This window comes from Streptomyces tritici (genome assembly GCF_048500665.1).
Classification (GTDB): domain Bacteria; phylum Actinomycetota; class Actinomycetes; order Streptomycetales; family Streptomycetaceae; genus Streptomyces; species Streptomyces tritici.
This window is the reverse complement of record NZ_CP183183.1, coordinates 1,405,349-1,462,603: the sequence shown is the minus strand read 5'-3', so window position 1 is coordinate 1,462,603 and position 57,255 is coordinate 1,405,349. Positions and strand designations below refer to the sequence as shown.

Genomic DNA, 57,255 nt, shown 5'->3' with positions numbered 1-57,255 from the left:
GCCCGCGCCTCCGCGTCGGCCAGACAGGCGGCCTCGGCCGAGGCAAGGGCGGCCTCCTCCACGAGCAGGCCCTGCCGCTCGTACCGCGTGCGGCGGCGGTTGTGCCGTACCACCAGCGCCCACAGGGCGCTCGCCTCCCGCGCCCGGCGGGTCAACGCCGTGTCGCCGCGCGGCAGGAACACCAGATGGCCGAGATCGGCGCAGTCCAGACAGAGCGGTGCGTTGAACTCCAGCACCATCCGCTCCAGCGGTCCCGTACGGCACTCCGCACAGCGCCGCCGGCGCAACGGCTCGACGACGACGGGCGCGACGAGCTCCATGACGGCCTCCCGGACTTTCTGCGAAATCCGTTCGAAGCATCACCCCGTGCTCGCTAGAGTCGATCACGTGGCAACGAAACTCAATCAGATCATCGCGGTGGAGAAGGGCGTCAAGTCCAAGGCGCACCAGGACTTGACCGCGGCGCACCACGGCCTGCAGAAGCCCGCCCTGCTCGCCGGCATCGCCCGGACCTACCAGCCCAAGGACGAGGAGGGCGAGCAGCTTCCGCCCGAGTCGACCCTGGTGCAGCTGAAGGCGGAGGACGTCCTGCGCGACACCGCCAAGACGCTCACCCGGCTGTTCGATGTGACCGCCACGAAGGACTGGGCGAACTGCGAGGCACGCGCCGACGTCGTCGTCGACGGCCGGGTCGTGATCGCTCAGGCGCCGGTCGCGTATCTCCTGTTCCTGGAGAAGCAGTTGGTGGATCTGATGACCTTCGTCCGCAAGCTGCCGGTGCTCGACGCGGCCGAGTCGTGGACGCAGGACCCGTCGACGGACGCCTGGAAGACCGAGGCGGTGCGCACCGTCCGGACGAAGAAGGTGCCGCGCAACCACGTCAAGGCCGAGGCGACGGACAAGCACCCGGCGCAGGTCGAGGTGTACTACGAGGACGTGCCGGTCGGGTACTGGACGACCGTGAAGTTCTCCGGCGCGCTGCCGGCCCGCCGGGTGAACGAGCTGGTGGACCGCGTGGAGAAGCTCCAGCAGGCCGTCAAGTTCGCCCGTGAGGAGGCCAACGCCACGGAGGTCGTCGACCAGCGCGTGGGCGACGCCGTCTTCGGCTACCTGTTCGGGTAGCCTCATGAACTCCCCGGCCGCGCAAGGCGGTCGGGGTGCGCGAGGAGCGCAAAGCTGAAGCTGAAGCTTGTCGTGATCAACGCGGTCGAGTTGGAGGTTCGAGTCCTCCCCCCGGCATTCGCACCGTGCCGGGGTGGCCCAATCGGTAGAGGCGGGCCGCGATCAATCTCAGACTCTTGCTCCAGACTCAGCATTCGCCGTTCATCGCCGGATCGACCGGGCCCGGGCCCGACACGTCGAGCTGCTGGTTCAACTCCAGCCCGCGGAGCTCGATCCGCGGTGGTCCAAAGGTAGGACGCGACGTATGAGACTGACCCGGACTCTCAAACGTGCCGGCGTGTGATGTGAGCGGCATTCACAGGGCTCGGGGGTTGGCTACGCCCCCGGGCCCGCTCCTTTTGCCGCGCTACTGCCGGTAACCGCTCAGGAAGCGGCCGATGCGGCTGATCGCCGCATCCAGGTCGTCGGCGTACGGCAGGGTGAGGATGCGGAAGTGGTCCGGACGCGGCCAGTTGAAGCCGGTGCCCTGCACCACCTGGATTTTCTCGCGGAGCAGCAGGTCCAGGACGAACTTCTCGTCGTCGTGGATCGGATGCACCTTCGGGTCCAGCCGCGGGAAGGCGTACAGGGCGCCCTTGGGCTTGACGCAGGAGACGCCGGGGATCTCGTTCAGCTTCTCCCACGCCTTGTCGCGCTGCTCGTACAGCCGGCCCCCGGGAGCGGTCAGCTCGCGGATCGACTGCCGGCCGCCGAGCGCGGCCTGAATGGCGTACTGGGCGGGCGCGTTGGCGCACAGCCGCATGGAGGCGAGCATCGTGAGCCCCTCCAGGTAGCTCTTGGCATGCTGCCGGGGGCCGCTGACGACCAGCCAGCCGGAGCGGAAGCCCGCCACGCGATAGGTCTTCGACAGGCCGCCGAAGGTGAGCACGACGAGGTCCGGGGCGAGGGTCGCGGCGGGGTGGTGGACGGCGTCGTCGTAGACGATCTGGTCGTAGATCTCGTCGGCGAAGACCATCAGGCCGTGGCGGCGGGCCAGGTCGAGGATGCCCTCGACGATCTCCTTCGGATAGACCGCGCCGGTGGGGTTGTTGGGGTTGATGATCACCACGGCGCGCGTCCGGTCGGTGATCTTCGAGGCCATGTCGGCCAGGTCGGGGTTCCAGTCGGCCGACTCGTCGCACAGGTAGTGCACCGGCCTGCCGCCCGCCAGGGTGGTGACGGCCGTCCACAGCGGGAAGTCCGGGGCGGGGATGAGCACCTCGTCGCCGTCCTCCAGGAGCGCCTGCACGGCCATGGAGACCAGTTCGGAGACGCCGTTGCCGAGGAAGACGTCGTCCACGTCGACGTCCCGCAGCCCCATGGCCTGGTAGCGCTGGGCGACCGCGCGACGGGCGGAGAGGACGCCCCGGGAGTCGGTGTAGCCGTGCGCCTTGGGGAGCATCCGGATCATGTCCTGGACGATCTCCTCGGGGGCCTCGAAGCCGAAGAGCGCCGGGTTGCCGGTGTTGAGGCGCAGCACGCTGTGGCCCGCCTCCTCCAGCGCGTCGGCGTGCTCGATGACCGGGCCGCGGATCTCGTAGCAGACCTCGCTGAGCTTGCTCGACTGCCGGAACTCCATGCGACTGCCTCCCCAGAAGTGCTGTTGCTTGGTTTTACCAAGTTCGAGCTTGGAAAGTCCAACGACAATCTGTCTAGACTGCGTTCATGCCACGTCAGCCCAGCCGGCCCCGCCGCCGGAGCTACGACCAGTACTGCGCCGCCGCCCGTGCCCTCGACGCCGTCGGTGACCGCTGGACGCTGCTGATCGTCCGCGAACTCCTCGCCGGACCACGCCGTTACACCGACCTGCACGCCGATCTGCCCGGCGTCAGCACGGACATGCTGGCCGGCCGGCTCAAGGACATGGAGCGCGACGAGCTGGTGACGCGGCGTCGGCTCGCCGCGCCGGTCTCCGCGTACGTCTACGAGCTCACCGACCGGGGGCGCCGGCTGCTGCCCGTGCTGCGCGCCCTCGCGGAGTTCGGCGCGCCCGAGCTCGGCGAGCCCCGGCCGACGGACGCGGTCCGCGCGCACTGGTTCGCCGTCCCGCTGCTGCGCGCGCTGGAGGGCCTTCGGGCGCGCGTGGTCCAGGTGACCCTGGACGAGGGCCGGTTCCACGTACGACTGGGGGCCGACGGCCCCGCGTACGGCGAGGGCCCCGCGGACGACGCCGACGCCCGCCTCCGCACGGACACCGCCACCTGCCGGGCCCTGGCGAGCGGCGAGCTGAGCCTCGCGGAGGCCGTCGCCACCGGCCGCGCGGAACTCGACGAGAGAGTGAGCACGGCGTGACGGACGTCCGGGAACTGTGGGCGGCGCTGCGGCCCGAGGTGCGCGAGGAGGTGGACGCCTGCGTCGCCGGCCGCCGGATGGTGCGGGCGATCCACGCGGTCCGCTCGTCGCCGGAGGGAGCCGGGACGGGCATCCCCCTGGGCAAGGACCTCGTCGCCTGGCGGCTGGAGGTCCTCGGCGACCGGGTCGAACCCTGGCCCACCTACGACCTGGAGGCCCTGACCGGAGAGGCCCGGTCAATGCCCGGCGGGCCGCCGGCCGCACTGCGACTGGAGTGGGACGGCGACTCGTGGGGTTGGATGCTCCTGCTCACCGCCGGCACGACGGTGCTCGCCACATGGCGCGGCACCGACTGGACGGAGCCCCTGGCGACCGCCGCCGCGCTCGCGGAACGGCTCGGGGTGCCCCTGCACGGTCCGGGAGACGGCGGACCGGCAGGATGGGACGGGTGAAGTTCGAAGCGATCACCTGGGAGCGGCTGACCGAGGCCGTCGCCGGACACGTCGACGCCGCCGAGCCCGGCGACGGCAGCGCCTGGCTGAAGGTCGGGGTGGACGGCGCGCCCGCCGCGCCGACGGGGGAGACCGCCGGGCGGATCGCCGACGCGCTGCGGCTGCGCGGCCGTTCCGTGCTCGTCGTGGGCACGGGCGGCTTCCTGCGGCCCGCGTCGCTGCGGTTCGAGTACGGGAAGCAGGACCCGGACGCGTACTACAGCGGCTGGTTCGACACCGGGGCGCTGTGGCGCGAGGTGTTCCGGCCGCTGGAGGCGGGCGGCACGGGGCGGGTGCTGCCCGACCTGTGGGACCCGGTCAAGGACCGGGCGACCCGCAGCCCGTACACCGAACTCCCGCCCGGCGGCGTGCTCGTCCTGCACGGCCCGTTCCTCCAGGGCCACTGGTTCCCCTTCGACCTCACGGTCCATCTGCGGCTGTCGCGCGGCGCCCTGGCCCGGCGCACCGAGGAACGCTGGACGCTGCCCGCGTTCCAGCGGTACGAGGACGAGGCCGCCCCGGCCGAGGCCGCCGACGTCGTCGTCCGCGTCGACGACCCCCGTCACCCGGCGTGGAGCGGCCTGCGGGGGTGACGGCGGCCGACGCCCGGCCCGTGCGACGCGTTCCCCACGCCGGTGGGCGCGTCCTTACGGTCCGCCCATCCTCACGGTCTGCCCCCGATCCTCCGTACCGCCTCCGCTCCCGCCCGGCAGCCCGCCCCGGCCGCCTCGGCCGGGGACGCGCCGGCCAGCCGGGCCGCCAGGAAGGCGCCCGTGAAGGCGTCGCCCGCGCCGGTCGTGTCGAGCGGCCGGACCCGCGGCGCCCCGACGCGGGCCGTCACCTCCCCGGCCTCGGCGATCAGCGCGCCCGCCGCGCCCAGGGTCGTCGCCACCACCGGGAAGCGGCGGCTCAGGGCCCGCGCGGCGGCCTCCGGGCCGTCCAGGCCCGTCAGCAGGCACGCCTCGTCGGCGTTCGGCAGCAGCACGTCCGCGCCGCGCGCCGCGGCGAGGAAGCGCGCCACCCCCGTCTCCTTCAGGAACCCCGCCGACGCCGGGTCCACGCTCACCGGGACGCCCGCCGCCCGCGCGTCGGCGAGCGCGGCCGTCACCGCGTCCCGGCTGGTGTCCGCGAAGAAGAGGTACCCCGACAGGTGCAGGTGGCCCACCCCCTCCAGCAGATCTGGCGACCAGTCGCCACGCGCGAGCCGGAGCGCCGCCCCGCTGTCGGTGAGGAAGGTGCGCTCGGCCGCCGCGTCGACCAGCGCTATCACCGTGGCCGTCGGCGCCTCGGCGTCGGCCACCAGCAGCGGGCGCACCCCCGCCCGGCGCAGCGCGAGGTCGTGCCAGGGCGCGTCCCCGGCGCCCACCCGCCCGAGCAGCCGCACGTCCGGGCAGCCCGTACGGGCCGCCCAGCAGGCCGCATTGGCGCCCGCGCCGCCCGGCAGCGTACGGATCTGCGCCGCCGTGTCGGTCGCCGGGGCGAGCGGCTCCCGATGCCGGGCCACCACGTCGGTGACCACGTCCCCGACGACGAGCAGCGCCCCGGCCGTCACGCGTACGCCGCCGCGATCCGCGCCGCCAGCCACACGTTCCCGCGCACCGCCGCGAGGTTCGCCTCCAGCGAGGCCCCGCCGGTGTGCGTCATCAGGTACTCCAGCAGGAACGGCGTCACCGCCTGCCCCGTGATCCCGCGCTCCGCGCAGGCGTCCAGCGCCGCGCCCAGGACCCGGTCGTGCACCCCGGGGTCCAACTGCTCCGCGTCCGGCACCGGGTTGGCGACGATCAGCGCCGCGTCGGGACCGCCGAGCGCGTCCTGGGCGCGCAGCACCGCGGCGACCTCCTCGGGCGAGTCCAGGGTCCAGTCGACGCGTGCGCCGGACGACGTCAGGTAGAAGCCGGGGAACCGGTCCGTCCGGTAGCCCACGACGCCCACGCCCAGCGTCTCCAGGCGCTGCAGCGTCGCCGGCACGTCCAGGATCGACTTCACGCCCGCGCACACCACGGCGACCGGCGTGCGCGCGAGCAGCCGCAGGTCGGCCGACTCGTCCTGGGTCTCCGTCCAGCCGCGGTGCACCCCGCCGAGGCCGCCGGTCGCGAAGACCCGGATGCCGGCCCGCGCGGCCAGGAACGCCGTCGCGGACACCGTGGTCGCCCCGCTCGCGCCGGTGGCCAGCGCCGGCGCGAGATCGCGGTGCCCCAGCTTCCGTACGCCCGGCTCCGACGCGACCCGCTCCAGTTGTTCCTTGCCCAGGCCGACGAAGGCGGTGCCGTCGAGGACCGCGATCGTCGCGGGGACCGCGCCGCCCTCCCGCACCAGTGCCTCCAACTGCTCCGCCACGGCGAGGTTGCGCGGACGGGGCAGACCGTGGGCGATGATCGTCGACTCCAGGGCGACGACCGGCCGCCGCGCGGCCAGGGCCTCCCGCACTTCTTCGGACAGTACGACTGTGGTCTCAGGCATGTCCCATCCCTGGCGCGGCCGGCCCCCGCGCAAACCTCCGCCGCACCCGCCGCCTCAACCTCTGCCGTGCAGTCGCCTCAAGCCTCAGTCGTGCCCGCCGCCTCAACCTCAGCCCTACCCGCCGCCTCAGCCTTTGCCGCACTCGCCGCCGTAAACCCCGTCCGCCGGCCTCAGCGGCATGCCGGCAGCGCCGGCAGTCCGTCCGCGCGCACCACCTGGATCACCGGTCGCGCGCCCGCCGTCTTGGCGTTCCCCTCGCTGTACGCCACCGCCAGCGTCCCGCCGCCGCCCTGCGCGTACCCGTACGGCGGGGTGATCCGCGCGTACGAACCGGCCGCCGGGTCCAGGGCGTACGAGGTCTCCGGGGTGCGCCAGGTGACGAGCCGGCCGTTGACCCGCACCTGGTCGACGCCGTCCGCGCCGGGCGACCCGGTCACCGCCGCCACGGGACGGGCGTCGCCGGTCCGCCACACCATCAGCCGCTGCCGCTCCTCGCCGGCCACCCAGGCCCAGGTCGTGCCGTCGGAGGCGACGGCACGGACGTCGCGCAGCGCGGCGATCGGCGCGGGCAGCGCGGCCGGCCGCAGCGACGCCCGGTCCACCGCGGCCAGCCGGGTGCCCGGGCCGGCCGCCTCGCGCCAGACCAGCAGCCGCCCGGCGGCGAACGGGGCGTCCAGCACGCCCGTGTGCACCGCGCGCGGCGGCCCGCCGGCGGCCGGCGCCGCGTACACGGTCGCCCGCCCGCCGCCGACGCCCTGCGCCCAGTGGACCGTGCCGTCGGCCAGCACCGGCCGCGGCAGCGGGCCCGGCCGGTCGGCGCGGGCGAGCCGGCGCGCCTCGCCGGTGCGGGAGTCCCACGCGTACAGGCTCCACGGGCTGTCGAGGGTCCGGCCCTCCAGGACCGCGAAGACGGCGTGCCGCCCGTCGAAGCCGGCGGCCAGCAGCTGGTGTTCGACGGGGTCGGCGAGCGTGAGCAGGGTGCGCGGCGGTCCGCCGCCGAGGACCAGCGCGGCCTGCCGCCTGCCGTCCCGCGTCGTCTGGACGGCCGTCCAGCCCGGTCCGGCGTCCACGAGCACCGCCCGCGCGCCGCCGGGCGGGCGCAGGACGCCCGCCTCCAGCGCCGCCCGCCAGGCTGCCGGCAGCGGGACCTCGCAGGCGTCGGCGAGGGTCCGCTGCGTCGCGGGCGGGCTCGGCGCGGGCGCGGGGCGGGGCCGTGGCCCCGGCTCCGCCGCGGTGCATCCGGCGGTCTGGGCGGCCGCCAGCAGCAGCGCGGCCGCCCAGAGGCGCCGGCGGCTACCAGACGTAGCCACGGCCGCCCATGATCGTGGTGATGGTGTCGGAGGAGATGTGCGCCGACTTGGGCACGCCGGCCGCCCAGGAGATGACGCTGGTGCTCACCCCGCCCACCGGGTCGAGGTAGTTGACCTGTCCGGCGGCGGTGTCGGTGTTGTAGCCGTCGATCGAGACCCAGTGGAAGATTTCGATGTTGGGGTGGCCGACCAGGTGCGGCCCGCCCGGGACCTCCCAGGCGTTGCCGGCGATGGCGTAGTCGTTGTCCGTGTTGTGAGTGATGTGCGCCTTGAAGTTGGCCTTGTCGGTGGCCGTCGGGGTGTACGGCAGCGCCCGCGGCACGTAACCGGCGCCGGGGAGCCGGTGGTTGAGCGCGTCGGCCATGGGATAGCCGGTCGGGCTGGGGACGTTGATGTTGATGCCGTACCAGGCGGTGCCGTTGGTCGTCGTCTTGAGGAGGGTCGCGGCGTCCTGCTGGGAGCGGCCGGCGACCTCGTCGCGGGCGGACTGGGTGATGACGAGGGTCGCGGGGCCGCACCAGTAGGAGGTCTTCTGCGACTGGTGGATGCCGCCGGAGAGCTTGTACCCGGCGAGGGCCCGGACCGGGGCGGAACGCAGCCGGTCGTACGATCTCACCGCCGCGGCCTGCTTCTGCGCCGACAGCGCGCGCTGCCCGGCGGTGAGGCGCTGTGCGGGGAGGCTGTCGTGCGCGGCCTTGTACGCCGCGCCGGGCGCGGGCTCGGCGGCCGTGGCGGGGGTCGCGGTGGCGAGGGCGGTCGCCGCGAGGAGCGCGGCGGCGGTGCGGGCGGTCGTACGGGTGAGGGGGGAGGTCATCGCGGGCTCCAGCAGGTGTGGGGGAGTCGAGAGGTGCTCCGACCGCGAGTTTGACGGGTGCACGCCATGAACGGCAGGGTCGCGGCGAGCCCGCTCCGACCAACATTGGGCGCACCAAAGGCGCCCGTCAGGACCTGCGTGTTCGCGCCACGTCACCCTCTCCGGCAGCGGCTGTTTTCGGCCTTGCGGGCCCGAAAGAGCGCCTCCGGAATCCGCAGTCCGCGCGCCGCCTCCGAAGGGCGGTGCGAGGCGGCCCCCGGGATGACCTGCCCCGGGTCCCGCGGCGGCCCGACACGGAATCCGTCGCGGCCCCGGCCGCCCGTGAACCCGCAGGTCGCGGGCGTGGTCGCGGGCGCCTACCGGGCGGTCGGCGGGCCGGTGGGCCCCGCTACAGTCACCCGCCATGACGACACACGATCAGCTGTCCTTCGCCGTGCACATCCCGGACGCCGAACTGGAGCCGGAGCCCCTGGATCCGGCCCAGATCGTCGCCGGCGACCCCGTGGTGACCGGCAAGGTGCTCTGGGAGTCCCCGGACGGTGCGCAGATCCGCGGCCTGTGGCAGATCACCCCGGGCGTGGTCACCGACACCGAGGCCGACGAACTGTTCGTCGTGGTGAGCGGACGCGCCACCGTCGAGACGGAGAGCGGCGGCACGCTGGAGCTCGGCCCCGGCACGGCGGCCGTCATGCGCAAGGGGGAGCGCACCACTTGGACGGTCCACGAGACCCTGCGCAAGGCGTACCACATCAACCTCTGACGTCCCGTCAATCGCTCCCCGCGCCAAGGCCGTCCGGAGGTCTGGTAGGAAAGTTTCCTGTCGTATAGCATCCGCGGCGGTGGCTCGGCGCGGCGCCCGTTCCCTCCCTCGGGGCACGGGCGTGACGCGCTCAGCGAGAGCTCTGACCCGGCCGCCGCGCACCGCCCTGCCCGCCCACGGCCCGTGGCGGGCGGGCGGCGGCGCCCGCACCGGTGTCCAGCTCTCACCGCCCTCCAGGCCAGGGAGTCCAGGTATGCGCCTGACCGCCTTCGCCCCACCCCGCCGCCACGCCCCGACGGCGCTGCTCGCCGCCGTCCTCGCCCTCGTCTCCGGCCTCCTGCTCGGTTTCCCCGACCGCGCCGACGCCGCCGACCCGCTCCTGTCCCGCGGCAGGCCCGCGACCTCGTCCAGCGTCGAGGACGCGACCCTCGGCCCCGAGAAGGCCTTCGACGGCGACCCCGCCACCCGCTGGGCCAGCGCCGAGGGTTCCGACCCGCAATGGCTCCGCGTCGACCTCGGCACGAGCGCCACCGTCAGCCGCGTCCGGCTCTCCTGGGAGGCCGCGTACGCCACCGCCTACCGCGTCGAGATCTCCGCCGACGGCGTCACCTGGACCCGGCTCGCCTCCGAGACCGCCGGCGACGGCGGCGTCGACGACTGGACCGGACTCAGCGGCAAGGGCCGCCACCTGCGCGTGTACGGCACCGCGCGGGGCACGCCGTACGGCTACTCGCTGTGGGAGGTCGAGGTGTACGGCGTCCCCGACTCCGGCCCGCCGCCCTCCGGAGCGTTCACCGTCGTCGCCGCCGGCGACATCGCCGCCCAGTGCACCGCGTCCAGCAGCTCCTGCGCCCACCCGAAGACCGCCGCCCTCGCCCAGCGGATCGCCCCGCGCTTCTACCTGACCATGGGCGACAACCAGTACGACGACGCCCTGCTCTCCGACTTCCGCGCCTACTACGACAAGACCTGGGGCGCCTTCAAGTCCGCGACCCGGCCCGTGCCCGGCAACCACGAGACCTACGACCCGGCCGGACCGCTCGCCGGCTACAAGGCGTACTTCGGCGCGATCGCCTACCCCCAGGGCAAGCCGTACTACAGCTACGACGAGGGGAACTGGCACTTCGTCGCCCTCGACTCCAACTCCTTCGACGACCCCGTGCAGCTCCAGTGGCTGAAGGACGACCTCGCCCGCAACACCAAGCGCTGCGTCGTCGCCTACTTCCACCACCCGCTGTACTCCTCCGGCGGACACGGCAACGACCCCGTGTCCCGGCCCGTCTGGAAGATCCTCTACGCCGCCAAGGCCGACCTCGTCCTCAACGGGCACGACCACCACTACGAGCGCTTCGCCCGCCAGGACCCGTACGGAAAGGCCACCTCCGACGGCATCGTCGAGATCGTCGGCGGCATGGGCGGGGCCGAGCCCTACCCGATCGAGACCGTCCAGCCGAACAGCCAGAAGCGCATCAGCGGACCGTACGGCGTGCTCAAGCTGGACCTGACCGACACGACGTACACCTGGCAGTACGTCGGCACGGACGGGTCGGTCAAGGACTCCGGCCCGACCTACACCTGCCACTGATGTACCTCGCGACCACCGGTCGCCGGGACGCGCCGCCCGCCCCGTCCGGGGCCCGGCGGCGCGTCTCCCGGACCGTCCTCGCACTGGGTGCGGTCAGCCTGGTCACCGACGTCTCCTCCGAGATGGTCACGGCCGTGCTGCCGCTCTACCTCGTCGTCGGCCTCGGCCTCTCGCCCCTCCAGTTCGGCTTCCTCGACGGGCTGTTCCACGGAGCCACCGCGCTGGTGCGGATCGCCGGCGGACAGTTCGCCGACCGCGCCGGCCGGGCGAAGACCGTCGCCGGGTTCGGCTACGCGCTCTCCGCCTGCTCCCGGCTCGGCCTGCTGCTCGCCGGCGGGGCGGCGGCCGGGATCGCGGCCGCGCTGGCGGCCGACCGGCTCGGCAAGGGCATCCGCACCGCGCCGAGGGACGCCCTCATCAGCCTGAACAGCCCGCCCGACGGGCTGGGGCGCGCCTTCGGCGTCCACCGCGCCATGGACACGACCGGCGCGCTGCTCGGCCCGCTGGTCGCGTTCGCGCTGCTGTGGGCCACCGCGGACGCGTACGACGCCGTCTTCGTCGTCAGCTTCGCGGTGGGGCTGGTGGGCGTGCTGCTGCTGGTGGCGGCCGTGCCCGCGGACGCCCCGCGGCCGCCCCGCCCGCGCGGCAATGGTCGCCCGCGCATCGAGGGCTCGCGCGCCGCCGGCCGCGGGCCCTTCGCGACGGGCCCGGCGGCCTCGCGCGCCTTCCGGCGGCTGCTGGCCGCGACCGCGCTGCTGGGCGCGGCGACCGTCGGCGACGCGTTCCTGTACCTGCTGCTGCAGCGGCGGTACGACCTCGCCGTGACGTGGTTCCCGCTGCTGCCGCTCGGCGCGGCCGCGGTGTATCTGCTGCTCGCGGTGCCCGCCGGGAGGCTCGCGGACCGGTTCGGCCGGCGCCGGCCGTTCCTGTACGGACACCTGGCCCTGCTCGCCGGGTACGGACTGCTGCTCCTCGCCCCGGAGGGCGGTACGGGCGCGGCGCCGGTGCTCGTCGTCGCCCTGGTCCTCGCCCTGCTCGGGGTCTTCTACGCCGCCACGGACGGGGTCCTGATGGCCCTGGCCGGTCCGCTGCTGCACCGGGAGCGGCGGGCGGGCGGCCTCGCCGTCGTCCAGACGGTCCAGGCCCTCGCCCGGCTCGTCGCGGCGACGGGCTTCGGCGCGGCCTGGACGCTGTGGGGCCCCGGCCCCGCCCTCGCCCTCGCGCTCGCCGCCCTGGCGGCCGCCGCGCTCTGCGCGTCCCGGCTGCTGCCGCGCACGGACACCGCGCCTCCGGACACGCCGTCCCAGGACTCCGCCTCGCCGGCCTCGCCGGCCTCCCCGGCCCCGCCCCCCGCCGTCCCGTCCGAAGGGTTCTCCTCATGACCGGCCGTCCCGTCCGCGCCCGCCCCTGGGCCCTGGTCCTCGCCGTTCTGCTGCTCCTCGGCGGTGCCGCCGGGTACACGCTGCACGCCGCCCAGCGGGCCGACGGCGACGGGGGAGCGGGCGGCGCGCGGGCGGCGCTCACGCTCGACGGGCCGGGGCGGCGGCTGTTCGTCCGGGACACGGCGACCGGGCGCGTGGCCCTCGTCCAGGGCCGGACCAGGACGGCAGGCGGGCCCGTCTGCGACCGCTTCCACGCCGCCGGGGGCACCGCCCTGTGCCTGCGGCGGCGGCCGGGCGTCCCGGCCCGTGCGTACGCGCTCGTCCTGGACCGCGAACTGCGCGAGGTCCGGCGCATCGCCCTGCCCGGCATCCCCAGCCGCGCCCGCGTCTCCGCGTCCGGACGGGTCCTGTCCTGGACCATGTTCGCGACCGGCGACTCGTACGCGGGCTCCGCCTTCTCCACGCGCACCTCGATCCTCGACCTGCGCACCGGCTACCTGGTCAAGAACATGGAGCAGATCCCGCTGACGCTCGACGGCCGCCGGTACCACGCGCCCGACGTGAACTACTGGGGCGTCACCTTCGCGGCCGACGACGACCGTTTCTACGCGACCGTCTCCACCAAGGGCCGTACCCACCTCGTCGAGGGCCGGCTGCGGGCCTGGTCCGCGCGGGCGCTGCGGAAGAACGTCGAGTGCCCCTCCCTGTCGCCCGACGGCCGGCGGCTCGCCTTCAAGAAGAAGGTGTCCGACGACCCGAAGGCCCCCTGGCGGCTGCACGTCCTGGATCTGGGCACCGGCCGCGAGCACCCGCTCGCCGACCGCCGCAGCGTCGACGACCAGGCTCTGTGGCTCGACGACCGCACCCTCGCCTACGGACACGCGGGCGAGGTGTGGACCAGCCCGGCGGACGGGTCCGGCGCCCCGCGCGTCCTCGCCCGGGGCGCGTCCTCCCCCGCGCAGCCGCGGTGACGGGCGGTCAGGACTTCTCCGGCGCGGCCCCCCGCAACGCCCCGCGCACCACCAGGGCCGCCATCGGGAGCAGCAGCAGGGCCCCGACGGCGTTCAGCCAGCCGTAGCCGGCCTTGGCCACGATCAGACCCGCCATCAGACCGCCCAGGCCGGCCGCGGTGTTCATGACCGTGTCGGACAGGCCCTGGACCGCGGCCCGCGCGGCCTGCGGCACCGAGTCGGTCAGCAGGGCCGAGCCCGAGACGAGACCGGCCGACCAGCCGAGCCCCAGCACGAACAGGCCCGCCGCGGTCTGGGCGTGGCTCGGGCCCGCCGTGCCGGCGAGCAGCGCCGCCCCGGCCAGCAGCCCGGCCGCGAGGCCGATCACCGACAGCCGGCCCACCCGGTCCGCCAGCCAGCCCATCAGCGGCGAGAACGCGTACATGCCGGCGATGTGACCGCTGATGACCAGGCCGATCAGTTCGATGCCGGCGCCGTGGTGGCCCAGCGCCACCGGGGTCATCGACATGATCGACACCATCGTGGCGTGCGAGGCGGCCACGGTGACCAGGGCGAGGCGGGCCCGGGACGACTCCCGTACCGCCCGTATGCCGGCCTTCAGGGACCGGTCGTCCTCCTCGCCGCCCTCCGCCGCCACGGCGAGCGCGCGGGCCGTGAGCAGCGGGTCGGGGCGCAGCAGCACCAGGACCATCACGGCGGACAGCAGGAACACGACCGCCGCCCACAGGAACGGCCCGGCCTCCGCCGGGATGCCGAGGCCGGCGACGCTCCGGCCCGCGGGGGCCGCGATGTTCGGCCCCAGCACCGCGCCGATCGTCGTCGCCCACACCACCGTGGAGATCGCCCGGGCCCGCCGCTCCGGCTCCGCCAGGTCGGCCGCCGCGAACCGCGCCTGGAGGTTCGCCGACGACGCCCCGCCGAAGGCCACCATGCCGGCGAGCAGCAGCGGGAAGCTGTCCACGACCGCGCCCAGGACGACCACACCGGCGCCCGCCGCGCCCACCAGGTAGGCGAGCGTCAGGCCGGCCCGGCGGCCCCGCGCGTTCATCAGCGAGGCCAGCGGCATGGCGAGCAGCGCCGGTCCGGCGACCATGGACGTGGACGCCAGGCCGGCCAGCGCCTCCGTGCCGCTGACCGACTTGGCCAGCACCGCGGCGAGCGCGACGCCGATGGCGATCCCGAGCCCGCCGAGGATCTGGCTGGCGACCAGGACGGCGTGCACCCGCCGGCGCAGCGCCGGAAGCTGCTCGGGCGTGACGGGCGGGGGCGTGCCGCCCCCGGGTATGCCGGCGGGCGCGGCCGCCGCGTCAGGGGCATCAGAGGTGTGAGTCACTGACGCAGTGTGCCAGGCGGGCGGCCCGGAGGGAACGGCGGGGCCCCTACCCCGTAGGGGTATGTCGGCGGACCCTGGGGTCAGAAGAGCGGCTGCGGCAGGACGCCCTCCAGCGCCAGCAGTTGCCGCTTGGTCTCCAGGCCGCCGCCGAAGCCGCCGAGGCCCCCGTCGCTCTCCACCACGCGGTGGCACGGCACCACCACCGGCAGCGGATTGCTCCCCATGGCCGCGCCCACCGCCTGCGCGGCGCCCGGCTGCCCGACCCGCTCCGCCAGCTCCCCGTACCCCACGACCGTCCCGTACGGCACCCCCGAGGCCAGCTCGCGCAGCACCTGCCGGTTGAATCCGGCCGTCAGCGACCAGTCCAGCGGCAGGTCGAAGGTCTTCAGCCGGCCCGCGAAGTACGCGTCGAGCCGGCGTATCGGCTCGGCCAGCCGGCCCGTGGCCGACTCGACGGGCTCGGCGCCGAGCCGCGCCGCCAGCCGGGCCGGCTCCCGCTCCCGCACCGCGGGACCGGCGTGGAAGACCACGCTCACCAGCCCCTGCCCGGTCGCGGCCAGCAGCAGCGGACCGATGTCACTGGGCACTACGGCCCACTCCACGTGCGGCGACCGTCCTTCGCTGTCCATGCCGACCACCGTACGACCGGCCACTGACAGCGGTCCCCGGCCCTCGCCCCGGACGTCCCCGGCGACGGCCTCCACACCGGCGGCGAGCGGGTCGCCGGGCGGGTGAATCACCCCCGCGCGTGTCCGTCGGCCGCCCCGAGCGCCATAATCTCGCCGGGCAGGGGGATACGGCCGGTCCGGCGGTTTTCGGCCGCGGGGCCGTTTCAGGGGTGGAAGGACACACCGTCATGCAGGGCACGGTCGACGGATTCAGCTACGGCCTCGTCACGCCCGTGGCCGCCTTTCTCATGGCGTGCCTCGGCGGAGCCCTGGGGCTGCGCTGCACCACCAGGTCGCTGCGCGGCGGCGGCGGCTTCAAGGCCGGCTGGCTGGCCCTCGGCGCCACGTCCATAGGGACCGGCATCTGGACCATGCACTTCATCGCGATGCTGGGCTTCTCGGTGCGGCAGGTCCCGCTCAGCTACGACCGCCCCCTCACCTTCGCCAGCCTCGCCGTCGCCATCGTCGTGGTCGGCATCGGCATCTTCATCGTCGGCTACCGGGGAGCCACCGCCCTCGCCCTCGTCACCGGCGGCACCATCACCGGCCTCGGCATCGCGACCATGCACTACCTGGGCATGGCCGGAATGCGGTTCCAGGGGCGGGTCGAGTACGACACGCTCACCGTCGCCCTGTCCGTCGTGATCGCCGTCGTCGCCGCCACCACCGCCCTGTGGGCCGCGGTCTCCGTGCACGGCTTCCTGGCCAGTCTCGGCGCCAGCCTGGTCATGGGCCTCGCCGTCAGCGGCATGCACTACACCGCCATGGCCGCCGTCCGGGTCCACCTGCACGGAACGCCGCTGCCCGGCACCGGGGACACCGCGGCCTCGCTGCTGCTGCCCATGCTGGTCGGCCCGGCGGTCTTCCTTGTCCTCGCCGCCGTCGTGGTGATGTTCGACCCGCTGCTCGTCATGGGCGAACCGGACTGGCAGAAGCCCTCCGGCCGCCCCGCCACACCCCGGCCCCGGATCCCCGCCTCCGCCTACGGCGAGCCCGCCGCCCGCACCTCCCGCCGCTCCGCCGCCCGCGCCGCGCGCCGCGACGGACACCGCCCCCAGGACTGGTGACCCCCCGACTGTCAGTGGGGGGTCGTACGGTGGTTGCATGCGGCCCGTTTCCCAGATCGAACGCACGGTGGCGCCCTTCGAGGTCGTCAGCCCCTACAAGCCCAGCGGCGACCAGCCGGCGGCCATCGACGACCTCGAGCGGCGCATCCGCGCCGGCGAGAAGGACGTCGTGCTGCTCGGCGCCACCGGCACCGGCAAGTCGGCGACCACGGCCTGGATGATCGAGCGCCTCCAGCGCCCGACACTCGTCATGGCGCCGAACAAGACGCTGGCCGCCCAGCTGGCGAACGAGTTCCGCGAGCTCCTGCCGAACAACGCGGTGGAGTACTTCGTCTCGTACTACGACTACTACCAGCCCGAGGCGTACGTCCCGCAGTCGGACACGTACATCGAGAAGGACTCCTCGATCAACGAGGAGGTCGAGCGGCTGCGTCACTCCGCGACGAACTCGCTGCTCACCCGGCGCGACGTGGTCGTGGTCGCCTCCGTGTCCTGCATCTACGGCCTCGGCACCCCGCAGGAGTACGTGGACCGGATGGTCCGCCTCAAGGTCGGCGAGGAGCTCGACCGGGACCAGCTGCTGCGCCGCTTCGTCGACATCCAGTACACCCGCAACGACCACGCGTTCACCCGCGGCACGTTCCGGGTCCGCGGCGACACCATCGAGATCTTCCCGGTCTACGAGGAGCTCGCCGTCCGGATCGAGATGTTCGGCGACGAGATCGAGGCCCTGTCCACGCTCCACCCGCTCACCGGCGAGGTCATCAGCGAGGACCGCGAGCTGTACGTGTTCCCCGCCAGCCACTACGTGGCCGGACCGGAGCGCATGGAGCGGGCGATCAACGACATCGAGCGCGAGCTGGAGCAGCGGCTCGCCGAGCTCGACAAGCAGGGCAAGCTCCTGGAGTCGCAGCGGCTGCGCATGCGCACCACCTACGACATCGAGATGATGCGCCAGATCGGCTCCTGCTCCGGCATCGAGAACTACTCGCTGCACTTCGACGGCCGCGAGCCCGGCTCCCCGCCCAACACCCTCCTCGACTACTTCCCCGAGGACTTCCTGCTCGTCATCGACGAGTCCCACGTCACCGTGCCGCAGATCGGCGCCATGCACGAGGGCGACGCCTCCCGGAAGCGGACCCTCGTCGACCACGGCTTCCGGCTGCCCTCCGCCCTCGACAACCGCCCGCTGAAGTGGGAGGAGTTCCAGGAGCGGATCGGCCAGACCGTCTACCTGTCGGCCACCCCCGGCACGTACGAGCTGTCCCGCTCCGACGGCTTCGTCGAGCAGATCATCCGCCCCACCGGCCTCGTCGACCCCGAGGTCGTCGTCAAGCCCACCGAGGGCCAGATCGACGACCTGGTGCACGAGATCCGGCTGCGCACCGAGCGGGACGAGCGGGTGCTGGTCACCACCCTCACCAAGAAGATGGCCGAGGACCTCACCGACTACTTCCTGGAACTGGGCATCCAGGTCCGCTACTTGCACAGCGACGTCGACACGCTGCGCCGGATCGAGCTGCTGCGCGAACTGCGGTCCGGCGAGTACGACGTGCTGGTCGGCATCAACCTGCTCCGCGAGGGCCTCGACCTGCCCGAGGTCTCCCTGGTCGCCATCCTCGACGCCGACAAGCAGGGCTTCCTGCGCTCCGGCACCTCGCTGATCCAGACCATCGGCCGCGCGGCGCGCAACGTCTCCGGCCAGGTCCACATGTACGCGGACACGATCACGCCGGCGATGGAGAAGGCCATCGACGAGACCAACCGCCGCCGCGCCAAGCAGATCGCGTACAACGAAGAGCACGGCATCGACCCGCAGCCGCTGCGCAAGAAGATCAACGACATCGTGGCCACCATCGCCCGCGAGGAGGTCGACACCGAGCAGCTGCTCGGCACCGGCTACCGCCAGAACAAGGACGGCAAGGGCGCCAAGGCCCCCGTGCCGTCCCTGGCCGCGCACACCCCGCCGAAGGGCAAGGGGGCCGCCAAGGGCGGCGCACTGGACCTCGGCGAGCGTCCGGCCGCCGAACTGGCCGCGCTCATCGAGGAGATGACCGAGCGGATGCGAGCCGCCGCCGCGGAGCTGCAGTTCGAGGTCGCCGCCCGGATCCGCGACGAGGTGGGGGAGTTGAAGAAGGAGTTGCGCCAGATGAAGGAGGCGGGAATCGCCTGACCGCTCCACCCCTCCGGCCCGTGCGCTGTGTTGCAAGACCGACACAAAAACGGGCCGGAACTGCTGCGGTGTCAGTGGCCCTGCGTAGGGTGCTGACAACCGCATGCGGAAGGCGGCCGCGGGGGCGGCGCACGTACGGCGGACGCAACGAGAGGGGACAGCGCGTGACGGTCAACATGACCAAGGGGCAGGCCATCAGCCTGGAGAAGAGGGACGGGGGCAACCTCAGCTCGGTGCGGATGGGCCTCGGCTGGCAGGCCGCACCGCGCCGCGGGCTGTTCGGCTCGCGCACCCGGGAGATCGACCTGGACGCCTCGGCGGTCCTGTTCGCCGACAAGCAGCCGGTGGACGTGGTCTTCTTCCGTCACCTGGTCAGCGACGACGGCTCCGTCCGGCACACCGGCGACAACCTGGTCGGCGGCGCCGGCCAGGGCGGCGACGACGAGGCGATCCTCGTCGACCTGGAGCGGGTGCCGGTCCACATCGACCAGATCGTCTTCACGGTGAACTCCTTCACCGGCCAGACGTTCCAGGAGGTGCAGAACGCCTTCTGCCGCATCGTCGACGAGTCGAACGGCCAGGAGCTCGCCCGGTACACCCTGGACGGCGGCGGCCAGTACACCGCCCAGATCATGGCCAAGGTCCACCGCGTGGGCAGCGGCTGGAAGATGACGGCCCTGGGCAACCCGGCCAACGGCCGTACGTTCCAGGACCTGATGCCGTCGATCCTGCCGCACCTGTAGCCGGACCGCCCGTACGCACGACACAGCTCCCGGAGGCACCGCCCCCGGGAGCTGTCCCGCATGACCCGCGCGCCTCGCGCGCACCACGCAGGCGCTCGCGCGCACCCGCGTGCGCACCGCACCGCAGCACCACCCGGAATCCGAACCACAGCTTTCGAGGGGACACACGCCGATGACGGCCGAGCTGGTCCGGGGGCAGAACCACCCCCTGCCCGACACCCGACTGGAGATCCGCGTGTCGGCCGGTCATCCCGTGGTCGCCGGCGCCACCCTCGGCGACGAGGGCGGCAAGGTCGCCGGCGTCGAATGGATCGCCCACCCCGGCTCGCCGACGCTGCCCGGCGTGGAGGTCTCCCAGCAGGCCGCCGCCGACCACCGCCTCGCCGTCGACCTGGAGGCCGTCCCCGCGTCCGTGCACCGCGTCTCGGTGCTGCTCGCGCTGCCCGTCGGCGTCGGCGGCCCGAGCCGCTTCGGCGCGCTCGCCGCCCCCTTCGTCGCCGTCACCGGCCTCGACGGCACCGAGATCGCCAGCTACACCATCACCGGCCTGGACGCCGAGTCCGCGGTCTTCGCCCTGGAGCTCTACCGCCGCCAGGGCGCCTGGAAGGTCCGCGCCATCGGCCAGGGATACGAGGGCGGGCTCGCCGCCATGCTCGCCGACCAGGGCATGCCGGGCTCCACCGAACTGGCCGGCACGATCCTCGACGCGGTCGCCCGCGGCCTGGCCCGCTCGGTGTCCGCCCCGCCGCCGCGCGTCCCCGACGCCGAGCGCGTCCGCCACTCGGCGCCCGCCGCCGCCACCGACCAGACGGCCGCCGGCCTGCCCACGCCGCCGCCGGCTACCGCGCCCGCCGACCCGCCCGGCCCGGGCGCCGGCCAGGGCCCCGCCCCGGCCCCGAGCGGCCCGCCCCCCTCCGGCGGCCCCATCGACTACTCCCACCCGCGCCGCCGGGCCGCCGCCCCCGAACCGCAGCCCGCCGCGCCCCCGCAGGGCCCGCGCGCGCCGGTCGCCGGCGACGCCAGCGGCTGGTCCATGGAGGAGCGGCTCTACAACCAGGTCTGGGGCATGTTCGAGGACCTGGCCCGCACCACCGCCGCCTACCGCAGCGCCTGCGACTTCGCCCAGTCCCGGATGGACCAGGAGCTCGACCGCGTCCTGTCCGACCCGCGCAGCCGCATCGGCGGCCAGGGCGACGCCGCCCGCGCCGCGGCCCGCGCCAAGCACGACGAACTGACCGACCGGGCCCGCGAGGTCCTCGACCGCGACCTCGCGCAGCTGGCCGCCGAGTCCGAGGTCGTGGAGCCCGCCCTGCCGGCCGCCTTCGCCGGCTGGGACAACCCCGTCTGGCACGCCTACCGCGTCCCCATGGAGATCCCCATGGCCCTGCGCCTGGGCGACCTCCACCTCCCGGAGCGGACCGACCTGCGCATCCCCATGCTCGTCCGGCTGCCGCTGGAGCGGGGACTGTGGGTGGACGCGGGCCGCGGCCGCTCCGAGGCGGCCAACCTGCTCGACGAGGCCGTGCTGCGCCGCCGCGCCCTCGACACCGCCGTGGCGCTCGCCGCCCGGCTGCTCGCCGTTTACCCGGCCGGCGAGTTCACCGTGCACGTCATCGACGCGGCGGGCTCCGGAGCCGCCGCGCTCGCCCCGCTCGTGGAGACGGGCGTGCTGGCCGCCCCGCCCGCGGCCGGCCCGGCCGCCGTCTCCGCCCTGCTCGCCCAGCTCACCGAGCGCGTGGACCTGCTGCAGATGGCCGTCCGGGCCGGTGCGGCCGACGCGCTGCCGCCCGGCCTGGTCCCCGGAGAGCAGCTGCTGATCGTCCACGACTTCCCGCACGGCTTCGACGACCGTGCGGTCACCCAGCTGCGCTACCTCGCCGACGAGGGCCCGTCCGTGGGCGTGCACCTCATGGTGGTGGCCGACCGCGACGACGCCGACGGCTACGGTCCGCTGCTCGACCCGATGTGGCGCAAGCTGCTGCGGCTCTCCCCGGTCCCCGACGACCACCTCGCCGACCCGTGGGTCGGGCACGCCTGGACCTACGAGCCGCCGCTCGTCCCCGAGGGCAGCCGGATCCTGTGGCAGGTGCTCGGCCAGGTCGCCGAGGCCCGCCGTGCCTGGGGGCGCTGACCGGCTCTGACCTCGGCACTTGGCGGCTCTTTACCCTCCCCTTTACCTTCCCTTGGTCTTTCGGGTAACCTTCGGGGAGCGGAGGGGAGTACTCCCCATGTGCGGCGTGCCCGTCAATACGGACCGATGACCCGAATCGGTCCCGGGGCGCCGGCCCGGTGACCCGGGTGGAAGAGACCTCCGGCAGCGACGACGCTGAACGAGCCGTACGAAGCCGGAGGCACAGTGGACGTATCCGTGACCCTGTGGGTGGTGACCATTCTCGGTCTCTCCGCCCTGATCGCGATCGACTTCTTCATCGGGCGCAAGCCCCACGACGTGTCGGTCAAGGAAGCCGGCATCTGGACGGTCGTCTGGATCGTCCTCGCCGCACTGTTCGGCCTCGGCCTGCTGGTCTTCGGCACCAGCCAGGCGTCCGGGGAGTTCTTCGCCGGCTTCATCACCGAGAAGTCGCTGAGCGTCGACAACCTCTTCGTCTTCGTCCTGATCATGGCGAAGTTCGCGGTGCCGTCCCACCTCCAGCAGCGCGTGCTGCTGGTCGGCGTCCTCATCGCCCTGGTGCTGCGCGCGATCTTCATCGCCGCCGGCGCGGCGATCATCGCCAGCTTCTCCTGGGTCTTCTACCTCTTCGGCGCCTTCCTCATCTACACCGCCTGGAAGCTGATCCAGGAGGCCCGCAAGGACGAGGACGAGGACGAGTTCGAGGAGAACCGCCTGCTCAAGTCGATCGAGAAGAAGTTCGGCGTCGCCGACCGGTACCACGGCACCAAGCTGTTCCTCCGGGTCAACGGCAAGCGCGTGCTGACCCCGCTGATGGTCGTCATGCTCGCCATCGGCACCACCGACATCCTCTTCGCGCTCGACTCGATCCCGGCGATCTTCGGCCTGACCCAGGACCCGTACATCGTCTTCACCGCCAACGCGTTCGCCCTCATGGGCCTGCGCCAGCTGTACTTCCTGATCGGCGGCCTGCTGAAGAAGCTGGTCCACCTCAGCTACGGCCTGTCGGTGATCCTCGGCTTCATCGGCGTCAAGCTGGTGCTGCACGCCCTGCACGAGTCCGGGGTGCACGTCCCGGAGATCACCATCCCGTTCTCGCTCACCTTCATCTGCGGCGTCCTGATCATCACCACGATCACCAGCCTGATCGCCTCGAAGAAGCAGTCCGAGAAGGAGACCGCGGCCGCCGCCTCCGGCAAGCCCGAGAAGGACAGCATCGACGCCTGACCCCGTCCTCCCCGGAGCGACAGGAGACCCAGGAGCCCGTCCCGGCCGTTCAGGCCGGGGCGGGCTCCGGCGTCTCGTCGGCGGCCGGCAGGGTTTCCGGAAGGAGGGTGAAGCAGCTCAGGCTCAGGAGGGCGACCGCCGTGAGGTAGGCCGCCACGCCCCACGGGGGGCCCGAGCCCGGGCCCGAGACGGCCGTGGCCACGATCGGGGTGAGGGCGCCGCCGAGGACGCCCGCCAGGTTGTAGCCGACCGCCGCGCCCGTGCAGCGCACCCGCGGCTCGTACAGCTCCGGCAGGTACGCGGCGACCACCGCGAACATCGTGATGAACGCGAGCAGCGCGCCCAGGAAGCCCAGGAACATCAGCAGCGGCTGCGCCGTGTGCAGCAGCGCCACCATCGGGAACATCCACACCGCCGTCGCCGCGCAGCCCGTCAGGCAGAGCGGCCGCCGCCCGTACCGGTCGCCCAGCAGCGCCGCCAGCGGCGTCACGGCACCCTTCACCGCCACCGCCGCCATGATGCAGCCCAGCATCACCGTGCGGCTCACGCCGAGCCGCTCCGTGCCGTACGCCAGTGCCCAGGTCGAGACCGCGTAGAACACCGCGTACCCGACCGCCAGCGCCCCGGCCGTCAGCAGCACCAGCCGCCAGTGCCCGCGCGCCACCTCCGCCAGCGGCGCGCTCGCCCGCTCGCCCGTCTCGGCCAGCTCCTTGAACTGCGGGGTCTCCGCCAGCGAGGACCGCAGCAGCAGGCCGCCCGCCGCCAGCAGCCCGGCCGCCCAGAACGGCACCCGCCACCCCCACGAGCGGAACTGCTCGTCGCTCAGCGCCGCCGACAGGGCCAGCATCACCCCGTTCGCCAGGAGGAAGCCGACCGACGGGCCGATCTGCGGGAAGCTCGTCCACAGCCCGCGCCGCCGCGCCGGGGCGTGCTCGGCCGTCAGCAGCACCGCCCCGCCCCACTCGCCGCCGAGCCCCAGCCCCTGCAGGAAACGCAGCACGAGCAGCAGCGCCGGGGCGGCGATGCCGATCGAGGCGTACGAGGGGACGCAGCCGACCGCGACGGTGGCGCAGCCGGTCAGCAGCAGCGAGGCGAACATGACCGGCCGCCGCCCGTACCGGTCGCCGACGTGCCCGAACAGGGCGGAACCGATCGGCCGGGACAGGAAGCCGACCGCGAAGGTGCCGAAGGCGGCCAGGGTGCCGGCCAGCGGCGAGAACGTGGGGAAGAACAGGGGGCCGAGCACCAGCGCCGCCGCGGTGCCGTAGACGAAGAAGTCGTAGAACTCGACGGCCGTGCCGGCGAGCGAGGCGGCGGCGAGCCGCCCCATGGAGGGCTTCGCCTCGGCGGGGGCCGAGGCGTGGGGAGTGGAGTGCATGCCGCGCCAACTACCCGGGGCGCTCCCCGGTTACGGGGGAGTGAGGAAGCGCGCGGCACCGGGCCGCGCGCCCCTTGCGGCCGCCCATCGGCGGGCCGGTCCTACCAGCCGCGCTCGCGCCACTCCGGCAGCTTCGGCCGCTCGTCGCCCAGCGTGGTGTCCCTGCCGTGGCCGGGGTACACCCAGGTCTCGTCCGGCAGCACGTCGAAGAGCTTGGTCTCCACGTCGTGGATGAGGCTCGCGAACGCCTCCGGGTCCTTCCAGGTGTTGCCGACCCCGCCCGGGAAGAGGCAGTCGCCGGTGAAGACGTGCGGGTGTCCGTGCGGATCGTCGTAGATCAGCGCGATCGAGCCGGGCGTGTGCCCGACCAGATGCCGGGCGGTCAGCTCGACCTCGCCGACGCGGATGACGTCGCCGTCCTCGACCAGCTCGTCGGTGCCGACCGGGATGCCCTCGGCGTCGTACGCGCCCGCGTACGTGCGGGCGCCCGTGGCGGCGACCACCTCGGCCAGGGCCTGCCAGTGGTCGCCGTGCCGGTGGGTGGTGACGACGGACGCGATGCCGTCGTCCCCGATCAGCGTGAGGAGCGTCTGCGGATCGCTGGCCGCGTCGATGAGCAGCTGCTCCCCGGTGGCCCGGCAGCGCAGCAGATACGCGTTGTTGTCCATCGGACCGACCGCGACCTTCGAGATCATCAGATCCTTCAGCTCGTGCACGTCCGCGGGTCCGCCGACCCTGACCGTTCCGCTGTACGTCATGGAATCAGCCTATAGCGGGGGCAGCTCCGGGAGCCGGTCGCCGGACATCACCGCGAGGTGGGCGCCCTTCTCGCCGCGGCCCGCCAGCCAGCCGAGCAGATCGGCGTAGGAGCCCTCCAGGACGACCGGTGCGCCCTCGGTGCCGCCGGTGGTCCACTCCGTCCCGCCCTCGTACGCCCGGAGCGTGACCGGCGGCACCTCGGGGCGGCCGGACCAGCGGTCGGCCAGGAACTCGATCTCGCGCAGGACGAACTCCTCCGGCAGGTCCTCCAGCCCGTACCCGATGCCGAGGTCGACGTGGTGCAGGTCCACCTCGACCCAGCGGCGGAAGGGGATCCGGGCGGCGCGGTCGGTGACGCCGTTGCGCAGCTCGACGACGCGCTCCCAGTCGGCCGGCTCGGCGCTCACGGCCTGGAAGCGCTCGGCGCTCTCCCGCAGGTCGGCGAGCTGGACGTCGAGCGGGCGGCCCGCGTCGCGCCCGATGTCGGCGTCGCGGGTCGCGCCGTCCTTGTACATGGGCAGGCCGCGCAGCACGTTCACGAGGGCGTCGGCGTTGCGGGATACATGGGCCAGGACATGGCCGCGGGTCCAGCCGGGGAGCCGTGACGGCTCGGCGAGCGCCGCGTTGTCCAGGGCGGCGGCCGCGTCGATGAGCCGCTCGGTCGCCTCGCGTACGGAGGCCAGGTCGCGCACAGGGTCGATCATGGCGCCGACCCTAGCGCCGTCCACTCGTTCGGGTGAAGCGAGCGGCGAGCGTCCGGAAATCGAATGTGCGTGCTATAGGCTCGACGGAAGCATCCGGCATCCTTGGTTGTTGGGTGTTCAGGCACATCCGCTCTCTCAAGAAAGGTGCGGACCGGCGTGGCCGACCGTCTCATCGTCCGTGGCGCTCGCGAGCACAACCTCAAGAACGTCTCGCTCGACCTCCCCCGTGACTCACTCATCGTCTTCACCGGGCTCTCGGGGTCGGGCAAGTCGTCGCTCGCGTTCGACACGATCTTCGCGGAGGGGCAGCGCCGTTACGTCGAGTCCCTCTCCTCCTACGCCCGGCAGTTCCTCGGCCAGATGGACAAGCCGGACGTCGACTTCATCGAGGGCCTGTCGCCGGCCGTCTCGATCGACCAGAAGTCGACCTCGCGCAACCCGCGCTCCACGGTCGGCACCATCACGGAGGTCTACGACTACCTCCGGCTCCTCTTCGCCCGGATCGGCAAGCCGCACTGTCCCGAGTGCCGCCGCCCCATCTCCCGCCAGTCGCCGCAGGCCATCGTCGACAAGGTCCTCGAGCTGCCCGAGGGCAGCCGCTTCCAGGTGCTCTCGCCGCTGGTCCGCGAGCGCAAGGGCGAGTTCGTCGACCTCTTCGCCGACCTGCAGACCAAGGGCTACAGCCGGGCCCGCGTCGACGGCACGACGATCCAGCTCAGCGAGCCCCCGACGCTGAAGAAGCAGGAGAAGCACACCATCGAGGTGGTCGTCGACCGCCTCACCGTCAAGGACTCCGCCAAGCGCCGGCTCACCGACTCCGTGGAGACCGCCCTCGGCCTGTCCGGCGGCATGGTCGTGCTCGACTTCGTCGACCTCCCCGAGGACGACCCCGAGCGCGAGCGGATGTACTCGGAGCACCTGTACTGCCCGTACGACGACCTCTCCTTCGAAGAGCTGGAGCCGCGCTCCTTCTCCTTCAACTCGCCCTTCGGCGCCTGCCCGGACTGCACCGGCATCGGCACCCGCATGGAGGTCGACCCCGAGCTGATCGTCCCGGACGAGGAGCGCTCCCTCGACGAGGGCGCCATCCACCCCTGGTCGCACGGCCACACCAAGGAGTACTTCGGCCGGCTCATCGGCGGCCTCGCCCAGGCGCTGAACTTCCGCACCGACGTCCCGTACGCCGCGCTCCCGCAGCGGGCCAAGAAGGCCCTGATGCACGGGCACAAGACCCAGGTCGAGGTCCGTTACCGCAACCGGTACGGCCGCGAGCGGGCCTACGTCACCCCCGCCTTCGAGGGCGCGGTGTCCTTCGTCAAGCGGCGGCACAGCGACGCCGAGAGCGACTCCAGCCGCGAGCGCTTCGAGGGCTACATGCGCGAGGTGCCCTGCCCCACCTGTGAGGGCACGCGCCTGAAGCCGATCGTGCTCGCGGTCACGATCATGGACAAGTCCATCGCCGAGGTCTCGGCGATGTCGATCAGCGAGTGCGCCGAGTTCCTCGGCCGGATGACGCTCAGCGCCCGCGACAAGAAGATCGCCGAGCGGGTCCTGAAGGAGGTCAACGAGCGGCTGCGGTTCCTCGTCGACGTCGGCCTGGACTACCTCTCGCTCAACCGCGCCGCCGGCACGCTCTCCGGCGGCGAGGCCCAGCGCATCCGGCTCGCCACCCAGATCGGCTCCGGCCTGGTCGGCGTGCTGTACGTGCTGGACGAGCCGTCCATCGGCCTGCACCAGCGGGACAACCACCGGCTCATCGAGACCCTGGTCCGGCTCCGCGACATGGGCAACACGCTCATCGTCGTCGAGCACGACGAGGACACCATCAAGGTCGCCGACTGGGTCGTCGACATCGGCCCCGGCGCCGGCGAGCACGGCGGCAAGGTGGTCCACTCCGGACCGCTGAAGGAGCTCCTCGCCAACAAGGAGTCGATGACCGGGCAGTACCTGTCCGGCCGGAAGGCCATCCCGACGCCGGAGATCCGGCGCCCGGTGGACCCCACCCGGCAGCTCACGGTGCACGGCGCCCGGGAGAACAACCTGCGGGACATCGACGTGTCCTTCCCGCTGGGCGTGCTCACCGCCGTCACCGGCGTCTCCGGCTCCGGCAAGTCCACGCTGGTCAACGACATCCTGTACACGCACCTGGCGCGCGAGCTGAACGGCGCGAAGTCGGTGCCCGGCCGGCACACCCGGGTCGACGGCGACGACCTCGTCGACAAGGTCGTGCACGTGGACCAGTCGCCCATCGGCCGCACCCCGCGGTCCAACCCGGCGACGTACACCGGCGTCTTCGACCACGTCCGCAAGCTCTTCGCGGAGACGATGGAGGCCAAGGTCCGCGGCTACCTGCCGGGCCGGTTCTCCTTCAACGTCAAGGGCGGCCGCTGCGAGAACTGCTCCGGCGACGGCACCATCAAGATCGAGATGAACTTCCTGCCGGACGTCTACGTCCCGTGCGAGGTCTGCCACGGCGCCCGGTACAACCGGGAGACCCTGGAGGTCCACTACAAGGGCAAGTCCATCGCCGAGGTGCTGGACATGCCGATCGAGGAGGCGCTCGACTTCTTCGAGGCGGTCCCGACCATCGCCCGCCATCTGCGCACGCTCACCGAGGTCGGCCTCGGGTACGTGCGGCTGGGCCAGTCCGCGCCCACGCTCTCCGGCGGCGAGGCGCAGCGCGTCAAGCTCGCCTCCGAGCTGCAGAAGCGCTCCACGGGCCGCACGGTCTACGTGCTGGACGAGCCGACCACGGGGCTGCACTTCGAGGACATCTCGAAGCTGATCAAGGTCCTGTCGGGTCTGGTGGACAAGGGGAACTCGGTGATCGTCATCGAGCACAACCTGGACGTCATCAAGACCGCCGACTGGATCGTCGACATGGGCCCCGAGGGCGGCAGCGGCGGCGGCATCGTCGTCGCGGAGGGCACCCCGGAGCAGGTCGCGGCGGTGCCGGCGAGCCACACCGGCAAGTTCCTCCGGGAGATCCTCGGGCCGGAGCGGGTCAGCGACGCCGCCATCCCGGCGGCGCGGAAGGCTCCGGCGGCCAAGAAGAGCGCCAACTCCACGGCGGTGAAGAAGGCTCCGGTCAAGAAGACGGCGGCCGCGAAGACCGCCGCCAAGAAGACGACCGCCCGGGCCCGCAAGGCCTGAGGCGCGTACGTCGGAGCGGGGCGCGCGGGCGGGGCGATGGGCCCCTCCGCCCGCGCGCCCGTCGCGCCTCTAGAGACGCGGCACCGAGCGGAGCTCCGTCGCGTACGGGGGCTCCGCGCCCGGGCGGGTGCACGTCAGCGCGGCCGCCTCCGCCGCGTACCCCAGCAGGGCCCGCCACGCCTCCTCGTCCAGGGCCTCCAGCTCCTGGCGGCTGAGGCCGGCCAGGGGGTGCAGCAGGGCGGCGTTCACCGTGTCGCCCGCGCCGATCGTGTCCGCGACCGTCACCGGCACCGCCGGCACCGAGACCGTCAGCCCGCGCGCGTACACCGTCAGGCCCGTCGCGCCCCGGGTCACCACCACCGCCGCCGGACCGGCGTCCGCCCACTCCCGCGGGTCGCCACCCAGCCAGCGCGCGTCCTCCTCCGAGAGCTTCAGCAGCGACACGTACGGCAGCCAGCGCCGGAACCGCGCCCGGTAGGCGGCCGGCTCCGGGATCAGGCCGGCCCGGATGTTCGGGTCGAGCAGCGTCAGCGCCCCGCGCCCCGCCTCGCGCCGCAGCAGCGCCTCGTACGCGCTCGCGCCCGGCTCCAGAGCCAGGGACAGCGTCCCGAACGACAGCGCCCGCACCTGCGCGGGCAGCGGCTCCGGCAGCGTGAACAGCCGGTCCGCCGTGCCCTCCGCGTAGAAGCCGTACCCCGCCGAGCCGTCGGGGCCCAGCGTCGCCACCGCCAGCGTCGTCGGCTCGGGCCCGCGCTGCACCAGCCCGGTCCGCACCCCCGCCGCCCGCAGCCCGTCCATCAGCGCCTCGCCGAAGGCGTCCGTGGAGACCCGCGAGCAGAAGGCGACGTCCGCGCCGAGCCGTCCCAGCGCCACCGCCGTGTTGTACGGCCCCCCGCCGCGGCGCGGCACCAGCGGCCCCAGCGGGGCGGCGGCCCCGTCCGGGACCAGGTCGATCAGGGACTCACCGGCGACGACGATCACGTACGCGAACGTAGCCGATGCGGGCCGGCCGGCGACAGCCCGGCCGAGGCGCCCCACGGACCGGCCGGTATCGTCGCATCGGTCACCTCTGGTGCCCCCTTGCCCCGATCCCGACCGTGGAGCGCTCATGTCCGGCCAGACCCCCGACCGCCGCACCGTCCTGAAGGGTGCCGCCCTCGCGGGCGCCGCCGGCCTCGGCGTCGCCGCCTGCTCCACGGAGTCCAAGCTGGGCCACGCCCAGACCCCCACCCCGACCGCCCCGGTGCCCCTCGGCGCGGCCTCGGCGGTCCCGGTCGGCGGCGCGAAGCTCTACCGCGAGCAGCGGCTGCTGGTGCACTGCCCGGCCGAGGGCCAGTACAAGGCGTTCAGCGCCCAGTGCACCCACGCCGGCTGCGTCCTGGACAAGATCGAGCAGAACGAGGGCAACTGCCCCTGCCACGGCAGCCGCTTCGACGTGACCACCGGCAAGGCGCTCAAGGGCCCGGCGACCGTCCCGCTCCCCGCCGTCCCGGTCAAGGTCGTCGACGGCAAGCTGATCGCCGGCCCGGACGCCTAGAGCGCGGACGCCTGAGGGCCGCCTGAGGGCCCCCTCAGGGCGGCCCGGAGTGTCGGCGCCCGCCAGTAGGGTGGGGGCCATGGCCGACCCCTCCAGCTACCGCCCCAAGCCGGGAGAGATCCCCGAGTCGCCGGGGGTCTACAAGTTCCGCGACGAGCACCGCCGGGTGATCTACGTCGGCAAGGCCAAGTCCCTGCGCCAGCGCCTCGCCAACTACTTCCAGCCGATCGCGAGCCTGCACCCGCGCACGGCCACGATGGTGACGACCGCCGCCTCCGTCGAGTGGACGGTCGTCTCCACCGAGGTCGAGGCGCTGCAGCTGGAGTACTCCTGGATCAAGGAGTTCGACCCCCGGTTCAACGTCAAGTACCGGGACGACAAGAGCTACCCGTACCTCGCCGTCACGCTGAACGAGGAGTACCCGCGCGTCCAGGTGATGCGCGGCCAGAAGAAGAAGGGCGTGCGCTACTTCGGGCCGTACGCGCACGCCTGGGCGATCCGCGAGACCGTCGACCTGATGCTCCGGGTCTTCCCCGTCCGCACCTGCTCCGCCGGGGTGTTCCGCAACGCCGCCGCGGCCGGCCGGCCCTGCCTTCTCGGCTACATCGGCAAGTGCTCGGCCCCCTGCGTCGGCCGGATCCCGCCGGAGGAGCACCGCGAACTGGCCGAGGAGTTCTGCGACTTCATGGCCGGCCGCACCGGCACGTACCTGCGCCGGCTGGAGAAGCAGATGGCGGTGGCCGCCGAGGACATGGAGTACGAGAAGGCCGCCCGGCTCCGCGACGACATCGCGGCCCTGCGCCGGGCCATGGAGAAGAACGCGGTGGTCCTCGCCGACGCCACCGACGCCGACCTGATCGCGCTCGCCGAGGACGAGCTGGAGGCCGCCGTCCAGATCTTCCACGTCCGCGGCGGCCGGGTGCGCGGCCAGCGCGGCTGGGTCACCGACAAGGTCGAGGCCGTCGACACCGCCGGCCTGGTCGAGCACGCCCTCCAGCAGCTGTACGGCGAGGAGAGCGGCGACGCGGTGCCCAAGGAGGTCCTCGTCCCGGCCCTCCCCGAGGACGCCGACACCGTCGGGCAGTGGCTCTCCGGCCGGCGCGGGTCGAACGTGTCCCTGCGCATACCGCAGCGCGGCGACAAGAAGGACCTGATGGCCACGGTCGCGCGCAACGCCCAGCAGGCGCTGGTGCTGCACAAGACCAGGCGCGCCAGCGACCTGACCACCCGCTCCCGGGCCCTGGAGGAGATCGCCGAGGCCCTGGGCCTGGACTCGGCGCCGCTGCGCATCGAGTGCTTCGACATCTCGCACCTCCAGGGCGAGGACGTCGTCGCGTCCATGGTCGTCTTCGAGGACGGGCTGCCGCGCAAGAGCGAGTACCGGCGCTTCCAGATCAAGGGCTTCGAGGGGCAGGACGACGTCCGCTCGATGCACGAGGTGATCAGCCGCCGCTTCAAACGCTACCTGGCCGAGAAGGAGCGGACGGGGGAGTGGGCCGTCCCCGTCGACGGCGAGCCCGGCGACGGCAACGGAAACGGCCTCGGCAGCGGCGCCGGCGAGGGCCCGGCCCTGTCCGGCGAGGTCCCCGCCCCCGGCGAGGGCCGGGACGAGGACGGCCGGCCCAAGCGCTTCGCGTACCCGCCGCAGCTCGTCGTGGTCGACGGCGGGCAGCCCCAGGTGGCGGCGGCCCGGCGGGCCCTCGACGAGCTGGGCATCGACGACATCGCGGTCTGCGGCCTCGCCAAGCGGCTGGAGGAGGTCTGGCTGCCCGGCGAGGACGACCCCGTCGTGCTGCCCCGGTCCAGCGAGGGCCTGTACCTGCTCCAGCGGGTGCGTGACACGGCTCACGACTTCGCCATCCGCTATCAGAGGCAGAAGCGGAGCAAGAAGGTCCGCAGCAGCCCCCTGGACGACGTCCGTGGCCTGGGCGAGACGCGCAAACAGGCGTTGATCAAGCATTTCGGCTCGGTGAAGCGGCTCCGGCAGGCGACAATCGAGCAGATCTGCGAGGTGCCCGGCATGGGCCGCAAGACGGCCGAGGCCGTCGCCGCGGCTCTGGCACAGGCCGCCCCGGCCGCGCCCGCGGTGAACACCGCGACAGGAGAGATCATGGAAGACGGGGGCAGCACGGAATGACCGAGCACGACCGAGAAGACGGAGCAGGAGACGTGAACACGGGCACGACCAAGGAGCCGGGCGAGGCCGCCGACGCGGCCATCCCGGAGCTGGTGATCATCTCCGGCATGTCCGGCGCCGGCCGCTCCACCGCGGCGAAGTGTCTGGAGGACCTCGGCTGGTTCGTCGTGGACAACCTGCCGCCCGCGCTGATCCCCACCATGGTGGAGCTCGGCGCCCGCTCCCAGGGCAATGTGGCCCGGATCGCCGTCGTCGTGGACGTCCGCGGCCGGCGGTTCTTCGACAACCTCCGGGAGTCGCTCGCCGACCTCGACGCCAAGCAGGTCACCCGGCGGATCGTCTTCCTGGAGTCCTCCGACGAGGCGCTGGTCCGGCGCTTCGAGTCGGTCCGCCGCCCGCACCCGCTGCAGGGCGACGGCCGGATCACCGACGGCATCGCGGCCGAGCGCGACCTGCTGCGCGAGCTGCGCGGCGACGCCGACCTGGTGATCGACACCTCCAGCCTCAACGTGCACGAGCTGCGCGCCAAGATGGACGCCCAGTTCGCCGGCGACGAGGAGCCGGAGCTGCGGGCCACCGTCATGTCCTTCGGGTTCAAGTACGGCCTGCCGGTCGACGCCGACCTCGTCGTCGACATGCGCTTCCTGCCCAACCCGCACTGGGTCCCCGAGCTGCGCCCCTTCACCGGGCTCAACACGGAGGTCTCGAACTACGTCTTCAACCAGCCCGGCGCCAAGGAGTTCCTGGACCGCTACACCGAGCTGCTCCAGCTCATCGCCGCCGGCTACCGCCGCGAGGGCAAGCGGTACGTGACCGTCGCCGTCGGCTGCACGGGCGGCAAGCACCGCTCCGTCGCCACCGCGGAGAAGCTCGCCGCCCGCCTCGCCGCGGAAGGGGTCGAGACCGTCGTCGTCCACCGGGACATGGGGCGCGAGTGAAGCCGTACCGTCGGCGTACGTCCACCCTGTCGGTACGTACGCTCCGCAGGCGCGGCGCCCAGCCGAAGGTCGTCGCGCTGGGCGGGGGCATGGGCCTGTCCGCCTCCCTCGCCGCCCTGCGCCGGATCACCGGGGACCTCACCGCGGTGGTCACGGTCGCCGACGACGGCGGCTCCAGCGGCCGGCTCCGGGAGGAGCTCGGCGTGCTGCCGCCCGGCGACCTGCGCAAGGCCCTGGCCGCGCTCTGCGGCGACGACGACTGGGGCCAGACCTGGGCCCGGGTCATCCAGCACCGCTTCCAGTCGCGCGGCGAGATGCACGGCCACGCCGTCGGCAACCTGCTGATCGTCGCGCTCTGGGAGCAGCTCGGCGACCCGGTCCAGGCCCTGGACCTGGTGGGCCGGCTGCTCGGCGCGCAGGGCCGCGTGCTGCCGATGTCGGCGGTGCCGCTGGAGCTGCGCGCCCTGGTCCGGGGCCACGACCCGGCCCGCCCGGACGACGTGGACACCGTGCGCGGCCAGGCGACGGTGGCGCTGACCCCGGGCGAGGTGCAGTCGGTGCACCTCGTGCCGAACGACCCGCCGGCCGTGCCGGAGGCCGTCGCCGCGGTGCTCGACGCGGACTGGGTCGTGCTCGGGCCGGGCTCCTGGTTCTCCTCGGTGATCCCGCACCTGCTGGTGCCGGAGCTGTACGAGGCGCTGGTGGAGACCAAGGCCCGCAAGGTGCTCTCGCTGAACCTCGCTCCGCAGCCCGGGGAAACCGAGGGCTTCTCCCCGCAGCGTCATTTGGAGGTTTTGGGGCGACACGCCCCTAAACTCGCCCTGGACGTGGTGCTGGCCGACGAGGCCGCCGTGCCCGACGCGTCAGCAGGGGAGCCCCTCGTCGATGCCGCGAAGCGGCTCGGCGCCGCACTCGAGCTGGCGCCCGTGGCCCGGCCCGACGGCGCTCCGAAGCACGATCCGGAGCTACTGGCCGCCGCGTACGACCGTATTTTTCGGATGCATGGAAGGATCGGCCCATGGCGATGACGGCAGCGGTGAAGGACGAGATCTCCCGGCTCCCCGTCACCCGGACCTGCTGCAGGAAGGCCGAGGTCTCGTCGATCCTCCGGTTCGCGGGCGGGCTGCACCTGGTGAGCGGCCGGATCGTGATCGAGGCGGAGTTGGACACCGCGATGGCGGCGCGCCGGCTCAAGCGCGACATCCTGGAGATCTTCGGCCACAGCTCCGAGCTGATCGTGATGGCTCCGGGCGGGCTGCGGCGCGGCTCCCGGTTCGTGGTGCGCGTGGTGGCGGGCGGCGACCAGCTGGCCCGGCAGACCGGCCTGGTCGACGGCCGCGGCCGGCCGATCCGCGGGCTGCCCCCGCAGGTCGTCTCCGGCGCGACCTGCGACGCCGAGGCGGCCTGGCGCGGGGCGTTCCTGGCGCACGGCTCGCTCACCGAGCCGGGGCGCTCCTCCTCCCTGGAGGTCACCTGCCCGGGCCCCGAGGCGGCGCTCGCGCTGGTCGGCGCGGCCCGGCGGCTGTCCATCGCGGCGAAGGCCCGTGAGGTGCGCGGCGTGGACCGGGTCGTGGTCCGCGACGGCGACGCCATCGGCGCGCTGCTGACCCGGCTCGGCGCCCACGAGTCGGTGCTCGCCTGGGAGGAGCGGCGGATGCGCCGCGAGGTCCGGGCCACCGCGAACCGGCTGGCCAACTTCGACGACGCGAACCTGCGCCGCTCGGCCCGCGCGGCGGTCGCCGCCGGCGCCCGGGTGCAGCGCGCCCTGGAGATCCTGGCGGACGAGGTGCCCGAGCACCTGGCGGCCGCGGGCCGGCTGCGCATGGAGCACAAGCAGGCCAGCCTGGAGGAGCTGGGCGCGCTCGCCGACCCGCCGCTGACCAAGGACGCGGTCGCCGGCCGGATCCGCCGGCTGCTCGCGATGGCCGACAAGCGGGCCGCGGACCTGGGCATCCCCGGGACCGAGCACAACCTGACGGAGGAGCTGGACGACAGCCTGGTCGGCTGAGTTCCTCTCCGTATTTCGCTCCTACGCCGCTGCCGGCGCCCTCCCCGGGGGCGCCGGCAGCGGCGTACGCGCATCCGGCCCGGTGCCACCGACTCCGTTCGCGTGAACGTGCCGAACCACCCGCAGGCGTTCTTGACATGATCATGAACTGTGCCGAGCCTGGCGTCTGTTCACTTTCGTGGCAGACAACAGCAAGGGGGGCCAATGAGACGAAGGGCGAGAGCGATTCTCGCGGCGGCTTCACTCCTGATCGCGGGGCTGTCCGCGGCGCCCGCGGCGGGGGCGGCGCAGAAGGAAGGCGACGACGGCGAACTGTCCGTGTGGCGCGCCCAGGTGACGAAGGAGCAGGTGCCGCTCGTCCTCGAGGCCGGCACCGACGGACACGAACTCACCGAGCAGGTCCCCGACAAGGGGACCGCGACCATCGAGCTCCACCTCACCGACCGACAGGCCGGAAAGCTCCGCGACCAGGGCGTCGACCTCGCCCGGCACACCCTCTCCACCCAGGCCCGGCAGCGCGTCGCCGCCGCCGGCGACGGCGTCTTCCGCCCGTACGGCGGCCCGAACGGCCTCAAGCAGGAGATCCTGGCCACCGCCCAGGCCCACCCGGCGCTGACCAAGGTCGTCTCCCTCGGCAAGACCCTCAAGGGCCAGGACATCCTCGCCCTGAAGATCTCCAAGAACGCCGACTCCGTCCGCGACGGCAGCAAGCCGGCCACGCTGTACCTGTCCAACCAGCACGCCCGCGAGTGGATCACCCCGGAGATGACCCGGCGGCTGATGCACCACTACCTCGACGGCTACGGCAAGGACCAGCGGCTGACGAGGATCGTCGACACCACCGAACTGTGGTTCGTGCTCTCCGCCAACCCGGACGGCTACGACCACACCCACGCCGACCCGGCCAACCGCCAGTGGCGCAAGAACCTGCGCGACAACAACGGCGACGGCCGCATCACCCCCGGCGACGGCGTCGACCTCAACCGCAACTTCGCCTACAAGTGGGGCTACGACAACGAGGGCTCCTCGCCCGACCCGGCCGACGAGACCTTCCGCGGCACCGGGCCCATGTCCGAGCCCGAGACCCGCGCCCTGGACGCCTTCCAGCGCCGCATCGGCTTCCAGTACGGCATCAACTACCACTCGGCCGCCCAGCTGCTGCTGTACGGCGTCGGCTGGCAGGTCGCCACCGACACCCCCGACGACGTGGCGCTCAAGGCCCTCGCCGGCACCCCGCAGAACTCCGCGGTCCCCGGCTACCGGCCGCAGGTCTCCTCCGAGCTGTACACCACCAACGGCGAGGCCGACGGACACGCGGCGAACGTCAACGGGATGCAGATGTTCACCCCGGAGATGTCCACCTGCGCCACCGCCTCCCGCGTCGACCCGAACGACGCCTGGGAACCGGCCGACTGCGCCTCGGTCTTCACCTTCCCGGACGACGAGAAGCTCATCCAGCAGGAGTTCGCCAAGAACATCCCGTTCGCCCTCGCCGTCGCCGAGTCCTCGGTCCGGCCCGACACCCCGGTCTCGCCGGTCGGCGCGCCCGCCGCCGACCTCACCCCGGACGTCTTCACCACCTCCTACGCCCGCGGCGGCGACCAGGAGGTCCGGGTGACCGCCAAGAAGTCGCTGCGCGACAAGCGGCTCCAGTACCGCGTCAACGGCGGCCGCACGCACTCCGAGGAACTGGAGCGCTGGCGCGGCGGCGAGACGTACGGCGGCGACGACAACCTCTACTTCGACCACTACGGGGCCGAGGTCGAGGGCGCCCGGCCCGGCGACACCGTCGAGGTCTGGTTCACCGCCCGCACCCGCGAGGGCGCCCGCACCTCCTCCGCCCCGTTCACCTACAAGGTCGCCGAGCGGCCGCGCGGGGACGTCCTGGTCCTCGCCGAGGAGGGCGGCACCGCCGCCGCGCAGCACACCGCCACATACGTCCGGGCCCTCGCCGACGCCGGCCACCGCGCGGCCGTCTGGGACGTCGCCACACAGGGAGTCCCGCACCCGCTCGGCGTCCTGGACCACTTCCGCACCGTCGTCTGGTACACCGGCGCCGAGCGGCCGAGCGGTCCCGTCATGCTGGCCGTGCGCGACTACCTCAACGAGGGCGGCAAGCTCGTCAACGCCGGGGAGAAGTCCGGCGGTCAGGTCGACATCGGCCGGGCCGACTCCAACGACTTCGCCCAGTACTACCTCGGCGCCTTCCACCGCGCGGGCCTGAAGAACGCCGGCTCGTTCGCCGGATCGGGTGGTTTCGCCGGCGCCACGGCGACGCTCGGCCCGGCCGCCGGCAACCCGCTCGACAACGCCGGCGCGTACACCGTCACCTCCGACACGCTGGACCCGGAGCGCTTCCCGCAGTTCCGCAGCGCCTCCGGCGGCGACTACCCGGGCGTGCGCACGCCGTTCGAGCCGTACGAGGGCCAGTCCTTCGCGGCCGCCCGGCACGCCGACAACGCCTGGATGCGGCTCAGCCGCACCGTCGACCTCACGTCCGTCTCCGCCGCCGACCGGCCGAGCCTGCGGTTCCAGGTCAGCTACGACACCGAGGAGGGCTACGACAACCTCGTCGTCGAGGCCCACACCGCCGGCCAGGACGACTGGACCACGCTGCCCGACGCCAACGGCGGCACCAGCGCCGCCGCCCCGGCCGACTGCGGCGAGGGCTACTACGTCCGCGGGCACCCCTTCCTGGCCCGGTACCTCACCGTGGGCGAGGACGGCTGCGCCACCACCGGCACCAGCGGCTCCTGGCACGCCTTCACCGGCGCCTCCAACGGCTGGCAGCAGGCCTCGATCGACCTGAGCGCCTACGCCGGCAAGCAGGTCGAGCTGTCGATCTCGTACATCTCCGACCCGGGGACCAACGAGATGGGGGCCTTCGTCGACGACACCCGGCTGGTCGTCGGCGGGGCGGACACCGGTGCCGAGGGCTTCGAGACCTCGCTGGGCGCGTGGACCGTACCGGGTCCGCCGGCCGGCAGCCCCGGCAACGGCAACGACTGGGCGCGCTCTCCCGGCCTGTTCCACTCGCAGGCGTCCGTCACGACCCGTGACACCGTCCTGCTCGGTTTCGGGCTGGAACACGTGCTGCGACCGCAGGAGCGCGGGGCGCTGCTGAGGAAGGCGCTGGGAGCCCTGCACGGCTGAGCGGGCACCCGCACTTTTGATCACGGTGAGTGATCAGGACAAAGGGAGCGTTGTGGCCCGAACCCGTCGGTAGGTACGGGCCACAACGGAATTTATGGGGTTCGGACCTGCACGCGATGTCACTCTCAGGCGTGGGGAGAGGTAGGGTCGGAAGCGGTCGGGGACATCCCTAAAAAAGAAAATCGCCGGGCGTCGAAACCCGGCGTACTCTCACGAGGAGATCGGTTCGTGACGATCCGCGTAGGCATCAACGGCTTCGGCCGCATTGGTCGCAACTATTTCCGCGCGCTCCTTGAGCAGGGTGCCGACATCGAGATCGTGGCTGTCAACGACCTGGGTGACACCGCGACCACCGCTCACCTGCTGAAGTACGACACGATCCTGGGACGCCTCAAGGCCGAGGTCACCCACACCGAGGACACCATCACCGTCGACGGCCACACCATCAAGGTGCTGTCCGAGCGCAACCCGGCCGACATCCCGTGGGGCGAGCTGGGCGTCGACATCGTCATCGAGTCCACCGGCATCTTCACCAAGCGCGACGACGCCGCCAAGCACCTCGCCGGCGGCGCCAAGAAGGTCCTCATCTCGGCTCCGGCCAAGGACGAGGACATCACCATCGTCATGGGCGTCAACCAGGACAAGTACGACGCGGCCCAGCACCACGTCATCTCCAACGCGTCCTGCACCACCAACTGCGTCGCCCCGATGGCGAAGGTCCTCGACGAGAACTTCGGCATCGTCAAGGGCCTGATGACGACGGTCCACGCGTACACCAACGACCAGCGCATCCTGGACTTCCCGCACAAGGACCTGCGCCGCGCCCGCGCCGCCGCGGAGAACATCATCCCGACCACGACGGGCGCCGCCAAGGCCACCGCCCTGGTCCTCCCGCAGCTCAAGGGCAAGCTCGACGGCATGGCCATGCGCGTCCCGGTCCCGACCGGTTCGGCCACCGACCTCGTCGTGGAGCTCCAGCGCGAGGTCACCAAGGACGAGGTCAACGCCGCGTTCAAGAAGGCCGCCGAGGACGGCGACCTGAAGGGCGTCCTCTACTACACCGAGGACGAGATCGTCTCCTCCGACATCGTCGGCGACCCGGCCTCCTGCACCTTCGACGCCTCCCTGACCATGGTTCAGGAGGGCAAGTCGGTGAAGATCCTGGGCTGGTACGACAACGAGTGGGGCTACTCCAACCGCCTCGTCGACCTCACGGTCTTCGTGGGCGAGCAGCTCTGAACCGCCACGAGCTAGGCATCTGATGCAATCGCAGGGCTCGGGCAGTGCAAAGATGCACTGTCCGGGCCCTGCCGTGTGTGCTTGCCCGTTCCGACCTGCAAGGAGTGCGTAACCCCATGAAGACGATCGACGAGCTGCTCGCCGAGGGCGTGGCCGGCAAGCGGGTGTTCGTCCGCGCCGACCTCAACGTGCCGCTGGAGGGCGACACGATCACCGACGACGGGCGCATCCGCGCCGTGCAGCCCACGATCAAGGCGCTCGCCGAGGCCGGCGCCCGGGTGGTCGTCGCCTCGCACCTGGGCCGCCCCAAGGGTGCGCCGGACCCGGCCTTCTCCCTCGCCCCGGCCGCCCGCCGGCTCGGCGAGCTGCTCGGCGCCGAGGTGGCCTTCGCCGCCGACACCGTCGGCGAGTCCGCCAAGGCCACCGTCGCCGCCCTGGAGGACGGCGGGGTCGCGGTCATCGAGAACCTGCGCTTCAACCCCGGTGAGACCTCCAAGGACGACGCCGAGCGCGAGGCCTTCGCCGCGCAGCTCGCGGAGCTGGCCGACGTGTACGTCGGCGACGGCTTCGGCGCCGTGCACCGCAAGCACGCCTCGGTGTACGACCTGCCCGGCAAGCTGCCGCACGCGGCCGGCTCCCTCATCGCCACCGAGGTCGGCGTCCTGAAGAAGCTCACCGACGAGGTCCAGCGGCCGTACGTGGTCGTCCTCGGCGGCGCCAAGGTCTCCGACAAGCTGGGCGTGATCGACAACCTGCTGAAGAAGGCCGACCGCATCCTCATCGGCGGCGGCATGGCCTACACCTTCCTGGCCGCCAAGGGCCACGAGGTCGGCATCTCGCTGCTCCAGGCCGACCAGAAGGACACGTGCCTGGAGTACCTGGCGGAGGCGGAGAAGCGCGGCGTGGAGTTCGTGCTGCCCGTCGACGTCCTGGTCTCGACCGAGTTCCCGGACCTCAAGACCAAGGCCCCGGCCACGTACGAGACGGTCGCCGCGGACGCCATCCCGGCGGACAAGGAGGGCCTCGACATCGGCCCGAAGACCCGTGAGCTGTACGCGGCCAAGCTCGCCGACGCGGGCACCGTGTTCTGGAACGGCCCGATGGGCGTCTTCGAGCACCCCGACTACGCGAACGGCACCAAGGCCGTCGCGCAGGCGCTGCTCGACTCGCCCGGTTTCACCGTCGTGGGCGGCGGGGACTCCGCCGCCGCCGTGCGCACGCTCGGCTTCGACGAGAATGCTTTCGGCCACATCTCGACCGGCGGCGGCGCCAGCCTCGAGTACCTCGAGGGCAAGACGCTCCCCGGCCTCGCCGCACTGGAGGACTGACCCCCCGATGACCACCCGTACCCCGCTCATGGCGGGCAACTGGAAGATGAACCTCAACCACCTCGAGGCCATCCGCCACGTCCAGCTGCTCTCCTTCGCCCTGAACGAGAAGGACTACGACGCCGTCGAGGTCGCGGTCCTGGCGCCCTTCACCGATCTGCGGTCCGTCCAGACCGTGATCGAGGGCGACAAGCTCAAGATGAAGTTCGGCGCCCAGGACCTCTCGGCGCACGACTCCGGCGCGTACACCGGCGAGGTCTCCGGCGCGATGCTGGCCAAGCTGAACTGCACGTACGTGACCGTCGGCCACTCCGAGCGCCGGGAGTACCACGGCGAGACGGACGAGCTGTGCAACGCCAAGGTCAAGGCGGCGTTCAAGAACGGCCTCACGCCGATCCTCTGCATCGGCGAGGGCCTGGACGTCCGCAAGGCCGGCAACCAGGTCGCGCACACCCTCGCCCAGCTCGACGGCGGTCTGAAGGACGTCCCGGCCGAGCAGGCCGAGACGATCGTGATCGCGTACGAGCCGGTCTGGGCCATCGGCACCGGCGAGGTCGCCACCCCCGAGGACGCCCAGGAGGTCTGCGGGGCGATCCGCGGCCGGCTCGCCGAGCTGTACTCGCAGGAGGTGGCCGACAAGGTCCGCATCCAGTACGGCGGCTCGGTGAAGTCCGGGAACGTCGCCGCGATCATGGCGCAGCCGGATGTCGACGGCGCCCTGGTCGGCGGCGCGTCGCTGGACGCGGACGAGTTCGTCAAGATCGTCCGGTTCCGCGACCAGTGACGCGACCAGTGAGTATGCGGTAGCGACGATCCGTCGTACTCTTGCGGGGGCCGCCGGGCGTGTGCGCCTGTCGGCCCCCGTCGTACACATTCCGAGAATTGCCAGGAAGTAGGGTCCAGCCGTGGTTATGGGGTTCTCGATCGCCCTGATCGTCTTCAGCCTGCTGCTGATGCTGCTCGTGCTGATGCACAAGGGGAAGGGCGGCGGCCTCTCCGACATGTTCGGCGGCGGTATGCAGTCGTCCGTGGGTGGCTCGTCGGTCGCCGAGCGCAACCTGGACCGCATCACGATCGTGGTCGGTCTGCTGTGGATTGCGTGCATTGTCGTACTTGCCCTGCTGATGAAGCTGGACGGGTAACTCCAATCACTGGACGCGCGTTGGGCCTTACGTAGACTGGTGCATCTTCGAGCACCATCACGCAGGGAGTTACGACCGTGGCAAGTGGCAACGCGATCCGGGGAAGCCGGGTCGGAGCGGGGCCGATGGGGGAGGCCGAGCGGGGCGAGTCGGCGCCGCGTCTCCGCATCTCCTTCTGGTGCTCGAACGGGCACGAGACGCAGCCGAGCTTCGCCAGCGACGCGCAGGTCCCGGACACCTGGGACTGCCCCCGCTGCGGATTCCCGGCCGGTCAGGACCGGGACAACCCGCCGGACCCGCCCCGCACCGAGCCCTACAAGACCCACCTCGCGTACGTGCGCGAGCGGCGCAGCGACGCGGACGGCGAGGCGATCCTCGCCGAGGCCCTCGCCAAGCTCCGCGGCGAGATCTGAGCAGCACCCGGGCCCGGCCCGCGACATGACGTCGCGCGCCGGGCCCGTCCGCTCGCCCTCGCACCTCTTCCCCGCCCGATCAACTAGGTTGGACACAGCGGGGCAAGAAGGCACGAGAGAAGTGGGCGATGTCCGAGATGAACACCAGGAGCAGGCTCGACCGGATGCCGGAGTGGGCCGCCCTCGGCAAGCACCGTGAGCAGCTGGGCGACGCCCACCTGCGCGAGCTGTTCGCCGCCGACGCCGACCGCGGCACCGCGTACACCCTGCGCGTCGGCGACCTCCTCCTCGACTACTCCAAGAACCTGGTCACCGACGAGACCCTCGCCCTGCTGCGCGAGCTGGCCGCCGCCACGGGCGTCGCCGAGCTGCGCGACGCGATGTTCCGGGGCGAGAAGATCAACACCACCGAGGACCGGGCGGTCCTGCACACCGCCCTGCGCGCCCCGCGCGAAGCCGTCGTCGAGGTCGACGGCGAGAACGTGGTGCCCGGCGTGCACGCCGTCCTCGACAGGATGGCCGCCTTCTCCGAGCGGGTCCGCTCCGGCGCGTGGACCGGCCACACCGGCCGGCCGATCCGGAACATCGTCAACGTCGGCATCGGCGGCTCCGACCTCGGCCCGGCCATGGCCTACGAGGTGCTGCGCCCCTACACCGACCGGGACCTGACGTTCCGTTTCGTCTCCAACGTGGACGGCGCCGACCTGCACGAGGCGGTCCGCGACCTCGACCCGGCCGAGACGCTGTTCGTCATCGCGTCCAAGACCTTCACGACCATCGAGACCATCACCAACGCCACCTCCGCCCGGGACTGGCTGCTCACCGGTCTGAACGCCGGTCAGGAGGCCGTCGCGAAGCACTTCGTGGCCCTCTCGACGAACGCGGAGAAGGTCCAGGACTTCGGCATCGACACGGCCAACATGTTCGAGTTCTGGGACTGGGTCGGCGGCCGTTACTCGTACGACTCCGCCATCGGCCTGTCCCTGATGATCGCCATCGGGCCGGAGCGCTTCCGCGAGATGCTCGACGGCTTCCACCTGGTCGACGAGCACTTCCGCACCGCCCCGCCGGAGCGCAACGCGCCGCTGCTGCTGGGCCTGCTCGGCGTCTGGTACGGCGCGTTCTTCGACGCCCAGTCGCACGCGGTGCTGCCGTACTCGCACTACCTGTCGAAGTTCACCGCGTACCTGCAGCAGCTCGACATGGAGTCCAACGGCAAGTCCGTGGACCGCGACGGCCGGCCCGTCGACTGGCAGACCGGACCGGTGGTCTGGGGCACCCCCGGCACCAACGGCCAGCACGCGTACTACCAGTTGATCCACCAGGGCACCAAGTTCATCCCCGCCGACTTCATCGGCTTCGCCCGTCCGGTCGGCGAACTGCCGCCCGGACTGGCTGCCCAGCACGACCTGCTGATGGCGAACTTCTTCGCCCAGACGCAGGCGCTGGCCTTCGGCAAGACCGCGGAGGAGGTGCGCGCCGAGGGAGTGGCCGAGGAACTGGTCCCGCACAAGACCTTCCGGGGCAACCACCCGACCACCACGATCCTCGCCGAGGAGCTGACGCCCTCCGTCCTCGGACAGCTGATCGCGCTCTACGAGCACAAGGTGTTCGTCCAGGGAGCGATCTGGAACATCGATTCGTTCGATCAGTGGGGCGTCGAGCTCGGCAAGGTCCTCGCCAAGCGGATCGAGCCGGTCCTGCTCTCCGGCGAGGGCACGGACGCGCTGGACAGCTCCACCGCCGGTCTCGTCGCGGCCTACCGGACGCTGCGGGGCCGCTGACCCAGAAGGACCGTCACGGGGGAGGACGAAGGTGCAGGGCGAGGTACGGCTGCGGCCGCCGAGGAACGCGCTCGACGGCCGGGCCGTCGGCTGGTGGCGGACGCAGCTGCTGATCACGACCGCCGTCCCGGTGCTGGTGCTCGGCGTGCTCGGTGCGCTGATCGGACCGGCCCGGTTCTGGCTGCTGGTGGCCGCGGCGGCGCTCGCCGCCGTGGGCCTCGCCTGCACCGCGGTCCTGCCCGGCTGGTGGTACCGGGTGCACCGCTGGGAGGTCACCGACGACGCCGTGTACGTGCGCACCGGGGCCCTGTGGCAGGAGTGGCGGATCGCGCCGATGTCCCGGATCCAGACCGTGGACACCGTGCGCGGCCCGCTGGAACAGACCTTCCGGCTCGCCACGGTGACGGTCACCACCGCCTCCTCCAAGGGCACGATCCGGATCGAGGGGCTCGACCACGAGGTCGCCGCCGCCCTGGCCGAGCGGCTCACGCTGATCACCGGCGGCACGCCGGGGGACGCCACATGACCGCGCTGCCGCCGCCCGGCGGGGAGGACTGGCGGCGGCTCGACAAGCGGATGGTGCTCGTCGGCGCCGCCGTCACGGGCGGCTTCGCGTCGGGTGCCGCCGTGCCCACCGCGGTCGGCCTGGCGGGCGGCATGCCCCTCGGGCAGGCGGTGGCCTGGGTGGTGGCCGGCGTGGTCCTGATGACCGTCTGCGGCACCGCCGCCGACTACGTCCGCTGGCGCCGCACCCGCTACCGGATCGGCCCCGAGCGGGCCGAACTGCACACCGGGCTCCTGCTCGTCACCCGGCGGTCGCTCGCCCGCGAGCGGATCCGCAGCGTCGACCTGACGGCCCCTTTGCTGCTGCGGATACTCGGCCTGGTCAAGGTCCGGATCGGCACCGGCGAGCACTCCGGCGGCGAGTCCACCGTGGAACTGGACCCCGTGACCCGGGCCGAGGGCGAGCGGCTGCGCCGGCTGCTCCTCGACCGGCCCGCGGCCCCCGGCGCGCCCGCCGCCCACGACGGCCCGCTCGCCGTGCTCGACCCCGCCTGGATCCGCTACGCCCCCGTCTCCTTCGTCGCCCCCGCGCTCGGCGGCGCGGCGGCCGGGGCGGTGATGCAGGTCAGCGAGTGGTTCGGGGCGCAAGGCCAGGTCATCGACTGGGTGGGCGCACGCTTCCGGGACACCTCGGTCGTCGCGATGGTCCTCGTGCTCGTCGCGGCCGCGCTGCTCGCCGGCGCCGTCGGCGCGCTCGGCCTGTGGATCGAGATGTGGTGGAACTACCGCCTGGAGCGCGAGCCCGGCGGCACGCTCCGGGTCCGCCGGGGCCTGTTCACCGCCCGCTCGATATCGGTCGAGGAACGGCGGCTGCGCGGGGTGGAGCTCGTCGAGCCGCTCGGCGTACGGAGCTTCGGCGCCGCCCGGGTCGACGCGGTCGCCACCGGCATCGCCGAGGACGAGGAGAGCCGGCACGCCGAGCACAAGACCCTGCTGCCGCCCGCGCCCCGCGCCGTCGCCGACGAGGTCGCCGCCCAGGTGCTGCGCGAGCGGGCCGCCCCCACCGGCGCGCCGCTGACCCCGCACCCCCCGGCCGCCCGGACCCGCCGGATCCGCTGGGCCCTCGGCGCGGTCGCCGTCCCCGTGGCGGTCCTCGCGGCCCTGGGTCTGCTGCTCGATCTCGTCGCGCTCCTGTACGCCGCCGGGGCCTGCGCCCTCGTGCTCACCCCGCTCGCCCTGCTCACCGCCCGGGACGCCTACCGCAGCCTCGGCCACGCCGTCAGCGGTGCGTACCTGGTGGCCCGTTCCGGCGTGCTGCGCCGCACGACCGTCGCCCTGCGGCGCGGCGGCGTCATCGGCTGGACGATCCGGCAGTCCTGGTTCCAGCGCCGCGTGGGCCTGCTCACCCTGACCGCCACCACCGCCGCCGGCTCCGGCGCCTACACCATTCACGACGCCGCCACCACGGAGTCCCTGACCTTCGCCACCGAGGCCGTCCCGGACCTGCTCGCCCCGTTCCTCGAACGGACCCCTGTTCGGGAGGACTGAGCGCCGGTCCGTAGCATGGCGCGTCTGCCCCCGGGCACGACGTCCCATCCGGCCGGAACGGAGCCAGTCCTTGCGCGCGCAGCTACAAGAGAAGCCCCTCGTGCCGGAAGTCCGGCCCCAGGACGAGAGGCAGCGGCGGGCGGCGCGCTCCGGAGGACAGCTGCCGTCGCTGACCGGAATGCGGTGGGCCGCCGCGTTCATGGTCTTCCTGTACCACGTGCGCAACTTCGGCTACTACGGAGGCGAGAAGAAGGCCCTGGTCGACTGGGCGTTCGGCCCCGGGCTCGTGGGCGTCAGCTTCTTCTTCATCCTGTCGGGCTTCGTGCTGGCCTGGTCGGCGCGGCCCGGCGACCGGGTGCTCGCCTTCCTGCGCCGCCGCCTGGCCCGTGTCTACCCGGTGCACCTGGTCACCGCGCTGGCGGCGCTGGCCCTCGGCTTCACGGTGCTGCCGAAGCTCCGTCCGGACGGCTGGCAGGAAGTGGTCGCCAACCTGCTCCTGGTCAGCGCGTGGGACCACGGCTGGTGGCAGGTCGTGAACCCGGTCAGCTGGTCGCTCGTCAGCGAGGCGTTCTTCTACCTCTGCTTCCCGGCGGTCTACGCGGTCCTGCGCCGGTTCGGACCGCGCGCCCTGACCGCTGTGGTCGTCCTCGCCGTGGCCACCGTCGTCTGCCTCCCCAAGCTCCAGCCGTACCTGGAGTCCGGGTTCGTCCTGAACACCCACCCCGTCGGACGGGTCCCGGAATTCATCCTGGGCGTCGCCGTGGCCCGGCTCGTGCAGCTCGGCCGCTGGCGGGGCCCCGGGCTCGAAGGAGCCCTTGCCCTGACGTTGATCGGCTACTTCATGTACCCGCACATCCCGGGCTCGTACGGTGCGACCACCGTCGTCGGCTTCACGCTGCTCATTGCGGCGGCCGCGGTCGCCGACATCGAGGGCCGTCCCTCCATGTGGCGCGGCGCTTGGCTGGTCCGCCTGGGCGAGTGGTCGTTCTCGTTCTACATGGTGCACCTGCTGGTGCTGCTGCTGACCGTGCCGTTGCTCGGCGACAAGCCGCACTTCGGCGTGCCCATGGCGACGGCGCTCACGGTCGCCGTCTTCGCCGTCTCGCTCGCGCTCTCCGCGGCGCTGTACCACTGGGTCGAGCTGCCCGGCCGGCGGCTGATCCTGAGGCGCATGCGGCGCGGCTGACGGCCCTTCGAAGCCGGAGGCCCGGACCGCCCATGGGGGTGGTCCGGGCCTCCGCGGTGTCGGTGCGTCAGGCCGGCGGGTGCAGCTCGTGGGGGAGGGCCGAGGCGGCGGGCTCGTCCATCAGCCACAGGGTGCGGGTGCGGCCGTGGGCGCCCGCTGCGGGGACCTGGGTCTCGTCGGCGTCGGGGGACAGTGCCAGGGCCGCGGCCTTCGCCTTGTCCTCGCCGGCTGCGAGCAGCCAGACCTCACGTGCCGCGCGGATCGCCGGCAGGGTGAGCGAGATCCGGGTCGGCGGCGGCTTCGGCGCGTTGTGCACGCCCACCACCGTCAGGCCGGTCTCCCGCACGCCCGCCGACTCCGGGAACAGCGAGGCGACGTGGGTGTCCGGGCCCACGCCCAGCATCAGCACGTCGAACGACGGCACCCCGCCCTCGGCGCCCGCCGCCGCGGCCAGCTCCTCGGCGTACGCGGCGGCCGCCGCGTCGGCGTCCGAGCCGTACGCGCCGTCCGCCGCCGGCATCGCGTGCACCCGCGCGGGGTCCAGCGGCACCAGGTCGAGCAGCGCCGCACGGGCCTGCGTGACGTTGCGGTCCGGATGTCCCTCCGGCAGGAACCGCTCGTCGCCCCACCACAGGTCGAGCCGCGACCAGTCGATCGCGTCCCGCGCCGGGGCCGAACCGAGCGCCGCCAGCAGGCCGTTGCCGTTGCGTCCGCCGGTGAGCACCACCGAGGCGGTGCCGCGGGCGGCCTGGGCGTCGGCCACCGCGGTGATCAGCCGGGCCGCCGCGGCCTGCGCCATCAGCTCCTTGTCGCGGTGCACGACCAGCTGCGGTGCGCTCACTTGCCCGCCGCCTTCTTCGCCGGGGCCTTCTTCGCCGCCGGGGCGGACGCGGCCTCGGCGGTGGCGCCGGCCGGGACGGCGGCGGGGCTCGGGGCCTTCTCCTCGCCCAGCCGCGCCACGCCGTACCGCAGGGCCGACGCGTACGTGTCGTCCGGGTCGAGCCGCCGCAGCTCCTCCGCGATCAGCTCGGACGTCTCGCGGCGCTTGAGCGCCACCGCGCGGTCCGGCTGCCCCTGGATGGAGAGCGTGGCCAGCGAGGCGTCCGGCCGGTGGAGCACGATCGGACCGCAGTCCGACTCCAGGCGCACCGAGGTGAGCCCGGGACCGGACGAGACCAGCCGCTTCACCGGCACCTTCAGCCGGTCCGCCAGCCACATGGCCAGCAGCTCGACGCTCGGGTTGAACTCCTCGCCCTCGACCTCGGCCCGCGTCACCTCGCAGACGACCTGGTCGAGCGCCGCCGCCAGCATCGAGCGCCACGGAGTGATCCGGGTCCAGGCCAGGTCCGTGTCGCCCGGGGTGTACGTCTCGGTGCGCGCGGCCAGCTCCTCGATCGGCTGCTCGCAGGCGTACGCGTCGGTCACCCGGCGCTGCGCCAGCGCGCCCAGCGGATCGTTCGCCGGGTCGGCCGGCGCGTTCACCGGCCACCAGACGACGACCGGCGCGTCCGGCAGCAGCAGCGGCAGCACCACCGACTGGGCGTGGTCGATGACCTCGCCGTACAGCCGCAGCACAACCGTTTCGCCGGTGGAGGCGTCCGCGCCGAGGCGCACCTCGGCGTCCAGCCGGGCCTTGGCCCGGTCGCGCGCCGAGCGGGCCGCGCGCTTGATGACCACCAGGGTCCGCGAGGGGTGCTCGCGGGACGCCTCGTTGGCGGCCTTCAGCGCGTCGTACGCGTTCTCCTCGTCGGTGACGATGACGAGGGTCAGCACCATGCCGATGGCCGGCGTGCCGAGTGCCCGCCGTCCGAGCACCAGCGCCTTGTTGATCTGGCTCGACGTGGTGTCAGTCAGGTCGGTCTTCATGGCCGGCGCCAGCTCCGTCCGTCTCGTGCGAGCATTTCGTCCGCCTCGACCGGCCCCCAGGTCCCGGCCTGGTACTGCGCGGGCTTGCCGTGCCTGTCCCAGTACTGCTCGATCGGGTCGAGGATCTTCCAGGACAGCTCGACCTCCTCCACCCGCGGGAACAGGTTGGAGTCGCCGAGCAGCACGTCGAGGATGAGGCGCTCGTAGGCCTCCGGGCTGGACTCGGTGAACGACTCGCCGTAGGCGAAGTCCATCGAGACGTCCCGGACCTCCATCTGCGTGCCGGGCACCTTCGCGCCGAACCGCACGGTCACGCCCTCGTCCGGCTGCACGCGGATGACCAGGGCGTTGTGCCCCAGCTCCTCGGTCGCCGTGTGGTCGAAGGGGGAGTGCGGGGCGCGCTGGAAGACCACCGCGATCTCGGTGACGCGGCGGCCCAGGCGCTTGCCGGTCCGCAGATAGAAGGGGACGCCCGCCCAGCGGCGGTTGTCGATCTCCAGCTTGATGGCCGCGTAGGTGTCGGTCTTCGACTTGGGGTCGATGCCGTCCTCCTGCAGATAGCCGACGGCCTTCGCGCCGCCCTGCCAGCCGGCGGTGTACTGGGCGCGCACCGTGTGCCGGCCGAGGTCCTCGGGCAGCTTCACCGCGCCGAGCACCTTGGTCTTCTCCGCCGCCAGCGCGTCCGCGTCGAAGGAGGCGGGCTCCTCCATGGCGGTCAGCGCGAGCAGCTGCAGGAGGTGGTTCTGGATGACGTCACGGGCGGCGCCGATGCCGTCGTAGTACCCGGCCCGGCCGCCGATGCCGATGTCCTCGGCCATCGTGATCTGGACGTGGTCGACGTACGACCGGTTCCAGAGCGGCTCGAAGAGGGTGTTGGCGAAGCGGAGCGCCAGGATGTTCTGGACGGTCTCCTTGCCGAGGTAGTGGTCGATGCGGAAGACCGCCTCGGGCGGGAAGACCTCGTGGACGACCTCGTTGAGCTCCTTGGCGGAGGCCAGGTCGTGGCCGAAGGGCTTCTCGATGACCGCGCGGCGCCAGGAGCCGTTCTTCTGGTCGACCAGGCCGTGCTTCTTCAGCTGCTGCACGACGAGCTCGAAGAACTTCGGCGGCACCGAGAGGTAGAAGGCGTAGTTGCCGCCCGTGCCCTGCGCCTTGTCGAGCTCCTCGATGGTCGACTTCAGCTGGTCGAAGGCGGCGTCGTCGTCGAAGTCGCCCTGGACGAAACGCATCCCCTGGATCAGCTGCTGCCACACCTCTTCCCGGAAGGGGGTGCGGGCGTGCTGCTTGACCGCCTCGTACACCTCCTGGGCGAAGTCCTCGTCCTGCCACTCGCGACGGGCGAAGCCGATGAGCGAGAAGCCCGGCGGCAGCAGACCGCGGTTGGCCAGGTCGTAGACGGCGGGCATCAGCTTCTTACGGGACAAATCGCCCGTGACGCCGAAGATCACCAGGCCCGACGGCCCCGCGATGCGCGGGAGCCGTCGGTCTGCGGCGTCACGGAGCGGGTTGGCTCCGTGGACTGCGCTCAAGGTGTTACGCCTCCGAAGGTGCGAGGCGGTTCAGCTCTGCCTCGGTGGACTTGAGCAGTTCGTTCCAGGACGCCTCGAACTTCTCGACGCCCTCGTCCTCCAGGACCTGGACCACGTCGTCGTACGAGATGCCCAGCTTCTCGACGGCGTCGAGCTCGGCACGGGACTGCTCGTACGTGCCGCGGATCGTGTCGCCGGTGACCTCGCCGTGGTCGGCGGTGGCGTCCAGGGTGGCCTCCGGCATGGTGTTCACCGTGCCCGGGGCGACCAGGTCGACGACGTACAGGGTGTCCTTGTACGCCGGGTCCTTGACGCCGGTCGAGGCCCACAGCGGACGCTGCTTGTTGGCCTGCGCCTTGTCGAGGGCGGCCCAGCGCTCCGACGAGAAGACCTCCTCGTACGCCTCGTACGCCAGACGGGCGTTGGCGAGGGCGGCCTTGCCGCGCAGCGCCTTGGCCTCGTCGGTGCCGAGGGCGTCGAGCCGCTTGTCGATCTCGGTGTCCACGCGGGACACGAAGAAGGACGCCACGGAGTGGATCTTGGAGAGGTCGAGCCCGCGCTCGCGGGCCTTCTCCAGACCGGCCAGGTAGGCGTCCATGACCGCGCGGTAGCGCTCCAGCGAGAAGATCAGCGTCACGTTCACGCTGATGCCGAGGCCGATCACCTCGGTGATCGCCGGCAGACCCGCCTGGGTGGCCGGGATCTTGATGAGGGTGTTCGGGCGGTCCACCAGCCAGGCCAGCTGCTTGGCCTCGGCGATGGTGGCCTTCGTGTCGTGCGCGAGGCGCGGGTCGACCTCGATCGACACCCGGCCGTCCTGGCCCTGCGTCGCGTCGAACACCGGCCGCAGGATGTCGGCGGCGTCGCGGACGTCCGCCGTCGTGATCATGCGGATGGCCTCGTCCACGGTCACCTTGCGCGCGGCGAGGTCGGCGAGCTGCTGGTCGTAACCGTGGCCCTCCGAGATCGCCTTCTGGAAGATGGACGGGTTGGTGGTCACACCCACCACATGGCTCTGGTCGATCAGCTCGGCCAGGTTGCCGGACGTGATCCGCTTGCGCGACAGGTCGTCGAGCCAGATCGCGACGCCTTCGTCGGAGAGGCGCTTGAGTGCGTCTGTCATGAGAGGTTCTCCAAAAATCGTGTCTGTCGGCGTCAGCGCCCGGCGGCGGCCAGGGATTCCCGGGCGGCGGCGGCCACCGCGTCGGCGGTGAAGCCGAACTCACGGAACAGCACCTTCGCGTCCGCGGAGGCGCCGAAGTGCTCCAGCGAGACGATCCGGCCGGCGTCGCCGACGTACTTGTGCCAGGTCAGGCCGATCCCGGCCTCGACCGCGACCCGCGCCTTCACGGACGGCGGCAGGACGGAGTCCTTGTACGCCTGGTCCTGCTCCTCGAACCACTCCACGGACGGCATCGAGACGACCCGGGTCGGGATGCCCGCCGCCTGCAGCTGCTCCCGCGCCTCGACGGCGAGGTGCACCTCGGAGCCGGTGCCGATGAGGACCACCTGCGGCTCGCCGCCTTCCGCGTCGAAGAGCACGTAGCCGCCCTTGGCCGCGTCCTCGTTCGGCGCGTAGGTCGGCACGCCCTGGCGGGTGAGGGCCAGACCGTGCGGGGCGCCCTTGCCGAAGACCTTCGTGTGGCGCTTGAGGATCTCGCGCCAGGCGATCGCGGTCTCGTTGGCGTCCGCCGGACGGACCACGTTCAGACCCGGGATGGCGCGCAGCGAGGCCAGGTGCTCCACCGGCTGGTGGGTCGGGCCGTCCTCGCCGAGACCGATCGAGTCGTGCGTCCACACGTACGTCACCGGCAGGTGCATCAGCGCGGACAGGCGGACCGCGTTGCGCATGTAGTCGGAGAACACCAGGAAGGTGCCGCCGTAGATCCGGGTGTGGCCGTGCAGCGCGATGCCGTTCATGGCCGCGGCCATGGCGTGCTCGCGGATGCCGAAGTGGATCGTGCGGCCGTACGGGTCGGCCTCCGGCAGCGGGTTGCCCTGCGGCAGGAAGGAGGACGACTTGTCGATCGTGGTGTTGTTCGAGCCGGCGAGGTCGGCCGAGCCGCCCCACAGCTCCGGGATCACCGCGCCGAGCGCCTGCAGCACCTTGCCGGAGGCGGCGCGGGTCGCGACGGCCTTGCCGGCCTCGAAGACCGGAAGCTGGTCCTCCCAGCCCGCGGGCAGCTCGTTCGCCTGGATCCGGTCGAACGCGGCGGCGCGCTCCGGGTTGGCGGTGCGCCACTCGGCGAGCGACTTCTCCCACTCGGCGCGGGCCTCGCGGCCGCGGTCGCCCAGGGCACGGGTGTGCGCGATGACCTCGTCGGAGACCTCGAAGGTCTGCTCCGGGTCGAAGCCGAGGACGCGCTTGGTGGCCGCGACCTCCTCGTCGCCCAGCGCCGAGCCGTGCGCCGCCTCGGTGTTCTGGGCGTTCGGCGCGGGCCAGGCGATGATCGAACGCATCGCGATGAACGACGGGCGCTCGGTCTCCGCCTCGGCGGCGCGGATCGCCGCGTACAGCGCGGCCGGGTCCAGGTCGCCGTTCGCCTGCGGCTCGACGCGCTGGACGTGCCAGCCGTAGGCCTCGTACCGCTTGACCGTGTCCTCGGAGACGGCCGTCTCGGTGTCGCCCTCGATCGAGATGTGGTTGTCGTCCCACAGCATGATCAGGTTGCCGAGCTTCTGGTGACCGGCCAGCGACGAGGCCTCGGCGGCGATGCCCTCCTGGAGGCAGCCGTCACCGGCGATCACGTAGACGCGGTGGTCGAACGGGGAGGTGCCCGGGGCCGCCTCCGGGTCGAACAGGCCGCGCTCGTAGCGAGCGGCCATCGCCATGCCCACCGCGTTGGCGACGCCCTGGCCGAGCGGGCCCGTGGTCGTCTCCACGCCGGCGGTGTGGCCGTACTCGGGGTGGCCCGGGGTCTTGGAGCCCCAGGTGCGGAACGCCTTCAGGTCGTCGAGCTCGAGACCGAAGCCGCCGAGGTACAGCTGCGTGTAGAGGGTCAGGGACGAGTGGCCGGCGGAGAGCACGAAACGGTCGCGCCCCACCCACTCGGGGTCGGCCGGGTCGTGGCGCATCACCTTCTGGAAGAGGGTGTACGCGGCCGGAGCCAGGCTCATGGCCGTACCGGGATGGCCGTTGCCGACCTTCTGTACGGCGTCCGCGGCCAGGATGCGGGCGGTGTCCACGGCCCGCTGGTCCAATTCGGTCCACTCGAGGTCTGTGGTGGTCGGCTTAGTGCTCACCCTGGGTCAGGGCTCCTCTCCACATGGTCAGTAGCCGGTGACGGAGGGTGTACCGGCGCTGCCGAGCCTACCCCCGAAATAACGCCCTCATTTTTGCCACCTGGGCCCTCAAATGAGCGGATACAGCAAGAGTGCCGGTGACTCTGTCAGTTCGCCTCCCGAGGTGGTCCACCCCTTGGGACGAGCCCGCCCAACACGACCCCACCCCGGCGGAGAACGGCGTATGGGCAACGTCTACAGTGGCGTGGTACGCGCAAGTCTTCACCCCGTCTTCATTCGGGGAGCTTGCTGGGAATTTCTCTGTCAGGGGTGTGCGTGACGGCCGTCGAGAACCGACCCGCCGGGGTCGTCTTGACTCCCAGCCCGGGAGGCCATCGGCCGTTCGGGGCTCGCGTCAAGGCATTCGTGGCGCTGACGAAGCCGCGAATCATCGAACTGCTGCTCATCACCACGGTCCCGGTGATGTTCCTCGCCGAGCAGGGGGTGCCCGACCTCTGGCTGGTCGTCGCGACCTGCGTCGGCGGCTACCTCTCCGCGGGCGGCGCCAACGCGCTGAACATGTACATCGACCGCGACATCGACGCCATGATGGAGCGGACGTCCCAGCGGCCGCTGGTCACGGGCATGGTCACCCCGCGCGAGACGCTGGTCTTCGGCATCTCGCTCGCCGTGATCTCGACCGTGTGGTTCGGCCTGCTGGTGAACTGGCTGTCCGCCTGGCTCTCACTCGGCGCACTGCTGTTCTACGTCGTGATCTACACGATGATCCTCAAGCGCCGCACCTCGCAGAACATCGTCTGGGGCGGTATCGCCGGCTGCATGCCGGTGCTGATCGGCTGGTCGGCCGTCACGAACTCGATGTCGTGGGCCGCCGTCATCCTCTTCCTCGTCATCTTCTTCTGGACGCCGCCGCACTACTGGCCGCTGTCCATGAAGGTGAAGGACGACTACGCGCGGGTCGGCGTGCCGATGCTGCCGGTGCTGGCCTCCAACAAGGTCGTCGCCAGGCAGATCGTCGCCTACAGCTGGGTCATGGTCGCGGTCTCGCTGCTGCTCACCCCGCTGGGCTACACCGGCTGGTTCTACACGGCCGTGGCGCTGCTCGCCGGCGGCTGGTGGCTCTGGGAGGCGCACGCCCTCCTGGAGCGGGCGAAGGCCGAGGTCACCGGGGCCAAGCTCAAGGAGATGCGGCTCTTCCACTGGTCCATCACCTACGTCTCGCTGCTCTTCGTGGCGGTCGCGGTGGACCCCTTCCTGCGGTAGGACCGGAACCGACTTCCGGCGACGGCCGGGCCTGAGGCGGACGCCACACGGCCCGGCCGTCGCACGTGGATCTACCGCTGGGTAGCATCCCTGTCATGGCAGACACCAAGCAGGCGGAGCGCCGGGCGACCCGGCTCGCCAAGCAGATCAGGGCGTTCTCCAAGGAGCACGGCGGCGCCGAGGGGCAGCTGGCCTACATCGGCCAGATGGGCACCCGGATCGTGCTCGTCGGCGAGGACGGCGGCTGGGGCGACCTGGTGGCCCCCTCGTACGCCGTCGCCCAGAGCGCCGCCGAGCAGGCCGGGCTCACCCTCCACGACGAGTTCGACGGCGACTTCGCCGCCAAGGTGGTCACCGGCCCGTACGAGTGGACCCGCATGGCCGGCATCCAGCTCGGCGGTCCGGCGAACAAGTAGCCCGGAACAAGCAGCTCGCTTTCGAGCAGGGGCAACACCTCGCGCGGGGCTCACCCGTTAGGACGGGTGGAAGCACGTCCACGCAGGGAGCCCCCGACATGATCGAGACCCCGACTCTGGTGGACCAGTACTGCCACGGGGTGCTCCGCACGGAGCTCGGCCTCGGCGCGTTCGAGGCCCACCTCGGCAGGACCACCGGGCCGCCCGCGCCCGGCACCACCTTCTTCGACACCCAGACCGGCTTCGCGGTACGCCGCTGGTGCCCGCCGCTGCTCGGTCTGGAGCCGCACTGCCCGCCCGCCCGCTACCTCGCGCGCCGCCGTGAACTCGGCGTCCTGGAATCGGGCCGGCGGCTGCTGCGCGCCTCCGGCACCTCCACCTATCTGGTGGACACCGGCATGCCCGGGGACCTCACCGGGCCCGACGAGATCGCCGCCGCGGGGGCCGCCCGGGCCCACGAGATCGTCCGCCTGGAACTTCTCGCCGAACAGGTCGCCGACACCTCCGGCACCGTCGACGGGCTGCTCGCCAACCTGGCCGAGGCCGTGCACGGCGCCGCCGCGACCGCCGTCGCCTTCAGCTCCGTCGCCGGGGTGCGCCCGGGGCTCGTGCCCGAACCGCCCGGACCCGGCGAGGTGCGGGGCGCGGCCGGGCGCTGGCTGGCCGGCCGCCGGGTCGGGGAACCGCTCACCGACCCCGTGCTGCTGCGGCACCTGCTCTGGATCGCCGTCGCCTCGGGGCGGCCGCTGCAGCTGCGGGTGGGTGTCGAGGACCCGATGGTGCTCGGCGACTTCGCCGCAGCGACCGCGGGCCTGGGCACGGACCTGGTGCTGCTGCACGGGTACCCGTACCACCGCCAGGCCGCGCATCTGACGAGCGTCTTCCCGCACGTGTACGCCGATCTGGGCCCGGTCCTCGCGCAGACCGGGGCCCGCGCGGCGGCCGTGCTCGCGGAGACCCTGGAGCTGGCCCCGTTCGGCAAGCTGCTGTACTCCAGCGGTGCCCACGGGCTGCCCGAACTGCACGTGGTGGCCGCCGCCACGTTCCGCAACGCGCTGGGCCGGGTGCTCGGCGACTGGGTCGGCGAGGGCGCCTGGTCCCTGGCGGACGCCCAGCGCGTCGCCACGATGATCGCCTCGGGCACGGCCCGGCGGGTGTACGGGCTGGGGTGAGCCCTACGCCGCGGCGAGGGCCTGGTTCGCCTGCGCGGGGATCTCCGGGCCGGTCTCCGGCCGCTCGCGCAGGCTCAGCGCCAAGCGCAGTACGGCGATCCACATCAGCGAGGAGCCCAGCATGTGCAGGCCGACCAGGATCTCCGGCACGCCCGTGAAGTACTGCACGTAGCCGATCACGCCCTGGGAGAGAACCACCAGCAGCAGGTCCCGGGCGCGGGCCCGGGTGTCGTCGGGGGCGTCCACGACGCGCAGCACCAGCCACATGGCGACGGCGAGCACGCAGA

At 72.6% G+C, this 57,255-nt stretch carries 50 protein-coding genes (2 of these 50 only partly in view); 32 read left to right on the top strand and 18 right to left on the bottom strand.

Annotation, left to right across the window (positions count from 1 at the left end):
• Window positions 1-320: the 5' portion of a DUF2293 domain-containing protein gene (locus tag ACNJ93_RS06805; RefSeq protein WP_418956425.1), read on the bottom strand. It extends 337 nt beyond the left edge of the window; the window shows 320 of its 657 coding nt (coding positions 1-320); its start codon is at window positions 318-320; its stop codon lies beyond the left edge, outside the window.
• A gap of 67 nt (window positions 321-387) precedes the next feature.
• Between ACNJ93_RS06805 and ACNJ93_RS06800 the strand changes: the two genes are divergently transcribed.
• On the top strand, window positions 388-1,122 hold the full coding sequence (locus ACNJ93_RS06800; RefSeq protein ID WP_418956424.1) for a hypothetical protein: 735 nt from the start codon (window positions 388-390) through the stop codon (window positions 1,120-1,122).
• Between the two features lie 406 nt (window positions 1,123-1,528).
• On the opposite strand, the gene ACNJ93_RS06795 is transcribed toward ACNJ93_RS06800, so the two are convergent.
• Window positions 1,529-2,740, bottom strand: coding sequence for a pyridoxal phosphate-dependent aminotransferase (locus ACNJ93_RS06795; RefSeq protein ID WP_418956423.1), 1,212 nt, complete (start codon window positions 2,738-2,740; stop codon window positions 1,529-1,531).
• 86 nt (window positions 2,741-2,826) lie between these two features.
• Between ACNJ93_RS06795 and ACNJ93_RS06790 the strand changes: the two genes are divergently transcribed.
• From ACNJ93_RS06790 to ACNJ93_RS06780, 3 genes are read left to right on the top strand one after another with little or no spacing between them, the layout of a single operon-like run.
• The gene (locus tag ACNJ93_RS06790; RefSeq protein WP_418956422.1) at window positions 2,827-3,453 is read left to right on the top strand and encodes a winged helix-turn-helix transcriptional regulator; all 627 of its coding nucleotides are present in this window, start codon (window positions 2,827-2,829) and stop codon (window positions 3,451-3,453) included.
• The gene (locus ACNJ93_RS06785) at window positions 3,450-3,905 is read left to right on the top strand and encodes a hypothetical protein (protein WP_418956421.1); all 456 of its coding nucleotides are present in this window, start codon (window positions 3,450-3,452) and stop codon (window positions 3,903-3,905) included. The genes ACNJ93_RS06790 and ACNJ93_RS06785 overlap by 4 nt, the downstream gene beginning before the upstream one ends.
• Window positions 3,902-4,537, top strand: coding sequence for a uridine kinase (locus tag ACNJ93_RS06780; RefSeq protein ID WP_418956420.1), 636 nt, complete (start codon window positions 3,902-3,904; stop codon window positions 4,535-4,537). Before ACNJ93_RS06785 ends, ACNJ93_RS06780 begins: the two co-directional genes overlap by 4 nt.
• Before the next feature lie 71 nt (window positions 4,538-4,608).
• On the opposite strand, the gene ACNJ93_RS06775 is transcribed toward ACNJ93_RS06780, so the two are convergent.
• The 4 genes from ACNJ93_RS06775 to ACNJ93_RS06760 form a co-directional block, all read right to left on the bottom strand.
• Window positions 4,609-5,496: a carbohydrate kinase family protein gene (locus ACNJ93_RS06775; protein WP_418956419.1), complete on the bottom strand. Its 888-nt coding sequence runs from the start codon at window positions 5,494-5,496 to the stop codon at window positions 4,609-4,611.
• Window positions 5,493-6,404 carry a pseudouridine-5'-phosphate glycosidase gene (locus tag ACNJ93_RS06770; RefSeq protein ID WP_418956418.1) on the bottom strand — a complete coding sequence of 304 codons (912 nt, stop codon included), beginning with the start codon at window positions 6,402-6,404 and terminating at the stop codon, window positions 5,493-5,495. The genes ACNJ93_RS06775 and ACNJ93_RS06770 overlap by 4 nt, the downstream gene beginning before the upstream one ends.
• 170 nt (window positions 6,405-6,574) lie before the next feature.
• On the bottom strand, window positions 6,575-7,714 hold the full coding sequence (locus ACNJ93_RS06765; RefSeq protein WP_418956417.1) for a hypothetical protein: 1,140 nt from the start codon (window positions 7,712-7,714) through the stop codon (window positions 6,575-6,577).
• Window positions 7,698-8,528, bottom strand: a complete 831-nt coding sequence (locus ACNJ93_RS06760) for a hypothetical protein (protein WP_418956416.1) — start codon at window positions 8,526-8,528, stop codon at window positions 7,698-7,700. Before ACNJ93_RS06760 ends, ACNJ93_RS06765 begins: the two co-directional genes overlap by 17 nt.
• A 403-nt stretch (window positions 8,529-8,931) precedes the next feature.
• On the opposite strand from ACNJ93_RS06760, the gene ACNJ93_RS06755 reads away from it, so the two are divergent.
• The 4 genes from ACNJ93_RS06755 to ACNJ93_RS06740 all read left to right on the top strand — a co-directional run bounded on the left by ACNJ93_RS06755 (window position 8,932) and on the right by ACNJ93_RS06740 (window position 13,226).
• Entirely contained in the window at window positions 8,932-9,288 is a 357-nt protein-coding gene (locus ACNJ93_RS06755) for a cupin domain-containing protein (RefSeq protein WP_418956415.1), read from the top strand.
• 253 nt (window positions 9,289-9,541) lie between these two features.
• Window positions 9,542-10,873, top strand: coding sequence for a discoidin domain-containing protein (locus ACNJ93_RS06750; protein ID WP_418956414.1), 1,332 nt, complete (start codon window positions 9,542-9,544; stop codon window positions 10,871-10,873).
• Window positions 10,873-12,255 (top strand): MFS transporter, encoded by a 1,383-nt coding sequence (locus ACNJ93_RS06745; RefSeq protein WP_418956413.1) that lies wholly within the window; start codon window positions 10,873-10,875, stop codon window positions 12,253-12,255. The genes ACNJ93_RS06750 and ACNJ93_RS06745 overlap by 1 nt, the downstream gene beginning before the upstream one ends.
• The gene (locus ACNJ93_RS06740; protein WP_418956412.1) at window positions 12,252-13,226 is read left to right on the top strand and encodes a hypothetical protein; all 975 of its coding nucleotides are present in this window, start codon (window positions 12,252-12,254) and stop codon (window positions 13,224-13,226) included. Before ACNJ93_RS06745 ends, ACNJ93_RS06740 begins: the two co-directional genes overlap by 4 nt.
• Window positions 13,227-13,233: 7 nt before the next feature.
• Here the strand turns inward: ACNJ93_RS06740 and ACNJ93_RS06735 are convergent, their stop codons facing one another.
• Together ACNJ93_RS06735 and ACNJ93_RS06730 are read right to left on the bottom strand one after the other, a co-directional pair.
• Window positions 13,234-14,559 (bottom strand): MFS transporter, encoded by a 1,326-nt coding sequence (locus ACNJ93_RS06735; RefSeq protein ID WP_418956411.1) that lies wholly within the window; start codon window positions 14,557-14,559, stop codon window positions 13,234-13,236.
• Window positions 14,560-14,639: 80 nt separating this feature from the next.
• A complete protein-coding gene (locus tag ACNJ93_RS06730; protein WP_418956410.1) occupies window positions 14,640-15,188 on the bottom strand; it encodes a methylated-DNA--[protein]-cysteine S-methyltransferase in 549 nt (182 codons plus the stop codon).
• Window positions 15,189-15,415: 227 nt separating this feature from the next.
• Here ACNJ93_RS06730 and ACNJ93_RS06725 point away from each other — a divergent pair, with 227 nt between their 5' ends.
• The 5 genes from ACNJ93_RS06725 (at window position 15,416) to ACNJ93_RS06705 (ending at window position 22,568) form a co-directional block, all read left to right on the top strand.
• On the top strand, window positions 15,416-16,294 hold the full coding sequence (locus ACNJ93_RS06725; RefSeq protein WP_418956409.1) for an MHYT domain-containing protein: 879 nt from the start codon (window positions 15,416-15,418) through the stop codon (window positions 16,292-16,294).
• A 37-nt stretch (window positions 16,295-16,331) separates the two neighbouring features.
• The gene (gene uvrB, locus ACNJ93_RS06720) at window positions 16,332-18,467 is read left to right on the top strand and encodes an excinuclease ABC subunit UvrB (RefSeq protein ID WP_418956408.1); all 2,136 of its coding nucleotides are present in this window, start codon (window positions 16,332-16,334) and stop codon (window positions 18,465-18,467) included.
• Window positions 18,468-18,631: 164 nt separating this feature from the next.
• On the top strand, window positions 18,632-19,210 hold the full coding sequence (locus ACNJ93_RS06715; protein WP_418956407.1) for a TerD family protein: 579 nt from the start codon (window positions 18,632-18,634) through the stop codon (window positions 19,208-19,210).
• Window positions 19,211-19,382: 172 nt separating this feature from the next.
• Window positions 19,383-21,341: a TerD family protein gene (locus tag ACNJ93_RS06710; RefSeq protein WP_418956406.1), complete on the top strand. Its 1,959-nt coding sequence runs from the start codon at window positions 19,383-19,385 to the stop codon at window positions 21,339-21,341.
• A 225-nt stretch (window positions 21,342-21,566) separates the two neighbouring features.
• On the top strand, window positions 21,567-22,568 hold the full coding sequence (locus ACNJ93_RS06705) for a TerC/Alx family metal homeostasis membrane protein (RefSeq protein ID WP_418956405.1): 1,002 nt from the start codon (window positions 21,567-21,569) through the stop codon (window positions 22,566-22,568).
• A 49-nt stretch (window positions 22,569-22,617) separates the two neighbouring features.
• Here the strand turns inward: ACNJ93_RS06705 and ACNJ93_RS06700 are convergent, their stop codons facing one another.
• From ACNJ93_RS06700 to ACNJ93_RS06690, 3 genes are all read right to left on the bottom strand, one after another.
• The gene (locus ACNJ93_RS06700) at window positions 22,618-23,898 is read right to left on the bottom strand and encodes an MFS transporter (RefSeq protein WP_418961334.1); all 1,281 of its coding nucleotides are present in this window, start codon (window positions 23,896-23,898) and stop codon (window positions 22,618-22,620) included.
• A gap of 149 nt (window positions 23,899-24,047) precedes the next feature.
• Complete coding sequence (locus tag ACNJ93_RS06695) at window positions 24,048-24,704, bottom strand: MBL fold metallo-hydrolase (protein ID WP_418956404.1); 657 nt, start codon at window positions 24,702-24,704, stop codon at window positions 24,048-24,050.
• Window positions 24,705-24,713: 9 nt separating this feature from the next.
• Entirely contained in the window at window positions 24,714-25,409 is a 696-nt protein-coding gene (locus tag ACNJ93_RS06690) for a maleylpyruvate isomerase family mycothiol-dependent enzyme (RefSeq protein ID WP_418956403.1), read from the bottom strand.
• A gap of 156 nt (window positions 25,410-25,565) precedes the next feature.
• Between ACNJ93_RS06690 and uvrA the strand changes: the two genes are divergently transcribed.
• The gene (gene uvrA / locus ACNJ93_RS06685) at window positions 25,566-28,562 is read left to right on the top strand and encodes an excinuclease ABC subunit UvrA (protein WP_418956402.1); all 2,997 of its coding nucleotides are present in this window, start codon (window positions 25,566-25,568) and stop codon (window positions 28,560-28,562) included.
• A gap of 69 nt (window positions 28,563-28,631) precedes the next feature.
• Here the strand turns inward: uvrA and ACNJ93_RS06680 are convergent, their stop codons facing one another.
• Window positions 28,632-29,543 carry a carbohydrate kinase family protein gene (locus ACNJ93_RS06680; protein ID WP_418956401.1) on the bottom strand — a complete coding sequence of 304 codons (912 nt, stop codon included), beginning with the start codon at window positions 29,541-29,543 and terminating at the stop codon, window positions 28,632-28,634.
• Window positions 29,544-29,670: 127 nt separating this feature from the next.
• Between ACNJ93_RS06680 and ACNJ93_RS06675 the strand changes: the two genes are divergently transcribed.
• From ACNJ93_RS06675 to ACNJ93_RS06605, 15 genes are all read left to right on the top strand, one after another.
• Window positions 29,671-30,099 carry a Rieske (2Fe-2S) protein gene (locus tag ACNJ93_RS06675; RefSeq protein ID WP_418956400.1) on the top strand — a complete coding sequence of 143 codons (429 nt, stop codon included), beginning with the start codon at window positions 29,671-29,673 and terminating at the stop codon, window positions 30,097-30,099.
• A 79-nt stretch (window positions 30,100-30,178) separates the two neighbouring features.
• Window positions 30,179-32,236, top strand: a complete 2,058-nt coding sequence (gene uvrC, locus ACNJ93_RS06670; RefSeq protein ID WP_418956399.1) for an excinuclease ABC subunit UvrC — start codon at window positions 30,179-30,181, stop codon at window positions 32,234-32,236.
• Complete coding sequence (gene rapZ / locus ACNJ93_RS06665; RefSeq protein ID WP_418956398.1) at window positions 32,233-33,174, top strand: RNase adapter RapZ; 942 nt, start codon at window positions 32,233-32,235, stop codon at window positions 33,172-33,174. Before uvrC ends, rapZ begins: the two co-directional genes overlap by 4 nt.
• The gene (locus ACNJ93_RS06660; protein ID WP_418956397.1) at window positions 33,171-34,202 is read left to right on the top strand and encodes a gluconeogenesis factor YvcK family protein; all 1,032 of its coding nucleotides are present in this window, start codon (window positions 33,171-33,173) and stop codon (window positions 34,200-34,202) included. Before rapZ ends, ACNJ93_RS06660 begins: the two co-directional genes overlap by 4 nt.
• Entirely contained in the window at window positions 34,193-35,182 is a 990-nt protein-coding gene (whiA, locus tag ACNJ93_RS06655; RefSeq protein ID WP_418956396.1) for a DNA-binding protein WhiA, read from the top strand. The genes ACNJ93_RS06660 and whiA overlap by 10 nt, the downstream gene beginning before the upstream one ends.
• A 204-nt stretch (window positions 35,183-35,386) precedes the next feature.
• Entirely contained in the window at window positions 35,387-38,335 is a 2,949-nt protein-coding gene (locus ACNJ93_RS06650) for a M14 family zinc carboxypeptidase (protein WP_418956395.1), read from the top strand.
• A 228-nt stretch (window positions 38,336-38,563) separates the two neighbouring features.
• Window positions 38,564-39,574 carry a type I glyceraldehyde-3-phosphate dehydrogenase gene (gap, locus tag ACNJ93_RS06645; protein ID WP_418956394.1) on the top strand — a complete coding sequence of 337 codons (1,011 nt, stop codon included), beginning with the start codon at window positions 38,564-38,566 and terminating at the stop codon, window positions 39,572-39,574.
• Window positions 39,575-39,690: 116 nt separating this feature from the next.
• Window positions 39,691-40,902, top strand: a complete 1,212-nt coding sequence (locus ACNJ93_RS06640) for a phosphoglycerate kinase (RefSeq protein ID WP_418956393.1) — start codon at window positions 39,691-39,693, stop codon at window positions 40,900-40,902.
• Between the two features lie 7 nt (window positions 40,903-40,909).
• A complete protein-coding gene (gene tpiA / locus ACNJ93_RS06635; protein ID WP_418956392.1) occupies window positions 40,910-41,686 on the top strand; it encodes a triose-phosphate isomerase in 777 nt (258 codons plus the stop codon).
• Window positions 41,687-41,813: 127 nt separating this feature from the next.
• On the top strand, window positions 41,814-42,044 hold the full coding sequence (secG, locus tag ACNJ93_RS06630) for a preprotein translocase subunit SecG (RefSeq protein ID WP_418956391.1): 231 nt from the start codon (window positions 41,814-41,816) through the stop codon (window positions 42,042-42,044).
• A gap of 77 nt (window positions 42,045-42,121) precedes the next feature.
• Complete coding sequence (locus ACNJ93_RS06625; RefSeq protein WP_003957010.1) at window positions 42,122-42,457, top strand: RNA polymerase-binding protein RbpA; 336 nt, start codon at window positions 42,122-42,124, stop codon at window positions 42,455-42,457.
• 137 nt (window positions 42,458-42,594) lie between these two features.
• Entirely contained in the window at window positions 42,595-44,241 is a 1,647-nt protein-coding gene (gene pgi, locus ACNJ93_RS06620; RefSeq protein WP_418961333.1) for a glucose-6-phosphate isomerase, read from the top strand.
• 31 nt (window positions 44,242-44,272) lie between these two features.
• Entirely contained in the window at window positions 44,273-44,767 is a 495-nt protein-coding gene (locus tag ACNJ93_RS06615) for a PH domain-containing protein (protein ID WP_418956390.1), read from the top strand.
• Window positions 44,764-46,293 (top strand): PH domain-containing protein, encoded by a 1,530-nt coding sequence (locus ACNJ93_RS06610; RefSeq protein WP_418956389.1) that lies wholly within the window; start codon window positions 44,764-44,766, stop codon window positions 46,291-46,293. The genes ACNJ93_RS06615 and ACNJ93_RS06610 overlap by 4 nt, the downstream gene beginning before the upstream one ends.
• 100 nt (window positions 46,294-46,393) lie before the next feature.
• Window positions 46,394-47,479, top strand: a complete 1,086-nt coding sequence (locus ACNJ93_RS06605; RefSeq protein ID WP_418956388.1) for an acyltransferase family protein — start codon at window positions 46,394-46,396, stop codon at window positions 47,477-47,479.
• Between the two features lie 67 nt (window positions 47,480-47,546).
• Here ACNJ93_RS06605 and pgl read toward each other — a convergent pair whose 3' ends face one another.
• The 5 genes from pgl to tkt are packed head-to-tail and all read right to left on the bottom strand — an operon-like array spanning window position 47,547 to window position 54,117.
• A complete protein-coding gene (gene pgl, locus ACNJ93_RS06600; RefSeq protein ID WP_418956387.1) occupies window positions 47,547-48,320 on the bottom strand; it encodes a 6-phosphogluconolactonase in 774 nt (257 codons plus the stop codon).
• On the bottom strand, window positions 48,317-49,345 hold the full coding sequence (gene opcA, locus ACNJ93_RS06595; RefSeq protein WP_418956386.1) for a glucose-6-phosphate dehydrogenase assembly protein OpcA: 1,029 nt from the start codon (window positions 49,343-49,345) through the stop codon (window positions 48,317-48,319). The genes pgl and opcA overlap by 4 nt, the downstream gene beginning before the upstream one ends.
• Window positions 49,342-50,874, bottom strand: coding sequence for a glucose-6-phosphate dehydrogenase (gene zwf / locus ACNJ93_RS06590; protein WP_418956385.1), 1,533 nt, complete (start codon window positions 50,872-50,874; stop codon window positions 49,342-49,344). Before zwf ends, opcA begins: the two co-directional genes overlap by 4 nt.
• 4 nt (window positions 50,875-50,878) lie before the next feature.
• Window positions 50,879-51,997, bottom strand: a complete 1,119-nt coding sequence (gene tal, locus ACNJ93_RS06585) for a transaldolase (protein WP_418956384.1) — start codon at window positions 51,995-51,997, stop codon at window positions 50,879-50,881.
• Window positions 51,998-52,029: 32 nt separating this feature from the next.
• Complete coding sequence (tkt, locus tag ACNJ93_RS06580) at window positions 52,030-54,117, bottom strand: transketolase (protein WP_418956383.1); 2,088 nt, start codon at window positions 54,115-54,117, stop codon at window positions 52,030-52,032.
• Window positions 54,118-54,432: 315 nt separating this feature from the next.
• On the opposite strand from tkt, the gene ACNJ93_RS06575 reads away from it, so the two are divergent.
• The 3 genes from ACNJ93_RS06575 (at window position 54,433) to ACNJ93_RS06565 (ending at window position 56,968) form a co-directional block, all read left to right on the top strand.
• The gene (locus ACNJ93_RS06575) at window positions 54,433-55,380 is read left to right on the top strand and encodes a heme o synthase (protein WP_418956382.1); all 948 of its coding nucleotides are present in this window, start codon (window positions 54,433-54,435) and stop codon (window positions 55,378-55,380) included.
• A 95-nt stretch (window positions 55,381-55,475) separates the two neighbouring features.
• On the top strand, window positions 55,476-55,796 hold the full coding sequence (locus ACNJ93_RS06570) for a hypothetical protein (RefSeq protein WP_418956381.1): 321 nt from the start codon (window positions 55,476-55,478) through the stop codon (window positions 55,794-55,796).
• Window positions 55,797-55,894: 98 nt separating this feature from the next.
• Window positions 55,895-56,968: an amidohydrolase gene (locus tag ACNJ93_RS06565; protein WP_418956380.1), complete on the top strand. Its 1,074-nt coding sequence runs from the start codon at window positions 55,895-55,897 to the stop codon at window positions 56,966-56,968.
• Window positions 56,969-56,971: 3 nt separating this feature from the next.
• Here ACNJ93_RS06565 and ACNJ93_RS06560 read toward each other — a convergent pair whose 3' ends face one another.
• A protein-coding gene (locus ACNJ93_RS06560) for a COX15/CtaA family protein (RefSeq protein WP_418956379.1) crosses the window boundary here: on the bottom strand, window positions 56,972-57,255 show its 3' portion. 676 nt of this gene lie beyond the right edge of the window; only the last 284 of its 960 coding nucleotides appear in the window; the start codon falls outside the window, past its right edge; its stop codon occupies window positions 56,972-56,974.

Coding starts and splice junctions, on each gene's coding strand:
- ACNJ93_RS06795 (WP_418956423.1), bottom strand. CDS start 2,740: ATGGAGTTCCGGCAGTCGAGCAAGCTCAGCGAGGTCTGCTACGAGATC.
- ACNJ93_RS06790 (WP_418956422.1), top strand. CDS start 2,827: ATGCCACGTCAGCCCAGCCGGCCCCGCCGCCGGAGCTACGACCAGTAC.
- ACNJ93_RS06770 (WP_418956418.1), bottom strand. CDS start 6,404: ATGCCTGAGACCACAGTCGTACTGTCCGAAGAAGTGCGGGAGGCCCTG.
- ACNJ93_RS06760 (WP_418956416.1), bottom strand. CDS start 8,528: ATGACCTCCCCCCTCACCCGTACGACCGCCCGCACCGCCGCCGCGCTC.
- ACNJ93_RS06755 (WP_418956415.1), top strand. CDS start 8,932: ATGACGACACACGATCAGCTGTCCTTCGCCGTGCACATCCCGGACGCC.
- ACNJ93_RS06750 (WP_418956414.1), top strand. CDS start 9,542: ATGCGCCTGACCGCCTTCGCCCCACCCCGCCGCCACGCCCCGACGGCG.
- ACNJ93_RS06745 (WP_418956413.1), top strand. CDS start 10,873: ATGTACCTCGCGACCACCGGTCGCCGGGACGCGCCGCCCGCCCCGTCC.
- ACNJ93_RS06740 (WP_418956412.1), top strand. CDS start 12,252: ATGACCGGCCGTCCCGTCCGCGCCCGCCCCTGGGCCCTGGTCCTCGCC.
- ACNJ93_RS06730 (WP_418956410.1), bottom strand. CDS start 15,188: ATGGACAGCGAAGGACGGTCGCCGCACGTGGAGTGGGCCGTAGTGCCC.
- ACNJ93_RS06725 (WP_418956409.1), top strand. CDS start 15,416: ATGCAGGGCACGGTCGACGGATTCAGCTACGGCCTCGTCACGCCCGTG.
- uvrB (WP_418956408.1), top strand. CDS start 16,332: ATGCGGCCCGTTTCCCAGATCGAACGCACGGTGGCGCCCTTCGAGGTC.
- ACNJ93_RS06710 (WP_418956406.1), top strand. CDS start 19,383: ATGACGGCCGAGCTGGTCCGGGGGCAGAACCACCCCCTGCCCGACACC.
- ACNJ93_RS06700 (WP_418961334.1), bottom strand. CDS start 23,898: ATGGGGCGGCTCGCCGCCGCCTCGCTCGCCGGCACGGCCGTCGAGTTC.
- ACNJ93_RS06695 (WP_418956404.1), bottom strand. CDS start 24,704: ATGACGTACAGCGGAACGGTCAGGGTCGGCGGACCCGCGGACGTGCAC.
- ACNJ93_RS06690 (WP_418956403.1), bottom strand. CDS start 25,409: ATGATCGACCCTGTGCGCGACCTGGCCTCCGTACGCGAGGCGACCGAG.
- ACNJ93_RS06675 (WP_418956400.1), top strand. CDS start 29,671: ATGTCCGGCCAGACCCCCGACCGCCGCACCGTCCTGAAGGGTGCCGCC.
- uvrC (WP_418956399.1), top strand. CDS start 30,179: ATGGCCGACCCCTCCAGCTACCGCCCCAAGCCGGGAGAGATCCCCGAG.
- rapZ (WP_418956398.1), top strand. CDS start 32,233: ATGACCGAGCACGACCGAGAAGACGGAGCAGGAGACGTGAACACGGGC.
- whiA (WP_418956396.1), top strand. CDS start 34,193: ATGGCGATGACGGCAGCGGTGAAGGACGAGATCTCCCGGCTCCCCGTC.
- ACNJ93_RS06650 (WP_418956395.1), top strand. CDS start 35,387: ATGAGACGAAGGGCGAGAGCGATTCTCGCGGCGGCTTCACTCCTGATC.
- ACNJ93_RS06640 (WP_418956393.1), top strand. CDS start 39,691: ATGAAGACGATCGACGAGCTGCTCGCCGAGGGCGTGGCCGGCAAGCGG.
- tpiA (WP_418956392.1), top strand. CDS start 40,910: ATGACCACCCGTACCCCGCTCATGGCGGGCAACTGGAAGATGAACCTC.
- secG (WP_418956391.1), top strand. CDS start 41,814: ATGGGGTTCTCGATCGCCCTGATCGTCTTCAGCCTGCTGCTGATGCTG.
- pgi (WP_418961333.1), top strand. CDS start 42,595: ATGAACACCAGGAGCAGGCTCGACCGGATGCCGGAGTGGGCCGCCCTC.
- ACNJ93_RS06610 (WP_418956389.1), top strand. CDS start 44,764: ATGACCGCGCTGCCGCCGCCCGGCGGGGAGGACTGGCGGCGGCTCGAC.
- opcA (WP_418956386.1), bottom strand. CDS start 49,345: ATGAAGACCGACCTGACTGACACCACGTCGAGCCAGATCAACAAGGCG.
- tal (WP_418956384.1), bottom strand. CDS start 51,997: ATGACAGACGCACTCAAGCGCCTCTCCGACGAAGGCGTCGCGATCTGG.
- ACNJ93_RS06570 (WP_418956381.1), top strand. CDS start 55,476: ATGGCAGACACCAAGCAGGCGGAGCGCCGGGCGACCCGGCTCGCCAAG.
- ACNJ93_RS06565 (WP_418956380.1), top strand. CDS start 55,895: ATGATCGAGACCCCGACTCTGGTGGACCAGTACTGCCACGGGGTGCTC.